We start from the raw sequence: 55,074 nt of genomic DNA on the forward strand, positions 1-55,074 counted from the left end.
GCGGCGACGTCCGTGGCGTAGACGGTGACGCGGGCCAGGTCGGCCGGGGTGCCGCCGGCCGCCGCGAGGGCGGCCAGCAGGTTGGCCAGGGCCTTCTCGAACTGCTCGGGCAGGGTCGCCCCGGTCACCTTGCCGTCGGCGTCGAGGGCGGTCTGCCCCGCCAGGAAGACCACGCGGGAGCCACCGGCCACGACGGCGTGGGAGAAGCCGGCCGGCGGGGCCAGCCCGGGCGGGTTGACGCGTTCGATGCTCACCGTGCCTCCTGCCGGGCGTACAACTCCTTGGCGATGATGCCGCGCTGGACTTCGCTGGCGCCCTCGTAGACGCGCGGGGCGCGCACCTCGCGGTAGAGGTGTTCGAGCAGGTGGCCGCGGCACAGCGCGCGGGCCCCGTGCAACTGGACGGCCGTGTCGACGACGTACTGCGCGGTCTCGGTGGCGAGCAGTTTCGCCATGGCGGAGCGGCCGGGTACGTCCGGGGCGCCCTCGTCGTAGGCCGTCGCGGCCGCGTAGACCATCAGCCGGGCCGCCTCCGTGCGCACGGCCATCTCGGCGACCTGGTGGGAGACGGCCTGCAGATCGCGCAGCTTGCCGCCGAAGGCGTCCCGGCGGGCGGTGTGGTCGAGGGTCGCGTCGAGCGCCGCCTGCGCCATGCCGACGGCGAAGGCGCCGACGCTCGGCCTGAACAGGTTGAGCGTGCCCATGGCGACCCGGAAGCCGCGGTCGACCTCGCCCAGCACGTCGCCGGCCGTCACGGGTACGCCGTCGAGGTCGAGCGCGCCGACGGGGTGCGGCGAGAGCATGTCGAGCCCGCGCCCGGTCAGCCCGGGGCGGTCGGCGGGCACCAGGAAGGCCGTGACGCCCCGGGCCCCGGCGCCGGGGGTGGTCCGCGCGAAGACGGTGTAGAAGTCCGCCTCGGGGGCGTTGGAGATCCAGCACTTCTCGCCGGTGAGGCGCCAGCGGGCCGGGCCGTCGGGGTGGGCGGTCAGCTCCAGCGCCGCCGCGTCCGAACCCGCCCCGGGCTCGCTCAGGGCGAAGGCCGCGATCGCGGTGCCGTCGCTCACCCGGGGCAGCCAGCGGGCGCGTTGGGTCTCGGTGCCGTGCGCGTGGACCGGGTGGGCGCCGAGGCCCTGGAGGGCCAGCGCCGTCTCGGCCTCCGTGCAGGCGTGGGCCAGGGATTCGCGCATCAGGCACAGGTCGAGCGCGCCCGAGGTGAACAGGCGCCCGAGCAGGCCCAGTCGGCCCAGTTCGGCGACCAGGGGCCGGTTCACCCGGCCCGGCTCGCCCTTCTCGGCCAGCGGGCGCAGCCGCTGCGCGGACAGGGCGCGCAGCTCGGCGCACCAGGCGAGTCGTGCCGGTTCGAGCGAGAATGCGGTCATCGCCGGTCCCTTCTCCGCCGCCCTGCTTCCGGCCGGGCCACTCCGAGGCTATCGCGGACCGTTGACTGTCGTCACCAACACGATACGCTCCAGGGGCGAGCCCACCACGCCAAGGGGGCGAACCGTATGAATCCACGGGGCACGGCCCACGTCGACACCTTCGCCCGCGACCATCTGCCACCCCCGGACCAATGGCCCGAGCTCCGTTTCGACCTGCCGGAGCTGCGCTACCCCGACCGGCTCAACTGCGCCGCCGAGCTGCTGGCCGGCCCGCCCGGCGACCGCCCCGCGTTCCTCACCGCCACCGGTGCGCCGTGGACGTACGCCGAGCTGCGCGCCCGGGTCGACCGCGTCGCCCACCTGCTCACCGGGGAACTCGGCGTCGTCCCCGGCAACCGGGTGCTGCTGCGCGGACCCACCACCCCCTGGCTCGCCGCCTGCTGGCTGGCGGTGCTCAAGGCCGGGGCCGTCGCGGTCACCGTGCTCGCCCAGCAGCGTCCGCACGAGCTGAGCACCATGTGCGAGATCGCCCGGGTGCGGCACGCGCTGTGCGACATCCGCGCCGTCGACGACCTGGCCAAAGCCGAGATCCCCGGCCTGCGGATCACGGCGTACGGCGGTGACGCGCCGGACGACCTCCTGAACCGCCCCGCGCCCGGCACTCCGTACCAGGCCGTCCCGACGGCGGCCGACGACGTGGCACTGATCGCCTTCACCTCCGGAACCACCGGCCGCCCCAAGGGCTGCATGCACTTCCACCGGGACGTCCTGGCGATCGCCGACACCTTCTCCCGGCACGTGCTGCGGCCCCGCGCCGACGACGTGTTCGCGGGCAGTCCCCCGCTCGGCTTCACCTTCGGCCTCGGCGGACTCGTCGTCTTCCCGCTGCGGGCCGGAGCGAGCGCGCTGCTGCTGGAGCAGGCGGGTCCCCGGCAGCTGCTGCCGGCCATCGCCCGGCACCGGGTGTCCGTGCTGTTCACCGCCCCCACCGCGTACCGCGCGATGCTCGGCGGACTCGACGGCCACGACGTGTCGTCGCTGCGCCGCTGCGTCTCGGCCGGCGAGAACCTGCCCGCCGCCACCTGGCGGGCCTGGCACGAGCGCACCGGCCTGCGCCTCATCAACGGCATCGGCGCCACCGAACTGCTGCACATCTTCATCTCGGCCGCCGACGAGAGCATCCGCCCGGGCACCACGGGCGTCCCCGTGCCGGGCTGGCAGGCGCGTGTGCAGGACGCGGACGGCGAGCCGGTGCCCGACGGGCGGCCCGGGCTGCTCGCGGTGCGCGGACCGGTCGGCTGCCGCTACCTCGCCGACCCGCGCCAGCGCACCTACGTGCGCGACGGCTGGAACGTCACCGGCGACACCTACGTCCGCGAGCCCGACGGCTGGTTCCGCTACGTCGCCCGCGCGGACGACATGATCATCTCGGCCGGGTACAACATCGCGGGCCCCGAGGTCGAGGACGCCCTGCTGCGCCACCCGGACGTGGTCGAGGCGGCGGTCGTCGGGCGGCCCGACGAGGAGCGCGGACAGGTCGTGGTGGCCTTCGCCGTGCTGAAGGAGGGCGCCGACCGGGACGCCGAGACGCTGCGCGCCTTCGTCAGGGCCGAACTGGCGCCGTACAAGTGCCCGCGCGAGATCGTCTTCCTGGACGCGCTGCCGCGCACGGCCACCGGAAAGCTCCAGCGGTTCCGGCTGCGCACCGGCGGCCCGCCCACCGGAGGCAGCCGGGACTGATCCGTACGACCTAAGATGATCAACGTGTCCGACCAGCATGCACCACGGTCTCTCATCGTCACGCTCTACGGCGCGTACGGGCGCTTCGTCCCGGGCCCCGTGCCCGTCGCCGAACTGATCCGGCTGCTGGCCGCGGTCGGCGTGGACGCCCCGTCCGTACGCTCCTCGGTGTCGCGGCTCAAAAGACGCGGACTGCTCGTGCCCGCCCGCACCGCCCAGGGCGCGGCGGGCTACGAACTGTCCCCGGACGCGCGCCAGTTGCTCGACGACGGCGACCGGCGCGTGTACGCCGCCGCGCCGCCCGAGGACGAGGGCTGGGTGCTCGCGGTGTTCTCGGTGCCCGAGTCGGAGCGTCAGAAGCGGCACGTGCTGCGCTCCCGCCTGTCCGGACTCGGCTTCGGCACGGCGGCCCCGGGCGTGTGGATCGCGCCCGCGCGGCTGTACGAGGAGACCCGGCACACCCTCGCCCGGCTGCGGCTCGACACCTACGTCGACTTCTTCCGCGGCGACCACCTCGGCTTCGCCCCGACCGCCGACGCCGTCGCCCGCTGGTGGGACCTGGCCGCCATCGCCAAGGAACACGAGGCGTTCCTCGACCGCCACGAGCAGGTCCTGCGCGCCTGGGAGAAGCGCGAGGACACCCCGCCCGAGGAGGCCTACCGCGACTACCTCCTCGCCCTGGACTCCTGGCGCCACCTCCCCTACACGGACCCGGGCCTGCCCGCGGAGCTCCTCCCGCAGGACTGGCCGGGGGTCCGTTCGTCGGCGGTGTTCCGGGGGCTGCACGAGCGGTTGCGGGAGGCGGGGGCGGGGTTCGTGGGGTTGTGACGGCCCGGGCGGCCCCGCCCCGTGGCTGTCGTTAGCTCCGCCGCGCCCCCGGGTACTCGGCAGCACGCCTCGCACCCCGCACCACACGCTGCACCCGGGAGGCGGCCATGGAACGACAGGAAGGCCCGGCGCGGCCGGCCCTGATCGTGGTCGACATGATCAACACCTACGACCACGAGGACGCCGAGCTGCTCGTGCCGTCCGTCGAGCGGGTCGTGCCCGTCATCGCGGACCTGATCGACCGGGCCCGCAGGGCGGAGGTGCCGGTCATCTACGCCAACGACAACTTCGGGCGGTGGCGCTCCCACCACGGAGAGCTCGTCGACGCCGCGCTCGCCCGGCCGCACGCCCGTCTGATCGAGCCGATCCGGCCCGACGAGGAGTCGCTGTTCGTGGTGAAGGCCCGCCATTCGGTCTTCTTCGAGACACCCCTGGCCTACCTGCTGCGCAGCCTGGGCGTCGGGCACGTGGTGCTGACCGGCCAGGTCACCGAGCAGTGCGTCCTCTACTCCGCTCTCGACGCGCACATCCGCCACCTGGAGGTCACGGTGCCCGAGGACGCCGTCGCCTCCATCCACCCGCACCTGGCCGAGGCCGCCCTGGAGATGATGCAGCGCAACATGGGCGCCCGGATCGTCACGGCCAAGGAACTCGACTTCACCCGCTCCGCCCCGCACACGGCCCCCTAGACGAGGGCCGTCGCCTCACAGGCTCAGCCGCGGCTTCGGTGCGTCCGTGCGGCCCGTCCGGGGGCGGCGGCTGCCCGCGCGGTAGGGAGCCGGCCAGGGGGCGGCCGGGCCCGTGTAGCCCTGCTCGGCCGCAGCGTGCAGGGTCCAGTGCGGGTCGTACAGGTGGGGGCGGGCCAGGGCGCACAGGTCGGTGCGGCCCGCCAGCACGAGGGAGTTGACGTCGTCCCAGGAGGAGATCGCGCCGACCGCGATCACCGGGACGCCGGTGGCGTGCCGGATCCGGTCCGCGAAGGGCGTCTGGTAGGAGCGGCCGAACTCGGGACGCTCGTCCGCCACGACCTGCCCGGTCGAGACGTCGATGGCGTCGGCGCCGTGCGCGGCGAAGGCCCGGGCGATCTCGACGGCGTCCTCGGCGGTCGTCCCGCCCTCGGCCCAGTCGGTCGCGGAGATGCGGACGGTCAGCGGCCGCTCCCCCGGCCACGCGCCGCGCACGGCGTCGAAGACCTCCAGCGGGAAGCGGAGCCGCTTGTCCAGGCTGCCGCCGTAGGCGTCGGTGCGGCGGTTGGTGAGCGGGGAGAGGAAGCCGGAGAGCAGGTAGCCGTGGGCGCAGTGCAGTTCGAGCAGGTCGAAGCCGGCCCGGGCGGCACGGCAGGCGGCCGCCGCGAACTGCTCGCGCAGATCGGTGAGCTGGGCGCGGGACAACTCCCGCGGAATCCGGCCGGACGGCTTGTACGGCAGCGCCGAGGCGGCCACGAGCGGCCAGTTGCCCTCCGGGAGCGGCTCGTCCATGCCCTCCCACATGACTCTCGTGGAGCCCTTGCGGCCGCTGTGGCCGAGCTGCACGCCGATCGCGGTGCCGGGGGACTGCGCGTGCACGAAGTCGGTGATCCGCTTCCAGGCCTCGGCCTGCCGCCCGGTGTAGAGGCCGGCGCAGCCGGGTGTGATCCGGCCCTCCGCGCTGACGCACACCATCTCCGTCATCACCAGCCCGGCCCCGCCGAGGGCCCGCGCGCCCAGGTGGACGAGGTGGAAGTCGCCGGGGACGCCGTCGACCGCCGAGTACATGTCCATGGGGGACACGACGACCCGGTTGCGCAGGGTCAGTCCGCGCAGCCGGAACGGGGTGAACATCGGGGGCGTGCCGGGCGGGCAGCCGAACTCGCGCTCCACCGCCTCCGTGAAGCGGGGGTCGCGCAGCCGGAGGTTGCCGTGGGTGACGCGGCGGCTGCGGGTGAGCAGGTTGAAGGCGAACTGGCGCGGCGGCTGGTCCAGGTGGAGGGCGAGGTTCTCGAACCACTCCAGGCTGGCACGGGCCGCGCGCTGCGTGGAGGCGACGACCGGGCGCCGCTCCGCCTCGTAGGCGGCCAGGGCCGCGGGCAGACCGTCCTGTTCGGACAGGCAGGCAGCGAGCGTCAGGGCGTCCTCGACGGCCAGCTTGGTGCCGGAGCCGATGGAGAAGTGGGCGGTGTGGGCGGCGTCGCCGAGCAGGACGACGTTGCCGTGCGACCAGCGCTCGTTGACGACGGTGCGGAAGGTCGTCCAGGTGGAGTTGTTGGACTTCAGGGGCCGGCCGTGGAGCGTCTCGGCGAAGATCTTGGCGCAGCGCTCGATCGACTCGGCCGTGTCGAGCTCGTCGAAGCCCGCCGCGTGCCAGACCTCCTCGCGCATCTCGACGATGACGGTGGAGGCGTCCGGCGCGTAGGGGTAGCCGTGGAGCTGCATCACGCCGTGCTCGGTCTCGGCGATGTCGAAGCGGAAGGAGTCCAGCGGGAAGTCGACGGCGAGCCAGATGTAGCGGCAGCGGTGGGCCGTGACCCGGGGGCGGAAGACGTCCGCGTAGGTCGCGCGGGTGGTGCTGTGGACACCGTCCGCGGCGATGACCAGGTCGTGGGTCCGGGGCAGGTCGTCGGGGGCCTCGGTGCGGAAGCGGAGGCGGACGCCGAGGTCGCGGCAGCGGGTGTGGAGGATCTCCAGCAGGCGCCGGCGGCCGAGGGCGGCGAATCCGTGGCCGCCGGAGGTGTGGCGTACGCCGCGGTGGACGATGTCGATGTCGTCCCAGCGCACGAAGTCCCGCTGGAGGGCCGCGTAGACCGCGGGGTCGGCGTGTTCGATGCCGCCGAGGGTCTCGTCGGAGAGGACCACGCCGAAGCCGAAGGTGTCGTCGGGGGCGTTGCGTTCCCAGACGGTGATGTCGCGGGTGGGGTCGAGGCGTTTGAGGAGGGCGGCGGCGTAGAGGCCGCCGGGGCCGCCGCCGACGACCGCGACGCGCAGGGGGTCGTCCGCCCCGGTGGGCGCGTGCGGGTGGGGGGTGGTCGTCCGCGCAGTTCCCCGCGCCCCTGAGGGTGTCGCTGTCACCGTCCGCTCCATTGGGGAGGGCGCTTCTCCGTGAACGCGGCGTGGAACTCGGCGTAGTCCTCGCCGTTCATCAGCAGCGCCTGGGTGGCGGCGTCCAGCTCGACCGAGGCCGCAAGGGGCATGTCCAGTTCGGCCGTGAGCAGGGCCTTCGTCTGGGCGTAGGCCAGGGCGGGGCCCTCCGCCAGGCGGCGGGCCAGGTGCCGGGACGTCTCGCCGGCCCGGCCCTCCTCGGTCAGTTCGCTGATCAGGCCGATGCGCTCCGCCTCGGGGGCGCGCACCGGGTCGCCCAGCATCAGCAGGCGGGTGGCATGGCCGAGGCCGACGACCCTGGGCAGCAGGTAGGCCGCGCCCATGTCGCCGCCGGAGAGGCCGACGCGGGTGAAGAGGAACGCGAAGCGGGTGCTGGGGTCGGCGACGCGGAAGTCGGCGGCCAGGGCCAGGACGGCCCCGGCGCCCGCCGCGACGCCGTGCAGCGCGGCGATCACCGGGAACGGGCACTCGCGGATCGCGCGGACCACCTGGCCGGTCATCCGGTTGAAGTCGAGGAGCCGGGCGGTGTCCATGGAGAGCGTGGCGCCGATGATCTCGTCGACGTCGCCGCCGGAGCAGAAGCCGCGCCCCTCGCCGGCCAGCACCAGGGCCCGTACGGACCGCTCCCGGGACAGCTCGGCGAGCAGGTCGCGCAGGTCGGCGTAGGCGCCGAAGGTGAGCGCGTTGAGCTTGTCGGGGCGGGCCAGGGTGACGGTGGCGACGCCGTCGTCGAGGTCGACGCGCAGGTGCTCCCAGCCGGGGGTGCGGGCGGCGGAGCCGGTGAAGGGACTCATACGGGCGGCCTCCTCGGGCGGGCACTGCCTCACTGAGCTCTACCCCCCGAAGCTATCACTCATCCGTGACTGTCGTCATGAGTGCGCGATAGACCGTCCGGGTAGGAATCCGGTGAGCCCGGGTGCGTGCTCCGGGCCGGTCACGTCCGTCACAGGTCGTCCACACCGGCGTAACGGTCGGAGCAGCCGTGCGCGGCACCGCGTTCACCTGGGTAAGCCGTCGGCAACGGAGGCGATGGCGCCCCCGCCGGTGCCCCTCGGACGTGTCCGGAACGTGGCGCCGTACCATTCATAAGGTTGAAAGCAGGATGTCCTGCTCCATGAACGGACCCGCCTTGTACGAACTCCCCTCAGCCCCCGCCTCCTGGCGCGTCGCGCTGCCGCACACCGCGGCGGCGGTTCCCGTGGCGCGCGCGCTGGTCCGCACGGCGCTGGCCGAGCTGGAGCACGGGGCGGACTGCGACACCGCCGAGCTGCTCACGGCGGAGCTGGTGGCCAACGCCGTGGAGCACACCTCGGGCGAGACGCCGATAGAGCTGGTCGTGGAGCTGATGCCGTCGGGCTGCCGGGTCGAGGTGCACGACACCGACCCGGCCCCGCCCGGTGACCTCACCTGTCCGGCCGGCGGGCCGCCCGACCCCTGGCAGGAGCACGGGCGCGGTCTGCTGCTGATCCGCGCCCTCAGCTCCTCCTGCGGGCACCGGCCGACGGAGTCCGGCAAGGCCGTGTGGTTCAGACTGCCTGCGGTTCCCGCTCAGCGGCGTCCGCCGGCGTGAGGCGGGCGAGCCGCGAGTTCCGGCGCCCGTAGAGCAGGTACAGGGCAGCGCCGACCGCGAGGAACACGGCGAACTGGAGCCAGGTCGCGCCGCCCGTCTCGTACATCAGGTACAGGCAGAAGCCGACGCCGAGCAGCGGGGTGACCGGGTACAGCGGCACGCGGAAGGTGCGGGCGAGGCCCGGCTCGCGGCGGCGCAGGGCGATGACCGCGATGTTGACGACGGCCATGATGGCGAGCGTGCCGATGGTGCACAGGTTGACCACGGCGTCCAGCGGCGCGAAGGCGGCGGGCAGCGCGAAGACCAGCGCGACGATCAGGGTGCCGGCGACCGGCGTGGAGGTCCGCGGCGAGACCTTCTCGAAGACCCGCGGGATGAGCCCGTCGCGGGACATGGACATGAGGATCCGGGTCTGGCCGTACATCACGGCGAGCACCACCGAGGCGATGGCGACGACCGCGCCGAAGGCGATCACACCGCCCCCGACGGTGGAGCCGGTGACCTGGTTGACGACGTACGAGAGCGCGGCGGGGCGGCCGCCGACCGCGTCGCCGCCGATGGCGCCGATGGCCGCGAGGGCGACCGCGCAGTAGAGCACGGTGACCAGGCCGATGCAGACCAGGATCGCGACGGGGATGTCCCGGCGGGGGTTCTTGGCCTCCTCGCCGGCCGTGGTGATCGCGTCGAAGCCGATGTACGAGAAGAAGGCGGCGGTGGTGCCCGCGCCGATGCCGGCGAGGCCTTCGGGGGAGAACGGGGTGAGGTTGCCGTCCTCGAAGGCGGTGAAGCCGATCGCGACGAAGGCCACCAGCACGGCGAGCTTGAGGACGGCCATCGCGGCCGTGGCCCGGGCGCTCTCCCGCACCCCGCGGACCAGCAGCACGGCGGCCATGGCGATGACGATCACGGCCGGGAGGTTGACCACGCCGCCGTCGGCGGGTCCGCCCGACAGGGCCGCGGGGAGCCGCAGTCCGACCAGGCTGTCGAGGAGCTCGTTGACGTACTGGCTCCAGCCGACCGCCACCGCGGACACCGACACGCCGTACTCCAGCAGCAGGCACCAGCCGACGAGGAAGGCCGTGCCCTCGCCGAGTCCGGCGTAGGCGAAGGAGTACGAGGAGCCGGAGACCGGGATCGCGCCGCCCAGCTCGGCGAAGGCGAACGCGGTGAACACGCAGGTGATCGCGGCCAGGACGAAGGAGACGACGACGGCCGGGCCGGCCTGGGCGACCGAGTCGGACAGGCCGACGAAGATGCCGGTGCCGACGATCGCGCCGACGCCGAAGCAGACGAGCTGGAAGAGGCCCATCGTGCGCTTGAGGCCGTGGCCTTCGCGGTCGGCGCCGGATTCGGCCACCAGCAGATGGGGCGACTTGTAGCGGGGCATGCGGGTGGTGCTCGTTTCTGGTGGTGCGGAGTGCGACGGGTGTGTCGCGCGGACGGCCACGGAGGAGGGGTGGTTCCGGACCGCCGGTCAGCATAAGGCCTGTTCAGGCGAGGGTCGCCGCGGCCGGTTCAGGCCAGGGTCGCCACCAGGACCGCCTTGATGGTGTGCATCCGGTTCTCCGCCTCGTCGAAGACGACCGAGTGGGCCGACTCGAAGACCTCGTCGGAGACCTCCAGGTGGTCCAGGCCGTGCGAGGCGTGGATCTCCCGGCCGACCTTCGTGCCGAGGTCGTGGAAGGCGGGCAGGCAGTGCAGGAACCTCACGTCCGGGTTGCCGGTGGCGCGCAGGACGTCCATGGTCACGGCGTACGGGGCGAGGGCGGTGATGCGCTCGTCCCAGACCTCCTTCGGCTCACCCATGGAGACCCACACGTCGGTGGCGACGAAGTCGGCGCCGCGCACGCCCTCGTCCACGGTCTCGGTGAGCGTGACCCGGGCGCCGCTGCTCTCGGCGAGCGCGCGGGCCCGGTCGACGACCTCCTCGGCGGGCCAGTAGGCCTTCGGCGCGACTAGCCGTACGTCCATGCCGAGCAGCGCGCCGGTCACCAGGTAGGAGTTGCCCATGTTGAAGCGGGCGTCGCCGAGGTAGGCGAAGGCGACCTCGGTCAGCGGCTTGGCGCAGTGCTCGGTCATGGTCAGCACGTCGGCGAGCATCTGGGTGGGGTGCCAGTCGTCGGTGAGCCCGTTGTAGACGGGCACCCCGGCGTGCGCGGCCAGTTCCTCCACCTTCTGCTGGCTGTCGCCCCGGTACTCGATCGCGTCGTACATCCGCCCCAGCACCCGCGCGGTGTCCTTGACCGACTCCTTGTGCCCGATCTGGGAGCCGGAGGGGTCCAGGTACGTGGTCGAGGCGCCCTGGTCGGCGGCCGCGACCTCGAACGCGCAGCGGGTGCGGGTGGAGGTCTTCTCGAAGATCAGCGCGATGTTCCGGCCCCGCAGGTACCGGGTCTCGGTCCCGGCCTTCTTGGCGGCCTTCAGCTCGGCGGCCAGCTCGACCAGCCCGCGGAACTCCTCCTCGGTGAAGTCCAGCTCCTTGAGGAAGTGGCGGCCGGCGAGGGCGGTCGGGACAGTCGCCATGGGGTGCTCCAGGGTGCGGTTGCGGAAACGGGAACGGGATCGGGGACCACAGACTCCTGGAATACTATACGAAGCTCAGCATGCCTATACGGGGCCGAATGCGCTCACACGGGGTCGCGCTCGACCGGGCAGCTCATGCACCGCGGTCCGCCCCTGCCCCGGCCCAGCTCGCTGCCCGGGATCTCTATCACCTCGATGCCCTGTTTGCGCAGGTGCGTGTTGGTGGTCGCGTTGCGCTCGTAGGCGACCACGACGCCGGGCTCGACGGCCAGCACGTTGCAGCCGTCGTCCCACTGCTCGCGCTCGGCCGCGTGCACGTCCTGCGTCGCGGTCAGCACGCGGATCTGGTTCAGGCCGAGGGCCGCCGCGATCGCGCGGTGCATGTGCTCCGGCGGATGGTCGGTGACCTTCAGCTCCTTCTCCCCCACGCCCGGCTCGATGGTGTACGAGCGGAGCATGCCCAGGCCCGCGTACTGGGTGAAGGTGTCGCCGTCGACCATGGTCATCACGGTGTCGAGGTGCATGAACGCACGGCGCTTCGGCATGTCGAGGGCGACGATCGTCTCGGCCGAACCGGCCGCGAACAGCTTGTGCGCGAGCATCTCCACGGCCTGCGGGGTGGTCCGCTCGCTCATGCCGATGAGCACGGCCCCGTTGCCGATGACCAGCACGTCACCGCCCTCGATCGTGGACGGGTAGTCGGCCTGCCCCTGCGACCAGACGCGGAAGCTCTCGTCGCGGAACAGCGGGTGGTGCCGGTAGATCGCCTCGAAGTGCACGGTCTCGCGCTGCCGGGCGGGCCAGCGCATGGCGTTGATGGAGACGCCGTCGTAGATCCAGGCGGAGGTGTCCCGGGTGAACAGGTGGTTGGGCAGGGGGCCCAGCAGGAAGTCGTCGAGCTCCATGGCGTGGAAGCGCACGGAGGTCGGCTCGGGGTGCTCGTCGAGGAACTCCCGCTTGGTCATCCCGCCGACCAGCACCTCGGCGAGCTGCCGGCCGGGCAGGTTCTCGAAGGCGGCTCTGAGGTGGTCGGTGGCCAGCGGGCCGTACTCCTTCTCGTCGAAGACCCGGTCCAGGACGAGGGATCTGGCCTCGGGGACCTCCAGCGTCTCGGCCAGCAGGTCGCCGAAGAGGTGGACGGCGACGCCCCGGTCGCGCAGCACGTCGGCGAAGCCGTCGTGCTCGGCCCGTGCCCTGCGCACCCACAGCACGTCGTCGAAGAGCAGCGAGGTCTTGTTGCTCGGGGTGAGCCTTTTGAGCTCCAGGTCGGGCCGGTGCAGGATGACGCGGCGCAGCCGCCCGGCCTCGGAGTGGACGTGGTATGCCATGCCTTCATCCTGACCGCGAAGACGCACCTTGACGCGCTCCTCGCACGTTTCGACGCGGTTCTGTTCGCGTCGGGCTGACGACAAGGAGGGGGCGGTGGCGGGGAGCTCGGGTGTCAGGCGCCGGGCAGGGGCCGCACAAGCCGCCGGCCGGCTCGCGCCGGGGTGGCGCGAGCCGGCCGGGGGCCGTCGTGCGGGGTCACAACCGCGGGTCCACCGGCTCCGACTCCAGGGCCAGGACCCCGAACACCGCTTCGTGCACCCGCCACAGCGGCTCGCCCTCGGCCAGGCGGTCCAGGGCCTCCAGGCCGAGCGCGTACTCGCGGATCGCCAGGGAGCGCTTGTGGTTGAGGAAGCGGGAGCGCAAGCGGGACAGGTTCTCCGGGCGGGTGTACTCGGGGCCGTAGATGATCCGCAGGTACTCCCGGCCGCGGCACTTGATGCCGGGCTGGACCAGGCGGCCCTGGCCGTCGCGGACGACCGCGCCGAGCGGCTTGACGACCATGCCCTCGCCGCCGCGGCCGGTCATCTCCAGCCACCAGTCGACGCCGGCCCGCACCGACTCGGGGTCGGCGGTGTCGACGTAGAGCCGGCGGGTGGTCTGCAGCAGGCCGCTGCCGTCGTGCTCGACGAGCCGGTCGAGCAGGGCGAGCTGCTCGTCGTGCGGCAGGGCGGCCAGGCTGCGGCCCTGGACGGCGAGGAGCTGGAACGGTGCCAGGCGGACGCCGTCCAGGCCGTCGGTGGTCCAGCAGTAGCGGCGGTAGGCCGCGGTGAACGCGGCTGCCTCGGCGGCGCGTTCACCGGTGCGGGCCAGCAGCCCGGACACGTCGACCCCCCGCTGCGCGGCGCCCCGCAGGGCGTCCAGCGCCCCGGGGAACACCGCGCCGGACGCGGCACCCACGGCGGCGTACTGCGAGCGCAGCAGCCCGGACGCCTTCAGGGACCAGGGCATCAGCTCGGCGTCGAGCAGCAGCCAGTCGGTCTCCAGGTCGTCCCAGAGGCCCGCCGCGCCGATGGCCGTGCGCAGCCGGCCGAGGATGCCCTCGGTGAGGGCGTCGTCGTCCAGGAACGGGCGGCCGGTGCGCGTGTAGAGGGATCCGGTGATCCCGTCCCCGACGCCGAAGCGCCTGCGGGCCGCCTCCGCGTCGCGGCACACCAGAGCCACCGCCCGCGAGCCCATGTGCTTCTCCTCGCACACGACCCGCGCGACGCCGTCCCGCTCGTACTGGGCGAACGCCTCGGCCGGGTGCTCCAGGTACCCGTCGACGTGGCTCGTGGCGGTCGGCGCCATGGTCGGCGGGAGGTACGGCAGCAGCCGCGGGTCCACCGCGAAGCGGCTCATGACCTCCAGGGCCGCCGCCGCGTTCTCCTCACGGACCGAGATCCGCCCCTGGTACCGGGTCTCCACGACCCGCCGGCCGTGCACGTCGGCGAGGTCGAGCGGGCGGCCGTCGTGCCCGCCGGGTGCCTCGCTGCGCAGCGGCTTCAGCGGCTCGTACCAGACCCGCTCGGCGGGTACGTCGACCAGCTCGCGCTCCGGCCAGCGCAGCGCGGTGAGCTTGCCACCGAAGACGGCGCCGGTGTCCAGGCAGATGGTGTTGTTGAGCCAGGTCGCCTCCGGGACCGGGGTGTGGCCGTAGACGACCGCGGCCCGGCCCCGGTACTCCTCCGCCCACGGGTAGCGCACCGGCAGGCCGAACTCGTCGGTCTCCCCGGTCGTGTCGCCGTACAGGGCGTGGCTGCGGACCCGGCCGGAGGTGCGGCCGTGGTACTTCTCGGGCAGGCCGGCGTGGCAGACGACGAGCCGGCCGCCGTCGAGGACGTAGTGGCTGACGAGCCCGTCGAGGAACCGCCGTACCTCGGCGACGAACTCCTCGCTCCGGCCCGCCATCTGCTCGATGGTCTCGGCGAGGCCGTGGGTGTGCTGGACGTTGCGGCCGCGCAGGTAGCGGCCGTACTTGTTCTCGTGGTTGCCGGGGACGCACAGGGCGTTGCCGGACTTCACCATGGACATCACGCGGCGCAGCACGCCGGGGCTGTCGGGGCCGCGGTCGACGAGGTCGCCGACGAAGACGGCCGTGCGGCCCTCCGGGTGGACGCCGTCGGTGTAGCCCAACTTGTCGAGCAGGGCCTCCAGTTCGGCCGCGCAGCCGTGGATGTCGCCGATGATGTCGAACGGGCCGGTGAGGTGGGTCAGGTCGTTGAAGCGCTTCTCGGTGACGACCGTGGCGTGCTCGACCTCCTCCACCCCGCGCAGCACGTGCACCTTGCGGAAGCCCTCGCGCTCCAGGTGCCTGAGGGAGCGGCGGAGTTCGCGGGTGTGGCGCTGGATGACGCGGCGGGGCATGTCGGCGCGGTCGGTGCGGGCCGCGTTGCGCTCGGCGCACACCTCCTCGGGCACGTCGAGCACGATGGCGATGGGGAGCACGTCGTACTGCCGGGCCAGGTCGATCAGCTGACGGCGGGCCTCGGACTGCACGCTGGTGGCGTCCACGACGGTGCGGCGGCCGGCGGCCAGGCGCTTGCCCGCGATGTAGTGCAGGACGTCGAAGGCGTCCCTGGTGGCGCTCTGGTCGTTCTCGTCGTCCGAGACGAGGCCGCGGCAGAAGTCGGAGGAGATGACCTCGGTGGGCTTGAAGTGCCTGCGGGCGAAGGTGGACTTGCCGGAGCCGGAGGCGCCGATCAGCACCACCAGGGACAGGTCGGTGACGGGCAGCACGCGCCCCTCGTGTGTGTCGGTCATGCCGCCTTCGCCTCCTTCGGGCCGGCCAGGGTGAACAGGGCCATCTGGGTGGGCGGTCCCACCTCGGGGTCGTCGGGGCCCACGGGTGCGAACGCGACGCCGTAGCCGTGGCGTTCGGCCACCGCCTCGGCCCAGGTCCGGAACTCGGCACGGGTCCACTCGAAGCGGTGGTCGCCGTGCCGGACGTGGCCGGCCGGGAGGGTCTCCCAGCGCACGTTGTACTCGACGTTCGGGGTGGTCACGAGGACCGTGCGCGGGCGGGCCGAGCCGAACACGGCGTACTCCAGGGCGGGCAGCCGGGGCAGGTCGAGGTGCTCGATCACCTCGCTGAGCACGGCGGCGTCGTAGCCCTTGAGCCGCTTGTCGGTGTAGGCGAGCGAGCCCTGGAGAAGCGTGACGCGGGAGGCCTGCCGCTCGCCCATGCGGTCCAGCTTCAGCCGCCGGGAGGCGATGGTCAGCGCGCGCATCGACACGTCGACGCCGACGATCTCGGTGAACGCCGGGTCCTTGAGGAGCGTCTGCACCAACTGGCCCTGGCCGCAGCCGAGGTCGAGCACCCGGGCGGCCCCAAAGTCGCGCAGGGCGGTGACGATCGCCTCGCGGCGCTGCACGGCCAGTGGGGTGGGCTTCTCCTCGGTCTCGGTCTCCGCCTCGACGGCGTTGTCGATCGCCTCGACCTCGCTGTCGTCGGCCTCGGCGAGCCGCACGAGCTCCAGCCGCTCGGTCGCCCGGCGGGTCAGCGACCAGCGGCGCGAGAGGTAGCGGCTGGTGATCAGCCGCTGCTCCGGGTGGCCGGGCAGCCAGCCTTCGCCGACGCGCAGCAGTTTGTCGACCTCGTCGGGGGCGACCCAGTAGTGCTTGGCGTCGTCGAGGACGGGGAGCAGGACGTAGAGGTGGCGCAGGGCCTCGGCGACGGTGAGCGTGCCGGATTCCAGGACGAGGCCGACGTAGCGCGAGTCGCCCCAGGCGGGGAACTCGGTGTCCAGCGGGACGGGTTCGGCGGTGACCGTCCAGCCGAGCGGCTCGAAGAGCTTCGCGACGAGGCCGGGGCCGCCGCGGGCGGGCAGCGCGGGCACCTCCACGCGCAGCGGCCTGGCCTGGCCGGGCAGCTCCGGGCGGGCGTTGCAGACGCCCTTCATCGCGCTGGAGAAGACGTTGGCCAGCGCCACGGCGAGCAGCGAGGAGGCCGCGTAGGGGCGGTCGTTGACGTACTGGGCGAGTGCCGCGTCCGGGGCGCCGCCGCGGCCCTTGCCCTTGCCCTTCCTGACCAGGGCCACCGTGTCCACTTCCAGCAGCAGGGCCGCCGTGCAGCGCTGGGCGTCGGCCTCGGGGTAGAGGACGTGCGCCGTGCCGGAGGAGGTGGAGAACGTCTGCGCCTTGTCGGGATGCTTGTGCAGCAGGTAGCCGAGGTCGGTCGCGGGACGCTCAGGGGTACCGGTGGTACTGATCGTGAGGAACATGCGGAGGGCCTCTCCGGCGGGTCGGATGACTGCGGTGCCGTGCGCGCGAAAGCCCCCAGGAGTGGTGATCCTGGGGGCTCGGCAGGACGACGCCCACAGCTTCGCACAGCTGTGCCCACCTGCGCCTTCGTTTATCGAGGCGGCTGGACCCGGCCCGCTACGGCAGCTGCGACTGCACCTGCGAGGAGATCAGCTCCAGGTGGTCCAGGTCGTCCAGGTCGAGGACCTGGAGGTAGATGCGGCTGGAGCCGGCCTCGGCGTAGCGGCCGATCTTGTCGACGACCTCGGCCGGGGAACCGGCCAGGCCGTTGAGCTTGAGCTCCTCGACCTCGCGGCCGATCGCGGCGGCCCGGCGGGCGACCTCCTGGTCGTCCCGGCCGACGCAGACGACCAGGGCGTTGGAGTACGTCAGGTCGTCGCCCTTGCGGCCGGCCTCCTCGGCGGCGGCGCGCACCCGGCCGAACTGCCGCTCACTGTCCTCGACGGAGGCGAACGGCATGTTGAACTCGTCGGCGTACCGGGCGGCCAGCCGCGGGGTGCGGGTCGGGCCGTGGCCGCCGACGAGCACGGGGATCCTCGCCTGCGCCGGCTTGGGCAGGGCGGGCGAGTCCGTGAGGTCGTAGTAGGTGCCGTGGAAGTCGTAGGTCTTGCCGGCGGGCGTCGCCCACAGGCCGGTGACGATCTCCAGCTGCTCCTCGAGCCGGGCGAACTTCTCCTTGGGGAAGGGGATGCCGTAGGCCTTGTGCTCCTCCTCGAACCAGCCCGCGCCCAGGCCGAGTTCGACGCGGCCGCCGGACATCTGGTCCACCTGGGCGACCTGGATGGCGAGCACGCCGGGCAGCCGGAACGTGCCGGCGGTCATCAGCGTGCCGAGGCGGATGCGCTTGGTCTCGCGGGCGAGTCCGGCCAGGGTGATCCAGGCGTCGGTGGGGCCGGGCAGGCCGTCCACGTTGCCCATGCGGAGGTAATGGTCGGAGCGGAAGAAGGCGTCGAAGCCGAGGTCCTCGGTGGCCTTGGCGACGGCGAGCAGAGTGTCGTAGGTGGCCCCCTGCTGGGGCTCGGTGAAGATGCGAAGATCCATGCTTCCATCCTGCACGCCGGGGCGCCGGATCACGCGATCGGTCCCCCGTCCCACCCGGACCCCGGTCGGGTGAAATTACGTCAATACCGCAGGACCGGCCGGACCGGGCCAGTGACCGCCCCCGGCGGTGATCGTTTGCTCGGGCGGAGCCGGAGCCCCCGGCTTCCGCGCCGGCCCGTCACCGCCGGGGCGTCACCCGCGTCGGCCTCCCCGGGGGCCGGGGGCCGAGGAGGCCGTCATGTCCGAAGAGACCGTGCCGCAGCAGGGCGGGACCGGACAGCCGAAAGGGCTGTTGCAGCAGATGGAGGAGCTGATGGCGGCGTTGAACGCGGACCTGTCGGCGTTGGACGCGGACCTTCAGGCGTCGGGGGACGCGGGGCGGGAGACCGTCGGGGAGGGGCAGGCCGGCTAGAACGCCGTGTCCCCCCGGGGGGCGGGGGCGGGGGCGGGGGCGGTGGGATCGGGCTCCGGCCCGGGCGGCGGGGCGGTGGGATGGGGCCCCGGCCCGTTCACCGAGACAGCGGAGGCAGGCCCCGGCCCAATCACCGGAGCGGCGGAAACGCCCTCCGGCCCCGTGCGGCGGGGCGGCGGGATCGGGCCCCGGCCCGTTCACCGGGACGGCGGCACCCGTCCTCGCCTGCCTTCCGCTGCGGTGGTGCGTCTCCGCCTCAGCCCGCCTCCCGCGCCGGCAGCGCCTGTTCGCGGTCCGCGAGTCTGCGGAGCATCTCGAGGACGCGGTCGCGGGACTCGTCCGCCGCGTCGATGGCCTCCATGCACTGCCAGTACGTGCCCTCGTCGGCCGCGGCGCAGGCCAGGGCGACCAGGGCGATGCCGACCTCGCCGAGGAGGCCGCCGAGGTACATCAAGGTGTGGCGGGCGTCGCCCAGCTCCGTGAGCTGGCCCGCCCGCAGCTCGCCCGGGGCCAGTTCGGGCGCGTCCAGGACGCCGCAGCCGCGGCCCGCCAGCTCCGTCAACCCCAGGGCCTCATCGCGGAGTTCGGGTGGCCCGGCGACCGCGAGGCGGCTCCCTATCGCCTGTGCGAGGGCCTGCGCCTGCCACACCTCGGCCATGACCTCCCCTGCCTCGCCGCCCGCGGCCAGGGACCGCCTGCTCGTCACGATGAGCCGCACCGCGTCCATGCGCTGCCCCCGTCTTGTCCGACGCGCCCCGCGCGTCCGCCTGCCCGAACTCCCTTGTTCACTACCCAGAGTGAAGGCCCGTGAGACCAAAAGCCAGAGGAAGACGGAAATTAGCGGACAACAATTCGGATTCGAGCCGCCTTTTGGTTACACAGCGTACAAGTGGACTGCGCGACTCCCAGCCGTGCCCGACCGGCCCGCTACGGCCGCGGGAACCGCCGTTCGTTCCGGTCGATCTTCGCGTCCAGCGCCGCCAGCGGGTCGATGCCGAGCACCTCGCACAGCTGGAGCAGGTACGCGAGCACGTCGGCGACCTCGTCGGTGACGCGGTGCGCGGTGCCCGGGTCGGCCATCACGTCCGCCGACTCCTCGGGCGTCAACCACTGGAAGATCTCGACCAGTTCGGACGCCTCCACGCTGAGCGCGGCGACCAGGTTCTTGGGGGTGTGGTACTGCTGCCAGTTCCGCGCGGCGGCGAAATCGGCCAGCCGGCGTTGCAGGGCCGCCACGTCCAGGGGATCAGTCACGGTCCAGGTGTACCACCGTGACGCCTTCGGTCCCGGCGGCCCAGGAGGCGTCGCCGACCGCGCCGACCAGCCGGATGTGCCCCCGCTCGCACATCAGGGCCGCGAGGCCGAGCAGTTCCCGCCGCTGCCCCGGGTCCAGCGCGCGGTCGAGTCCGTCGGCGAGGACGGTGAGCGTCTGGAGCGCGGCGGGCACCTCGCCGGCGGGGTCGACCTCCAGGACACCGGGGCCGGTCAGCAGGACCAGGGCGAGGGCGAGGTAGCGGAGTTCGCCGTCACCGAGCCGCCCCAGGTCCGTGACGACGCCGTCGCCGCGGTCGAGCGCCGCGCGCACGGCGCCCGCGCCGTCGGTGCGGGCGAGGACGTCCGCCACGGGCCCGGCGCACCCCGCCCGCACCGCCGTCACGAACCGGGTGTGCCGCCGCCCGCATTCGGCGCGGGTGCGCCACAGCACCTCGGCGAGGTTGCCGCAGTCGCCGAGCAGGCGGCCGGGGCCGGCCGGTACGGGGCCGCGCATCCGGGCGGGTTCGGGGTCGCAGGAGAAGACGGAGCGCAGGGCGACGACCATCTGCTCGGCGGCGGCCAGCACCCGGCGCTGCCCCGGTGTCCGGCCCGCCACGCGCAACGGCAGCAGGGCGGTGCCGAGCCGGTCGTCGGGGAGCGGGCCGCGGGTCACGGGGGCCGGTCCGGCCGTGTGCCAGGCGGCCTGGACGGTGCGCGTGCCGGGGTCGCGCAGGGCGGTCTCCAGCAGGACGAGTCCGCCGGAGGTCAGCCGTTCGCCCACGATGCGGGGTTCGGGCTCGGCCTGTACGGCGACGTCGAGCCGGACCGGGCCCGCGGGGCCGTCGGCCGTACAGCCGATGCGGAAGCCACGACGGCCCTGGGCGTCGGGGCGGGCCCGCTCCGGGACGCAGCCGGCGGGGTCCGGGAACGCCTCGCCGAGTTCGGCGCCGCCCCCGAGCCGGGCGAGCGCCTCGTACGCCCGCAGCGCGCTGGTCTTGCCCGAGCCGCTGGGGCCGGCCAGCAGGGTGAGCCGCCCCAGCGGGAGCACCGCCCGGCGGTGCCCGGCGAAGGCGGACAGGCACACCTCGGTGAGGTGGGGCCGGTCGGGCCGCGCGGGAGCCGGGGACGTTCCGGGACGCGTCGGGGACGTGCCGGAACCGGTGGGGGGTGTGCCGGGACGGGGCGAGGGGGTGCCGGGACGGGGCGAGGGGGTGCCGGGACGGATGGGGGGTGTGGCGGGGACGGCGGGCGGCGTCATATCCGGACCGTAGGACTCCGCGCGCAGGCCGAACCGTTCCGCCTCCGGGGCGTTCCTACGATCGAGCGATCTCCGCGCCCTGGCGGCGGTCCCGGAGGCCGCCGATCGTCATGTCCCGGGGACCCCGACCCCTTCCATCAGCCCCGTGACCTCGGTCCCGGCCGGCGTCAGCAGGAACACGTTGCGGTCGACCCGGTGCATCCCGCTGGCCAGGCCGAAGACGACACCGGTGCTGAAGTCGAGGACCCGCTTGGCCACCTCCGTCTCCGCGCCGGTCAGGTCGAGCAGCACCGGCACGCCCGCCATCAGGGTCTCCGCGACGTCACGGGCGTCGGCGAAGACGTTTACGCGCAGCACCACGAAACGGCGCCGCGCCTCGGTCTCTGCTTCGGGTATGGAGCGGTGGCCGACGGAGGAGGGCCAGGCGTCCCGGCCCCGCAGCGGCACGACCTGGGCGAGCCCCTCCCACTGTTCGTCGGTGACATCGTGGCTGTTCACCGGCATGCTCCGTCCTGGCTCGCACTGACTGTCTGCATCGGGCAATTCTTGCGCAGAGTCACCCGTTCGGCCCAACTACGACACGCTCCGCGACGTCAATGCACCTCACAACGGCCGGTCGGCGGCTGTGTGACGGGCGTAACTCCCGATGATCGAGCCGCGTGACAGTGGCGTAACGGGCGATTCGTACCGTCGAGGGCATGACCACGACCCCCGAGAGCCGGCCGGACACGCGGCAGGTGCGCACCGTCTGCTCCTACTGCGGTGTCGGCTGCGGTCTCGTGCTCGATGTGGCCATGGGCCCGGACGGCCGGCGCACCGTCCTGAAGGCCTCCGGCGACAAGGACCACCCGGCGAACGCCGGCCGGCTGTGCACCAAGGGCGCGACGACGGCCGACATGCTGGCCGCGCCCGGCCGGCTGACCACCGCGCTGGTGCGGGGCGACCGGGGCGAGGAGGGGGTCCCGACGCCGGTGGCCGACGCGATCGCCGAGACCGCGGCCCGGCTGCGGGCCGTCGTCGACGAGCACGGGCCGGACGCGGTGGCCTTCTACGTGTCGGGGCAGCTGAGCCTGGAGGCGCAGTACCTGGCGAACAAACTGGCCAAGGGGTTCGTGCGGACGAACCGGATCGAGTCGAACTCGCGGCTGTGCATGGCGAGCGCCGGCACGGGCTACAAACTGTCGCTGGGCGCGGACGGGCCGCCCGGCTCGTACGACGACTTCGACCATGCCGATCTCTTCCTCGTCATCGGCTCGAACATGGCCGACTGCCATCCGATCCTCTTCCTGCGGATGATGGAGCGGGTCAAGGCGGGCGCCAAGCTGATCGTGGTCGATCCGCGCCGGACCGCCACGGCCGCCAAGGCCGACCTGTTCCTGCAGGTCCGGCCGGGCACCGACCTGGCGCTGCTCAACGGTCTGCTGCATCTGCTGCACGAGGAGGGACACGTCGACGCGGAGTTCGTCGCGGCGCACACCGAGGGCTGGGAGGCGCTGCCCGCGTTCCTCGCCGACTGCACCCCGGCGGCGGTGGCCGGGATCACCGGGCTCGCGGAGGAGGACCTGCGGGCGGCGGCGCGGCTGATCGGCGGGGCGGGCGCCCGCTGGATGAGCTGCTGGACGATGGGTCTGAACCAGTCCACCCACGGCACCTGGAACACCAACGCCCTGGTCAACCTGCATCTGGCGACGGGCGCGATCTGCCGTCCCGGAGCCGGGCCCTTCTCCCTGACCGGCCAGCCCAACGCCATGGGCGGCCGGGAGATGGGCTACATGGGCCCGGGCCTGCCGGGGCAGCGGTCGGTGCTCGTGGCGGAGGAGCGGGCGTTCACCGAGCAGGTGTGGGAGCTGCCGCCGGGCACCCTCCGGGCGGACGGCGTCGGCAAGGGCACCGTCGAGATGTTCCGGCAGCTGGCCGACGGCGCGATCAAGGCCTGCTGGATCATCTGCACCAACCCGGTCGCCTCGGTCGCCAACCGCCGCACCGTCATCGAGGGCCTGGAGGCCGCCGAGTTCGTCGTCACGCAGGACGTGTTCGCGGACACGGAGACGAACGCCTACGCCGATGTCGTCCTGCCCGGCGCGATGTGGACCGAGGCGGAGGGCGTCTTCGTCAACAGCGAGCGCAACCTCACGCTCACCTCCCCTGCCGCCGATCCGCCCGGGGAGGCGATGGCCGACTGGCGGATCATCGCGGAGGTCGCCCGCGCGATGGGGTACGAGAAGGGGTTTTCGTACGACAGTGCCGAGCAGGTCTTCGAGGAGATCCGGCGCTTCCACAACCCGGTGACGGGGTGGGACCTGCGCGGTGTGACCTACGAGCGGCTGCGGCGGACGCCCGTGCAGTGGCCGGCCGCGCGGCCGGACGGGCCGGAGCGCAATCCGGTCCGGTACGTCGCGGACGGTGAGCTGCGCTTCCCGACGGCGAGCGGCCGCGCCGCGTTCTTCGCCCGGCCCCATCTGCCGCCCGCGGAACTGCCGGACGAGGACTATCCGTTCACGCTCAACACCGGGCGGGTTCAGCACCAGTGGCACACCCTGACCAAGACCGGCAGGGTCGCCAAGCTGACGCGGCTGAACCCCGGGCCGTTCGTGGAGCTGCACCCCGAGGACGCCGCGGCGCTCGGGATCGCCGAGGGGGATCTGGTCGAGGTCGCCTCGCGGCGCGGCCGGGCCGTGCTGCCTGCGGTGGTCACGGACCGCGTGCGGCCGGGGTGCTGCTTCGCGCCGTTCCACTGGAACGACCTGTTCGGCGAGTACCTCAGTGTCAACGCGGTGACGAGCGACGCGGTGGACCCGCTGTCGTTCCAGCCGGAGTTCAAGGTGTGCGCGGTGTCGCTGGCGAAGGTGACGGCCCCCGCAGCAGCGGCCTCCGTGGCAGCGGCGCCCGCCGCCGAGGCCCCGCCGCCCGCGTCGTCCGTCCCCGCCGCTCCCGGCGGGGCCCTGACGCCCACGGCCGTCACGCCCGGCGCCGCGAGCCCCTTCGGGCTGGAGCCCTCCCCTCCCCCGGTGCTGTCCGCGCGGGAGCGCCAGTACCTCACCGGCTTCCTCGCCGGGCTCGGCTCGGGCGCCCCGGGCGTCCCGGTGCTGCCGCCGGACGCGCCCTTCTCGCCCGGGCACGCCCTGTGGGTCGACGGCGTCCTCGCCGGCATGTACTCGCGCGCGGCGCCGCCGGAGGTGCCCGGGGCCGAGCCGGCCGGGCGTGAGGTCGTGGTGCTGTGGGCCTCGCAGACGGGCAACGCCGAGGAGTTCGCCGCCGCCACCGCCGAGCGGCTGATGGCGACCGGGCACCGTACGACCCTGGTCGGCATGGACGAGGCCGACGTCGCGACCCTCGCCCGCACGGCCGACCTGCTCTTCATCACCAGCACCTTCGGGGACGGCGACGCGCCCGACAACGGCTCCGGCCTCTGGGACGCCCTCAGCGGGGAGCGGGCCCCGCGGCTGGACGGGGTGCGGTACGCCGTGCTGGCCTTCGGCGACTCCGCGTACGACGACTTCTGCGGGCACGGGCGGCGGCTGGACGCGCGGCTCGGCGAGCTGGGCGGGGTGCGGCTGGCCCCGCGCACCGACTGCGAGCCGGACTACGCGCCCTCGGCCGGGGCCTGGCTCGACGAGGTGCTCTCGGCGCTGGGCGGCACCGTCACGCGGCGGCCGGAACCGCCGGCGCCCACCGCCGCGTCCCCGGCCCGGTCCGGACCCGCGCTCACCACGGCCCGGCTGGTGGGCAACGAGCTGCTCAGCCGGCCCGGCGCGGGCAAGGAGGTCCGGCGGTTCACCTTCGACACGAGCGGTACGGGCCTGACGTACGAGGCCGGGGACGCGCTCGGGGTGCGGCCGGTCAACGCGCCGGCGCTGGTGGCGGAGTGGCTGGCGGTGACCGGCCTGGACGCGGCCGCCCCCGTGCCGGTCGGCGGAGTCGGGGACGTCCCCTTCGGCGAGGCGCTGCACCGGCACCTGGACATCACGCGGATCACCCCCGATCTGCTCCGCTTCGTCGCCGAACGGACCCGCGACGACCACGAACTGCGCCGGCTGCTGCGGCCCGACAACAAGGACGGGCTCGCGCAGTGGAGCTGGGGGCGGCAGGCCGTGGACGTGGTCGCCGAGTACGCGGTGCGGGCGAGCGCCGCCGAGTGGGCCGGGGTGCTCAGGACACTCCAGCCGCGGCTGTACTCCATCTCGTCCAGCCCGCTGGCCGACCCGCACCGGGTGTCGCTGACGGTGTCGGTGGTGCGCTACGAGAACCTGCGCGGCCGGGCCCGGGGCGGGGTCTGCTCGCCGTTCCTCGCCGACGCCGGCGCGGGCACCGAGGTGCCGGTGTTCGTACGGCGCTCACCGCACTTCCGGCCCCCGTCCGACGCCTCGGCGCCGATGGTCATGGTCGGTCCCGGCACCGGCGTCGCGCCCTTCGTCGGCTTCCTCCAGGAGCGGCGGGCGCTCGGCCACCACGGCCCCAACTGGTTGTTCTTCGGCGAGCAGCACCGCGCGACGGACTTCTACCACGAGGACGAGCTGACCGCGCTGCTCGACGCGGGCACCCTGACCCGGCTGGACACGGCCTTCTCGCGCGACCAGCGCAACAAGGTGTACGTGCAGGACCGGATGCGCGAGCACGGGCCGGAGCTGTGGCACTGGCTGCGCGACGGTGCGCGCCTCTACGTGTGCGGGGACGCCTCCCGGATGGCCAAGGACGTCGACCGGGCGCTGAGGGACGTCGTCAGGGCGCACGGCGGGCTGAGCGAGACGGAGGCCGCGGCGTACGTGAAGCAGCTGGCGGCGGACAAGCGGTACGTGCGGGACGTGTACTGAGGCGACGGGCCGACGCACCCGCGGCTGTTTTCTACACCGTCGTAGAATCGGCGGGAACACGAGCGCGACGACGAGCGTTGTGCCGGGTACAGACCACACATGAGGAGCACGTCCTTGTCCGCCAGACCGACGGACCCCCCGGGGCACAGTCCCCGACCATCCCGCCACGGCATCACTGATCGCGGCACACGGCGGGGTGGTGTTCGATGAGTGCCGCCGAGGCCCTGCTGGGCCTGCTCGCCGTGTTCGTGCTGACCGCCGGCACCGGCTACTTCGTCGCCCAGGAGTTCGCCTACGTCTCCGCTGACCGGCTCACCCTCGCGCGGGAGGCCGAGGCCGGGGACCGCGGGGCCGCCCGTGCCCTGACGGTGCTGGAGCGGCTGTCGTTCATGCTGTCGGGCGCGCAGCTCGGCATCACCGTGACCGGACTGGTCGTCGGCTTCATCGCCGAGCCGTCGGTGTCCGCGCTGCTCCGGCCCGCCCTGTCCGGGCTCGGCCTGCCCGGCGCGGCGGTGAGCGGCGTCTCCGTGGTGCTGGCCTTCGTGCTGGCCACGGTCGTGCAGATGGTGCTGGGCGAGCTCGCCCCGAAGAACCTCGCCATCGCCGTGCCCGAGCGGCTGGCGAAGGCGCTCGCCCCGTCCACGCTGGCCTATCTCAAGGTCGTCGGACCCGTCGTCCGCGTCTTCGACGGAGCGGCGAACAGGCTGCTGCGCAAGGTGGGCATCGAACCGGTCGAGGAACTGCACCACGGCGCCACGCTGGAGGAGCTGGGCCATCTGATCGGCGAGTCCCACGAGCAGGGCGCGCTGCCCAAGGACACCGCCGCGCTGCTCGACCACGCGCTGGAGTTCTCCGAGCGCACCCTCGACGAGGTGATGGTGCCGCGCGCGGACGCCGTGTTCGTCCGCAAGGACGCCGGCGCCGACGAGGCGGTCGGCCTGATCGCCCGGCACGGCCACTCCAACTACCCGGTGCTCGGCGACCACCCCGACGACATCGCGGGCGTGCTGGGCGTGCGCGAGCTGATGGCGCTGCCCGCGGCCCGGCTCGCCGGCGCGCGGGCGGGCGAGGTGGCCCGGCGGCCGCTGCTGCTGCCGGACACCCTGGCGCTGCCCGACGCGGTGGCGCGGATGCGCGAGCAGGACGACGAGTTCGCGGTCGTGCTGGACGAGCACGGCGGCGTGGCGGGGCTCGTCACGTACGAGGACATCGCCGAGGAGCTGGTCGGTGACATCGCCGACGAGTCCGACAAGGTCACGCTCCTGGCCGTCGCGGTCGGCGACGGGTGGCTGGTCGACGCCGGCCGCCGCCTGGACGAGGTGGCCGAGGCGACCGGTGTCCGGCTGCCGGAGGACGACGACTACGACACCGTGGCCGGCCTGGTCGTGGACCGGCTCGGCCGTTTCCCGACGGTCGGCGACCGCGTCACGGTCGAGCTGCCCGCGGGCGGCCGCGCCGTGATCGACGTGCGCACGCTGGACCGGCACGTGGCCGACCGCGTCCGCCTGAGCCGGCTCGAGGACGCCGGGGACACCGAGGAAGCCGAGGAGCTGGCGTGAGTTTCCCGATGGCGGTCTTCGTGACCGTGCTGCTGCTGACCGGCAGCGGCTTCTTCGTGGCGGCGGAGTTCGCGCTGGTCGCCGCCAAGCGGCACCGCATGGAGAAGGCGGCGGCCGAGGGGCGGCGCGGCGCCGGCGCGGCCCTGGCCGGCATGCGCGAGCTGTCGCTGATGCTGGCCGGCGCCCAGCTGGGCATCACCATCTGCACGCTGGGGCTGGGCTCGGTGTCCAAGCCGGCCATCTCGCACGAGCTGGACCCGCTGCTGCACCGGCTGGGACTGCCCGCCGCCGTCTCGTACGGCGTCGCCTTCGCCGTGGCGATGATCGTGGTGGTGTTCCTGCACATGGTGGTCGGCGAGATGGCCCCCAAGTCCTGGGCCATCGCCCACCCCGAGCGGTCGGCGATGCTGCTCTCCCCGCCCTTCCGGGCCGTGGTGCGGGCCGTGCGCCCGCTGATCCGGCTGCTCAACCGGGTCAGCAACGGCCTGGTACGGCTGTGCCGGGTGGCCCCGCGCGACGAGCTGGCCGCGGTGCACAACCGGGAGCAGCTGACCCACCTGGTGGAGGAGTCCGAGCGGCTGGGCCTGATCAGCGCGACCGACTCGGAGCTGCTGACCCGCTCGCTGACCGAGCCGGAGACACCGGTGGCCGCGCTGCGGATCCCCGCGGCCGACATCACCTGGGTCGAGGGCGGCTGGGACGTGGAGGCGCTGCTGCGGCTGGCCGCCGAGCACGACCGGACCCGGCTGCTCGTCCGGGAGGACGGCGTGGTCCTGGGGTCCGTGCACGCCCGGGACGCCCTGGTCGCCCGGGCCCGGGGGCGGGCGACGACCGCGCGGGATCTGGCCCGGCCGGTACCGGAGCTGACGGAGGCCACGACGGTCGCCGACGCCATCGAGTTACTGCGCCGCCGCCGGTCCTCCCTGGCCGTGGTGCGCGACGGCTCCGGCCGGCTCACCGGCCTGGTCACGCTGGACGACCTGCTGGCCCGCCTGATGCAGCCGGCCGCGGCGGCCTGACGCGGTGACCTGACCCGGCGGGCTGACCCGGTGACCTGACGCGGCGGGCTGACCCGGTGGCCTGACGCGGCGGGCTGACCCGGTGGCGACCCGGTGACCTGACGCGGCGAGGGCCGGAACCTCCCGCACATCTGCACACCGCGCGCCGCAGGGCGGCGGGCCGCGGCGGCCCGCCGCCCCTGTGCTTCCGCCGCGCGGGGACTTGGTGCCGAAGTGCCCGCTTCGCAACGGCGGGCGCAACCCCCGCGGCGCGCCGCGGGGCGGCGGGCCCTGTGAAGGAATGTCCATATCCGGAGACGCGGCGGTCATAGCGGTGAAGACGGCCGCCGGAATGCCCCGCGCACGGCCGGTGGGCGGCTGGCCCTCTTCTCCGGGGAGTGCTTTGATCCTGCGCACGGCGGAGCAGCCGGGCGCGATCCCGGTTCGTGGAATTCCGGGAATCCGCACGCCCGGATTTCCGGGCCTCCGGGAATTCCGGTGTCCACCGGCACTCGCTCACCGCCATTGCGAGACATTCACGCGAAGGGAAACTCCCCCATGAACCTCACTCCTCGGGTCGACGTCGCCGAGCTGTCCGACGCGGACCTGGAGCAGATCTCCGGCGGCAACGCGGGCGTCAGCGCCTCCGCGGGCCTCGTGGGCGGCCTCTCCGCCGGCCTGGTCGGACCCCTGACCGGCGAGGTCTGCGCCACGGTGCAGGCGACCCTGTCGGCGGAGGGCGTCGCGGCGGGCGGGCACGCGGGCGTGCACACCACCGCGCTCTGACGAGACGAGCGGCACACGAAGGGCCCCGGGACATCACCCCGGGGCCCTTCCCCGTGCCGGAAATCACCCGGACCACGGCCTGCGACCGGGTCATTCGGTCGATGGCCACTCGGGCCATGGTCACAAACGTGGAGAAGGTGCGGAGTACGTGACCGGGCCATGGACATCAAGGGGGTGGGTGACGCCGTTCAGGGCCGTGACGCAGACTTACCCGGATCCCTCAGGAACCGGCTGTGCAAGAGACAGGAAGACCGCTGTGACATTCGACGCGACCCGGACCGGAGAAATGCCCATCTACGAAAGCCTCATACGCGAACGCGGTGACGTCGTCGAGGAGGCCCGTGCGGTCGCCGAGGAGACCCAGCACCGGATGAGCCAGGCGCTGAGCGGCCACGGCGCGGACCGGCCGGAGCCCGCCGGGCACTGACCCCGGAAGCGGTGCGGTCACTCGTTGAGCGGGTCGTGGCCCCAGTTCATCAGGGAGTGCCGCCACCGGGTGTCCTCGACGTCCCCCGAGGGCCGCTGGGCCTGATGGCGGCGGACGTAGCCGACGACCTTGCGCATGTGCCGGTAGTCGTCGTCCGAGAGGTCGCCCTTCCTGGCGCGCAGGATCTCCACGATCCGGCGGCCCGAGGCGTGCCCGGTGGACTCGCCCCCGTCCTGGTGCTGGCCGGCGCTCCGGGAATCGTCCGACTGCAGCCACTTCTCCAGTTCGGCCGGTGTCATGTTCACCAGCTCACGGAAGTCGCTCCAGGTCTCCTCGCGCTCCTCGTCGTCCACGCCGCCTCACTTCTTCTTCTTGAGCGCGGACGGCTTGTGCACCGCGGTCCGGCCGGACTTGTCGCTGCGCACCTCGTACTGGGGGTCGTCGGGCGAGGCGTCGACCGTCCGGCCCGCCGCCTCCGTCCGTTCGGTGATCTTCCGCTCGACCTTGCCCTCCGTGCGGCTGCCGTGACTGCTCCAGGTGACCTTGTCGCCCTTCTTCGGCGTGCCACCCTCACTGCGGTTCTTCGCCATGCCGGTGCTCCCTCGCGGACGTGCGGGTGTGCTGTCCCCCCAGGGTGCGTCCGCGGCCTGCGCGCCGCAGCTCGACGGACGTCACCCGGGTGCCCTCCCGGCGGGCGGCCACGCCGACGCCGGCTTCCGGTCCCCCGGCCGAGGACACGCCGGGGCGTGGGCGACGGCCCGCCGGCGCCGCGGTGCCCTCCGCCTAGGGCTCCTTCCACACCAGCACGGTGAGCACGGCACCGGCGACGGTGACGGGGACGGCGGACTGGTTCAGCAGCCGCACCCGCATGCCGCGACCGGACGCCAGCCGCTTGGTGACGGGCAGGACCACGAAGGTGCCGCCGCCGGTCCCGGCGACCTCGTGGATCGGATGGTCGGCGCGCAGCTCCTCGCCCTGGTACTCCGACATCCGCGCCTGGACGACCGCACCGGCCGGCAGGCCGTCGATGTGCACGCTGAAGGTCCCGCTGAACCGGGCCGGGCCGCGCGCGAAGACGCTGCCGCCGGCCGCGTGGTCACCGGTCTCGTCGGTCCACTCCGCCGCGAACTCGACGGAGTCCCAGGCGCCGGGGCCGAGTTGGTAGGGACCGGCGATACCGAGGTTGACGTACTGGGGCATGTCCTCTCCTTCCCACACGCCCGCCGGAAGGGCCAGGGCGTCGGCGACGTCACGGCGGAAGTCGGCCATGTCGAACCCGCGCGGGTCGACCTTCCAGTCGCTCCATTCCAGGTGGCCTATCGCGCTCTTGGGGCCCCAGCCGTGGGCGCGGCAGACCGCGGCGGTGGCCTTGACCATGGCGAGGTACTGCGCCGGCGGCCACGGGTCCCTGCCGTCGCCCCGGTTCTCGCACTCCCAGCCGTAGAACCGGGCGTTGCCGTCGACCGCGCCGCCCGAACCGTCGTGCTCGTGCGTCGGCGGCGGGTAGGCGCCGTACGACTCGCCGATGACGGCGTTCAGGACGTCCCCGTCGCCGCCGCCGGCGTGGTTGGCCCGGCCGTTGCCCGTCAGGTGGACGACCCCGTCCTTGGTGATGCAGCCGGTGGCGAGCGGGCCGGGCAGGGCGCTGTGGCCGCGGTAGATGAGACCGACGACGTCCGTGTCCGGGCCGGTGACGGTGTGGTGGACCATCACTCCGTGCACGGGTCCCCAAGGGCCCACGTGATTGCGGTTGTTGGTGCGCCAGCCGTCGACCTCGCGCACGGAGCAGCCCTCGGCGCGCAGCGCGGCGACGAGCCGGGAGGCGGTGAGCGGTGTGGCCATGGTTTCGGTCCTCCGTTTCGGCGCGCGCGGGCCGATCTGAAGCCACCGCGGCGGCAGTTGCGGAAGGGCCGCGTCCGGGGAGTGGACAGGTCTGCCGAACTGCTGTGCCGTGCAGGGGGTGGGGGTGGTGGGGGGGAATGGTGGGGGGTCGTCCCGCCGGGTGCGAGCCGGCGAACTCGTCGGGTGTTCCTCATTCTTCCGCCGCGCGGGCCGTCGCTCACCTCGTCGTGCGCTCCCGCCGAAAAACGGCGGGATTACGACGTCGCGGCAGCGGGGGCGGGCGTCGTCAGTGTCCGCGGACGGTCCGCTGGCAGGGCGAGCGCCGCCGGGCAGGAGGGAGACGTACCGAGGACGAGGGACCGCCCGGCCGCCGCCGGGAGACGGCCGGTACGCTGCCCGAGGCCCGGGACACCGCAGCCGTGCCCCGCTCCCCGCGCACCGGGCGCCCGAACCACAGCCCGCACCACCATCCGGACCACCACCCGAACCACCGCCCGAACCACCCCGGAGAGCCCGACCCGATGCGACCGCTGCGGCCGACCGGATCCGTCTCCCCGGCCTTCGGCGCCCTGCGCGGACTGCGCGCCGGGGTCCTCGCGGTGCTGTGCGTGCTGCTGCCGTCGGCCTGTCACGTCCTGGACCGGTGCCACGCGCCCCGGTGGATCGCCGTCGCCACGGTCGCCGGTGTGGCGGTGCCCGGCTGCCGGTATCTGACACGCCGCCGGCTGACGGACGCGCAGGTGCTGGGCGCCCTGCTGGCCGCCCAGGCCGCCGCGCACACCGCGTACGCGCTGCCGGGCGCCTGCCGCGCGGCCGAGCACGCCACGCCCCCGGCGGGTGTGCTGCTCGCCGGGCACCTGATCACCGCGGTCGTCGCCGCCCGGCTGCTCGGCGTCACGGAGCGGCTGCTCGGCCGGAGCCGGCCGCTGCCGGCCGCCGTGCCGCGGCTGCTGCTGTTCGTCCGGCCCCTGCTCGGCCGCGTTCACGGCCCGGGGCCGCGCGTCACCGTCCGCGCGAGCGCCTCGCCCCTGCGGTCGGCGCTCCTGGTCCGGCTGCACGAGGGACGGGCGCCGCCGCTGCCCGGCATCACCCCCGTCCCGCCCTTCTCCGGCTGACGCCGCGCACCCGCACCCCGCGCCCCCGGGCGCCCTCCACGCGGGCCGGCGACGCCGGAGCACCCCGGCTTCCCCCGTGGAAGGAATCATGAGCAAGTTCAGGAAGAACCTCTACGCCGCCGCCGTGCTCGTCGCCGGCTTCGCCGCCGCCCTGACCTCTTTTCTGCTGCTCTCCCCCGACGGCCGCGGCAGCGGCGGCCCGGACGTGCGGCCCGCCGCCGAGGCACTGCCCGTCCGCGCCGACAGCCACCGGCTGACCTCGCCGGACAGGAGCGAGCTGACCGTGGTGGAGTTCCTCGACTTCGAGTGCGAGGGGTGCGGCGCGATGTTCCCGGTCGTGGAGAGGCTGCGCGAGGAGTACGGCGACCGCGTCACCTTCGTCGCGCGCTACTTCCCCATGCCCGGTCACCGCAACGGCGAGCTCGCCGCCCGCACCGCCGAGGCCGCGGCCCGGCAGGGCAGGTTCGAGGAGATGTACGTCAAGCTCTTCACCACCCAGCGCGCATGGGGCGAGTCGCAGGACTGGAAGCAGGACGTCTTCCGCGGCTACGCCGAGGAACTGGGCCTCAACATGGCGGAGTTCGACGCCGCCCTCGCCGACCCCGAGGTGGCCGGACGTATCCAGGACGACCAGCGCGACGGCCTGGGCCTGGGCGTCCAGGGCACCCCGACGTTCTTCGTCGACGGTGAGCTGATCCGGGTCCCCGCCTCCTACGAGGAGTTCAAGGCCCTCGTCGAGGACCGGCTGGCCGACTGACGTCGGCGCCGGCGGGGGCCGCCTCAGGGGATGCGGAATCCGCGGAAGGTCACCTGCTTGCGAGTGGTGAAGCCGAGGCGCTCGTACAGGGCGATCGCACCCGCGTTCGCCTCGGCCACGTGCAGGAACGGACGCTCGCCACGGGCCGCGACGCGCGCGGCGACCGCGGTGATCAGACGTGCGGCGTGACCGCGCCCGCGCGCCTCCGGAGCGGTGCAGACGGCACTGATCTCGGTCCAGCCGGGGGGCCGCAGCCGCTCCCCGGTCATCGCCACCAGCCGGCCGTGCTCGCGGATGCCGAGGTAGGTGCCGAGTTCGTGGGTGCGTTTGCGGAACGGCCCCGGCTGCGTCCGCGCGACGAGGTCGAGCATCTCGGGCACGTCGGCCGCGCCCAGTTCGACGACGGCGGGCCCGTCCTGCCCCGGCCCGGACGGGACGCCGCCGGACCACACCATCTGACGCCCCGCCATGCGGAAGACGGGCTCCCAGTCCGGCGGCGGCGTGGCCGGGGCGCTGAACAGGTCGGCGAGCCCGCCCGAACCGAGCAGTCCGGCCAGGTCGTCCCATTCGGCCGCGTCCGGGTCGGCGGAGACCGCCGAGAACGACGCGACGTCCGGCAGGTAGCTCACCGCCCGGCCGGACCGGCGGGCGAGATGCGCGTGCCGGCCGCCGAGGGACTGGCCCACCGGGTCGTCGAGGGCCGGGACGTCGCGGTCCGTCATGGTGCTGCGCCTTCCGTGTCGCCGCGCACTCCGAGCGGTGCGCCCCCTGCATCGTGTCAGGCGGTACCGCGGGACCGGGCACCGGGCACCGGGCACCGGGCACCGGGCACCGGGCACCGGGCACCGAGTGGTGGTACCACCGCCGAGGAGCGTACGTTCGTACACTCGGCCCGGTACGCTCGGGAGCATGCCGATGGACCACTTCGCGGACGACCCGCGCTCGAACCTGGAACGCATGGAGGCCGGCGACCTCTACATCGCCGACGACCCGGAGATCGCCCACCGCCAGCAGCGGGCCGTCCGCCTGGCCACCCGGTACCAGGCCGTCTACGCCGAGGACGCCGAGGCCGCCCAGCCGGTCCTGGCCGAGCTGCTGGGCTCCGTCGCCGCCGGGGCGCACGTCCGTCCGCCGCTGTACGTCGACTACGGCAGCAACATCACCATCGGCGCGCGCACCTTCGTCAACTACCACCTCACCGCCCTCGACGTCGCCGCCATCACCATCGGCGAGGACTGCCAGATCGGCCCGAACGTCCAGTTGCTCACGCCCACCCACCCGCTGGAACCGGGTCCCCGCCGCGACAAGCTGGAGGCGGCGCGGCCGATCACCATCGGCGACAACGTCTGGCTGGGCGGCGGGGTGATCGTCTGCCCGGGGGTGACCATCGGCGACGACTCGGTGATCGGCGCGGGTGCCGTCGTGACGAAGGACGTCCCCGCCGGGGTCGTCGCCGTCGGCAACCCCGCCCGCGTGGTGCGCACCCTGTAGGGCTGTCGCCATGGCCACCGGACACACCGACCCGCGGCGCCGCACGCGCATCCTGGACGCGGCCCTCGACGTCCTGGCGGAGGAGGGCATCGCGCGCGTCTCCCACCGCAGGATCGCCGCCCGCGCGGGCGTCCCGCTGGGGTCGCTGACGTACCACTTCGACGGCATCGACGACCTGCTGCGGGCAGCCTTCAGCCGCTTCACCGACCACATCGTCGCCGTCTTCGACGCGCACCTCGGCGCACCGGCCGACCCCGGCCAGGCCCGCGAGGCCGTCGCCGACCTCATCCACACCCTGTCCGAGGGCAGCCGGCGCGACCTGGTCCTCACCCAGGAGCTGTACACCCTGGCCGCCCGCCGGCCCGCCTACCGGGAGCTCACGCAGGCGTGGATGCGCCGCAGCCGGGCCCACCTGGAGAAGCACTTCGACCCGGACACGGCACGCCGGCTCGACGCGCTGATCGAGGGCCTGACCCTGCACAGCGCCTTGTCCACCGAGCCCCACGACCGCGCCTTCACGCTGGAGGCGATCAACCGGCTCACCCGGTGACCTGAGCCGATCAGGAGCCCGGGAGCCCTGCGCTCCCGGTCCTCGCACTCCGCCTGACACCGTCGCTCCCAGGCGCCGCCCCGGGAGGGCCGGACAACGCGCTCCTCCCGGCCGCCGGCTCCCGCGGGGACACGGGACGCCGTCAGCCCTTCGCCACCAGCTCCTTGAGGGCGACGTTGAGCTCCAGCACGTTCACGCGGGGCTCGCCGATGAAGCCGAGGGTCCGGCCCTCGGTGTGCTGGTCGACCAGCCTCCGGACCTCGGTGACGGACAAGCCGTTCCTCTCGGCGACCCGGTGGACCTGGAGGTCCGCGTACCGGGGGGAGATGTCCGGGTCGAGGCCGGACCCGGAGGACGTCACCGCGTCGGCGGGCACGTCGCCCGGCTCGACCTCGTGGTGGGCGGTCGAGTTGTCCCTGACGACGGCGGCCTTGGCGTCCTTCACCCACCGGATCAGCTCGGCGTTGTCCCCCGACCGGTTGGTCGCGCCGGACAGGATGAGCTCGTACCGGGTGTTGACGGTGTTGGTGCCGAGGCCGTTCTGCGGGCGGCCCTGGAACCATTTCAGGTCGGCGGCCGGGGTCTTCTCGCCCTTCTTCAACGGCAGGTCGTACGCCTGGCCGATCAGGGAGGAGCCGACGACCCTGCCGCCGGAGCTGATCTCCGAGCCGTTCGCCTTGTCGCCGAACAGTCCCTGCGCGATGCCGGTGACGGCCAGCGGGTAGACGACGCCGGTCACCAGGGTGAGCACGAGGAGGGCACGCAGGCCGGCCCCGAGCAGACGGGCGGTGTTGATGACGGAGTTGTTCATGGCAGTCAGCCGATTCCGGGGATGAGGGACAGGAGCATGTCGATGGCCTTGATGCCGAGGAAGGGCGCGACCAGGCCGCCGAGGCCGTAGATCCCCAGGTTGCGCCGGAGCAGCCGGTCGGCGCTGACCGGCCGGTACCGCACGCCCTTCAGGGACAACGGCACCAGCGCGATGATGATCAGCGCGTTGAAGACGACCGCGGACAGGATCGCGGAGTCGGGCGAGGACAGGCCCATGATGTTGAGCTTGTCCAGGCCCGGATGGACGGCCGCGAACAGCGCCGGGATGATCGCGAAGTACTTGGCGACGTCGTTGGCGATGGAGAACGTCGTGAGCGCGCCCCGGGTGATGAGGAGCTGCTTGCCGATCTCCACGATCTCGATCAGCTTGGTCGGGTCGGAGTCGAGGTCGACCATGTTGCCGGCCTCCTTGGCGGCCGACGTACCCGTGTTCATCGCCACGCCGACGTCCGCCTGGGCGAGCGCGGGGGCGTCGTTGGTGCCGTCCCCGGTCATCGCGACCAGTTTCCCGCCCGCCTGCTCCCGCCGGATCAGCGCCATCTTGTCCTCGGGAGTGGCCTCCGCGAGGAAGTCGTCGACGCCCGCCTCCTCGGCTATCGCCTTCGCGGTCAGCGGGTTGTCGCCGGTGATCATGACGGTCCTGATGCCCATGCGGCGCAGTTCCTCGAACCGCTTGCGCATGCCGTCCTTGACGACGTCCTTGAGGTGGATGACGCCCAGGACCCGGGCGCCGGCGGCGTCCTCGACCGCGACCAGCAGCGGGGTGCCACCGGCCGCCGAGATCCCGTCGGCGACGGTACCGGCGTCCCCGGAGACCTGGCCGCCGCGCCCCTCGACCCAGGCGATGACCGAACCGGCCGCACCCTTGCGGATGCTGCGCCCGTCGACGTCGACACCCGACATCCGGGTCTGGGCGGTGAACGCGATCCACTCCGCGCCCACCAGCTCGCCCTGGTGCCGCTCGCGCAGCCCGTACTTCTGCTTCGCCAGGACGACGATCGAGCGCCCCTCGGGCGTCTCGTCGGCCAGCGACGACAGCTGGGCGGCGTCGGCGACCTCGGCCTGCGTCACACCGCGCACCGGCACGAACTCGGCGGCCTGGCGGTTGCCGAACGTGATGGTGCCCGTCTTGTCCAGCAGCAGGGTGGAGACGTCGCCGGCGGCCTCGACCGCGCGCCCGGACATCGCCAGGACGTTGCGCTGCACCAGCCGGTCCATGCCCGCGATGCCGATCGCGGACAGCAGCGCGCCGATGGTGGTGGGGATGAGGCAGACCAGCAGGGCGACCAGCACGACCATGCCGAGTTCGGAGCCGGCGTAGTGCGCGAACGGCGGCAGGGTCGCCACCGCCAGCAGGAAGACGATCGTCAGCGAGGCGAGCAGGATGTTGAGCGCGATCTCGTTGGGGGTCTTCTGCCGGGCCGCGCCCTCGACCAGGTTGATCATCCGGTCGATGAAGGTCTCGCCCGGCTTCGTCGTGATCCTGATGACGATCCGGTCGGAGAGCACCTTCGTACCGCCGGTGACGGCCGAGCGGTCGCCTCCGGACTCGCGGATGACCGGGGCCGACTCACCGGTGATCGCGGACTCGTCGACCGACGCCACACCCTCGACGACGTCGCCGTCCCCCGGGATGACGTCACCGGCCTCGCAGACGACGAGGTCACCGACCCTCAGCTCGGTGCCGGGCACCCGGGTCCCGTCGGCCTTGCGGGCCACGGAGTCGGTCTTGGCCTTGCGCAGCGTGTCCGCCTGCGCCTTGCCGCGGCCCTCGGCGACGGCCTCGGCGAGGTTCGCGAAGATCACGGTGAGCCAGAGCCAGGCGCTGATCGTCCAGCCGAACCAGTCGCCCGGGTCCTTGAGGGAGAAGACCGTCGTCAGCACGGAGCCGACGAGGACCACGAACATGACCGGCGACCTGACCATCAGGCGCGGGTCGAGCTTGCGGAAGGCGTCCGGCAGCGACCTCACCAGCTGCGCGGGGTCGAACAGGCCCGCGCCGACGCGGCCCTCGGGGGCCTTGTGCCCGGTGGGGGCGTCCTGGTGGGGCGCGAGGGTGGGTGTGGGCATGGGGTCCTGCTTCTGTAGGTCGGTGCTCATGCCGCCAGCCCCTCGGCCAGCGGGCCCAGCGCGAGGGCCGGGAAGTAGGTCAGACCGGTGATGATGAGGATCGCGCCGACCAGCAGGCCGGTGAACAGCGGTGCCTCGGTACGCAGCGTGCCGGCGGTGACCGGGACCGGCTTCTGCCCGGCGAGCGAGCCGGCCAGCGCCAGCACGAACACCATCGGCACGAAGCGGCCGAAGAGCATGGCCAGTCCCAGCGTGCTGTTGAACCACTGGGTGTCGGCGTCGAGCCCGGCGAAGGCCGAGCCGTTGTTGTTCGAGGCGGAGGTGTAGGCGTAGAGGATCTCGGAGAAGCCGTGCGCGCCGCTGTTGGTCATGGAGTGCGCCGGGGTGGGCAGGGCCATCGCGGCGGCGGTGAAGACGAGCACCAGTGCCGGGGTGACCAGGATGTAGCAGGCCGCCAGCTTGATCTCGCGGGTGCCGATCTTCTTGCCCAGGTACTCGGGGGTGCGTCCGACCATCAGGCCGGCGATGAACACCGCGATGATCGCCATGATCAGCATGCCGTAGAGGCCGGAGCCGACGCCGCCGGGCGCGATCTCGCCCAGCATCATGCCGAGCATGGTGAGGCCGCCGCCCAGCCCGGTGAACGAGGAGTGGAAGGAGTCCACCGCACCGGTCGACGTGAGCGTGGTCGACACGGCGAAGAGGGACGAGCCGCCGATGCCGAAACGGACCTCCTTGCCCTCCATCGCCCCGTTCGCCAGCTCGAAGGCCGGGCCGTGGTGGGAGAACTCGGTCCACATCATCAGGGCGACGAACCCGAGCCAGATGGTGGCCATCGTGGCGAGGATGGCGTAGCCCTGCCGCACGGAGCCGACCATGACGCCGAAGGTGCGGGTCAGGGCGAACGGGATGAGCAGGATGAGGAAGATCTCGAAGAGGTTGGAGAACGGGGTGGGGTTCTCGAACGGGTGGGCTGAGTTGGCGTTGAAGTAGCCGCCGCCGTTGGTGCCCAGTTCCTTGATGGCCTCCTGCGAGGCGACCGCGCCGCCGTTCCACTGCTGCGGTCCGCCCATGAACTGGCCGACCTCGTGGATCCCGGAGAAGTTCTGGATCACGCCGCAGGCGACGAGCACGATCGCGCCGGCGAACGCCAGCGGCACGAGGATGCGCACGACACCGCGCACCAGGTCGGCCCAGAAGTTGCCGAGATCACCCGAGCGGGACCGGGCGAAGCCGCGCACCAGCGCCACCGCGACGGCCATGCCGACGGCGGCGGAGACGAAGTTCTGCACGGCCAGCCCGGCGGTCTGCACGACATGGCCCATGGCCTGTTCGCCGTAGTACGACTGCCAGTTCGTGTTGGTCACGAAGGAGACGGCCGTGTTGAACGCCTGGTCCGGGTCGATCGAGGCGAAGCCCAGCGAGCCGGGCAGGACGCCCTGGAGCCGCTGGAGGGCGTAGAGGAAGAGGACGCCGGTCACGGAGAAGGCCAGCACTCCACGCAGGTAGGCGGGCCAGCGCATCCCGGTGTCGGGGTCGGCACCGATGCCCTTGTAGATCCACTTCTCCACCCGCAGGTGCCGCGTGGAGGAGTAGACCCTGGCCATGTAGGTGCCGAGGGGGATGTGGACGAGCGCCAGCGCGCCCGTCAGGGCGAGCAGTTGGAGCACGCCGGCGGTTACGGGACCCATGCTGAGCTCAGAACCTCTCCGGGAAGATCAGGGCGAGGACGAGATAACCCAGCAGGGAGACGGCCACGATCAGGCCGACGACGTTCTCGGCGGTCACAGCCTGGTCACCCCCTTGGCTATGAGGGCCACCAGCGCGAAACCCGCGAGCACGGTGATGACGAAGGCCGGATCGGCCATCGCGAACTCCTGAATGAGGTTCGGTTGAGACGGACCCGTACAGAAAAGCGCCTCGATGGCCGGATCAGGACGTCCGTTGACGGCTCCCATACGGCGGGGGCCTGCGTCTTGACGGCCCTCATACGCGGCCGCCGTCCCGGCCGGGTCACTCGCCCCCGCCTCCCGCGGGTGTCGACGGCACGCCGAAGGGGCCGGTGACGTGGGTCACCGGCCCCTTCGCACCGCCCGTCGGCGGCGTAGGTCAGGAGGTGCTCAGCATGCCTTCGCGCAGGCGGGCCAGCAGGCGGGTGATGAGACGCGAGACGTGCATCTGGGAGACACCGAGGCGCTCACCGATCTGGGCCTGGGTGAGCTCCTCGACGAACCGCCAGTGGATGATCTTGCGGTCGCGCTCGTCGAGTTCGGCGAGCATCGGAGCGAGGGCGTGGAAGTCCTCGACCAGGCCGAGGGCGGCGTCCTCGTCCCCGATGAAGTCCGCCAGCGCGGCCTCGCCGTCCTCGCTGCCGCTGATCGCCGCGTCGAGGGAGGCCGACGTGTAGCCGTTGGAGGCGAGCTGGGCCTCGACGACCTCGTTCTGCGGCAGGCACATCAGCTCCGCCAGTTCGCCGGTCGTCGGCGTCCGGCCGAGCCGGCTGCGCAGTTCCTCGTTGGCGCGGGCGAGCTGCACCCGGGCTTCCTGGAGACGGCGCGGGACGTGCACGGCCCAGGAGGTGTCGCGGAAGAACCGCTTGATCTCCCCCACGATGTAGGGCACGGCGAACGAGGTGAACTCGACCTCACGCGTCAGCTCGAACCGGTCGATCGCCTTGATCAGACCGATCATGCCGACCTGGACGATGTCCTCCATCTCCTCCGGCCCGCGACTGCGGAACCGGCCGGCCGCGTAGCGGACCAGGGACATGTTCATCTCGATCAGCGTGTTGCGGGCGTACTGGTACTCGGGCGTCCCCTCCTCCAGCACGGCCAGCTGGTCGAAGAAGACCCGGGACAGCTCCCGCGCGTCCTTGGGGGCCACCTTGGTGGGTTCCGCTATCTCCGGAACATCCACCACATGCTCGACAGCGTGCACGGTCGTCGCCGCCATGACGCACCCCTCCCAGTAGATCGACCTGCCCGCCACCGGACCACGGGGCAGCAGAGTCGCGTATACCCCGGGGCCCGACGGTCATGCGCCGAAACTTCACGACAGTCAGGGCAATCAGGGGAACGGGTCAGGAGCCCTTCGCGGCGGGCTCCAGAATCGCCACGCACTCCACGTGATGGGTCATCGGGAACAGGTCGAACGCCCGCAGCGTCCGCACCCGGTACCCGCCGTCCCTGAAGTACCCCAGGTCCCGCGCCAGCGCCGCCGGATCGCACGCCACGTACGCGATGCGGCGTGCCCGCAGCGACGACAGGTGTTCGACCGTCTTGCGCCCCGCCCCGGCCCGCGGCGGGTCCAGGACGATCAGGTCGACCTCCGAGATGCCCGTCCGCGGCAGCACGCTCTCGACCTTGCCCTGCTCGATCCGCACGCGGTCGAAGTCGGCGAGGTTGTGGCGGGCGTCCTCCACCGCGCGCTTGCCGGACTCGATGCCGAGCACCGCGCCCTGCTCGCCGACCCGGTCGGCGAGGGCGCCGGCGAAGAGGCCGACGCCGCAGTAGAGGTCGAGCGCCATGTCGCCCTTGCGCGGCAGCAGGCCCTGCATGACCGCCGTCACCAGGGTGTCCGCCGCCATCGGGTGGACCTGCCAGAAGCCGCCGTTGGCCACCCGATGGGTCCGGCCGTCGGCGCGCTCGCGGACGAACGGGCGGCCGTGGACGCGGTGGACGCCGCCGGAGCGCTCGTCGACGCGCAGCACAGACACCGGGCGGTCCAGCTCGACCAGCGGCAGGCGCGCGCCCGGCTTCGGCGTGAGGATGACCTGCCGGTCCTGGGAGCCCGTCGCCGCGATCGCCTCGACGGAGTCCATGCCCGTCCAGTCGCGCTTCTCGATGCCCAGCTCACTGACGCCGTCCGCGGCGATCATGCAGTGGTCGATCGGCTCGACCTCGTGCGAGCGGTGCCGGCGCAGTCCGGCCCGGCCGTCGGCCGTGACGGCGTACTGCACGCGCGTGCGCCAGGCCGGGACCTGACCCGCGGGCACCTTGTCGCCCTCGGCGGGCACCACCGTGCCGTCCCAGCCGGCCTCCTCCGGGGTGAGCCCGGCGAGCCGCTGGAGCTGCTCGGCGATCACGTCGGCCTTCAGCCGCCGCTGCGCCCCGGGCTTGGCGTGCTGCCAGTCGCAGCCGCCGCAGCGGCCGGGCCCGGCGTACGGGCAGGGCTCGTCGATCCGGTCCTTGGAGGCGTCGAGCACGCGCACCGCGTCGGCCCGCAGGAAGCGCGCGCCCTCCTCGCCCTCGGTCACCCGGGCCACGACCCGCTCACCGGGCAGGGCGTGCCGTACGAACAGCACCTGCCCCTCGGACGTACGGGCGATGCAGTGGCCGCCGTGGGCGACGGGGCCGATCTCGACCTCGTACTCCTCCCCCACCAGTGACTTCCTCGGTTCTGCCTGCATGGCGGGGTGACTCCAAAATACGAGGGGGCGACGGGCCGTACGGAAGACGGCCGGACAACAGCCCACCAGTCTACGTGGCTGCCGCCCGGCCGTTTCACACGAGCCGTCGCCTCACGACTTGCGGTCGGAGGACTCCCTGGGCCGCACCTGGGCGGGTCCCCGCCGCACCGATCCCGGCGCGGTCCACTCCTGCTGCCTGCGGGCCCGCCGCTTGGCGGCCTCGGAGGACTGCAGCTGGTAGGGGACGGAGGTCACCATGATGCCCGGCGTGAACAGCAGCCGGCCCTTCAGCCGCAGGGCGCTCTGGTTGTGCAGCAGGTGCTCGTACCAGTGGCCGACGACGTACTCGGGGATGATCACGGAGACCGCGTCGCGCGGCGACTCCTTGCGCAGGCTCTTGACGTACTCGATGATCGGCCGCGTGATCTCGCGGTAGGGCGAGTCCAGGACCTTCAGCGGTACGTCGATGCCGCGCCGGTTCCACTCCTCCTGGAGCGCCTTGGTCTCCGCCGGGTCGACGTTGACGCTGAGGGCCTCCAGGGTGTCCGAGCGCATCAGCTTGGCGTAGGCCAGGGCACGCAGCGTCGGGCGGTGGATCTTGGAGATCAGCACGACCGAGTGGACGCGGGAGGGCCGCACGCTGTCGTCGCTCGGGCCCTCGGGGGCGGCGATCTCGGCGGCGACGCGGTCGTAGTGCTTGCGGATGGCCGTCATCGTCGCGAAGAAGATCACCATGCCGAGCAGGGCGACCCACGCGCCGTGCGTGAACTTGGTGACGAGGACGACCACCAGCACCAGGCCGGTGAAGAACGCGCCGAAGGCGTTGATGGCGCGCGAGCGGATCATGTGGCGGCGCTTGGCCTGGTCCCTCTCGGTGGCCAGGTGGCGGTTCCAGTGGCGGACCATGCCGATCTGGCTGAGCGTGAAGGACACGAAGACGCCGACGATGTAGAGCTGGATCAGGCGCGTGGAGTCGGCCCCGTAGATCCCGACCAGCAGGGCGGCGGCGCCCGCGAGGAGCACGATGCCGTTGGAGAAGGCCAGCCGGTCGCCGCGGGTGTGCAGCTGCCGCGGCAGGTAGCGGTCCTGGGCGAGGATCGAGCCGAGCAGCGGGAAGCCGTTGTAGGCGGTGTTCGCGGCGAGGAACAGCACCAGTGCGGTGGCCGCCGCGAGGACGATGAACAGGAAGCTGCCCTTGCCGAAGACGGCCTCGGCGACCTGGGAGATCACCGGGTTCTGCACGTAGTCCGGGCCGAGCGGGACGCCGTTGTGGACGAGGTCCTTGGCCGGGTTCTCGGCCATGCGGACGTCGGTGGCGGCGGCCAGGGCGATGATGCCGCAGAACATGGTGACGGCCAGCAGGCCCATCATCGCCAGGGTGGTGGCGGCGTTCTTCGACTTGGGCTTGCGGAAGGCCGGGACGCCGTTGGAGATCGCCTCGACGCCGGTGAGGGCGGCGCAGCCGGAGGAGAAGGCGCGCAGCAGCAGGAAGACCAGCGCGAAGCCGGCCAGGCCCTGGTGCTCGGGCTTGATGACGTAGTCCGCGGTGGGTGCCCGCATGGTGTCGTCCAGGACGAGTCCGCGGAAGGCGCCCCAGGCCAGCATGGTGAAGACGCCGGCGACGAAGACGTAGGTGGGGATCGCGAACAGCGAGCCGGATTCCTTCACTCCGCGCAGGTTCATCAGCGTCAGCAGCACGATGACGGCGATCGCGCAGGCGACCTTGTGCTCGACGACGAAGGGGATGGCGGAGCCGAGGTTCTCGATGCCGGAGGAGATCGAGACGGCGACGGTGAGGACGTAGTCGACGAGCAGCGCGCTGGCGACGGTCAGGCCAGCCTTGGGGCCGAGGTTGGTGTTGGCCACCTCGTAGTCGCCGCCGCCGCTGGGGTAGGCGTGCACGTTCTGCCGGTAGGAGGCCACGACGGTGAACATCAGGACGACGACCGCGACCGCGATCCACGGACTGAAGTGGTACGCCGTCACACCCGCGATCGACAGGACGAGCAGCACCTCGCCGGGCGCGTACGCCACGGAGGACAGCGGGTCGGAGGCGAAGACGGGGAGTGCGATGCGCTTCGGCAGGAGCGTTTCCCCCAGCCGGTCGCTGCGCAGTGCGCGCCCGATCAGGATCCGTTTGGGCACGTCGGTCAGTTTGGACACAACAGAGGATCGTAAGCGTTCGAACGCGGGCTCGCCCACCCGCCACCCCTCATCGGTGTTCCCTCTGCTCTCCGGGTGAATCACGAGGCGCGTGCGGCTGCGGATTCCGCAGGTCACGCCGCTTCCATGCCTATATGACTAAGCCCGTCCCCGACCTGGCCGTCATCGCCCCAGGAGGCCTCATGCACGCGTCCGCGGAACTGATCGGCGCCGCAGCCACACTCGTCGTCCTCGGAATCCTCACCTTGGCGAGCGTGCGCAGCATCAGCCGCCGGTGAGCAGCCGGGCCACCCCGGCCGCCAGTTCCTCCCCTCCGATGCTGTCCGTCCGGGTCGACGGCACCGTGCAGGCGTAGGCGCCGGCGACCGCGCCGTGCAGGGCGCAGCGGTGGGGCGGTTCGCCGGCGAGCCAGGCGTGCAGGAACGCGGCCGCGAAGGCGTCGCCCGCGCCGTTGGAGTCGACGACCGGCGCCGGGGGCACGGCGGCGGGTACGCGGGTCAGCGCGCCGTCGGCCAGCAGGTACGCCCCCCGCGCCCCGGCGGTGGCGACGACGGCCCGGGCGCGGCCCCGCTCGGCGATCCGGCGCAGGGTGGCCTCCGGGTCGGCGAGCGCCGCGCCGGAGAGGAAGACCAGGTCGGCCTGGTGGGCGAAGGCCTCGTGGTAGGGGTTCTCGCCGTCCCAGTCGTGCAGGTCGGTGGAGATCGTGACGCCCGCCGCCCGCAGCACCGGAAGGGCGTGGACGCAGGGCTGGGTGATGACGACATGGGCGTGCCGGCTGACGGCGGCCAGTTCCCGCACCGTGGTCTCGGGCAGCCGGTCCGTGTCGGCCGCGCGGGTGGCGTCGTACAGGGACAGCCGCCGGCCCTCGGGGTCCACGAGGTTGACCGCGCGTTTGGTGCCGAGCGGCTGCGGGACGGCCGTGAGCGGGATGCCCCGGTCGCGGTGGAGCGCCCGGACGAGTTCGCCCTCGGGGTCGTCGCCGAGCATGTCGAGGTGGTGGGTGCGCAGCCCCAGCGCGCTCAGCGCCAGGGCGACGAAGTCCCCGCTCTGGCCGGCGCGCGTGACGATGCCGGGCCGGATCATGTGGCTGTCCGCGTACGGCACGGGCAGTTCGGGCACGTGCACGATCGTGTCCACGCCCGCGCCGCCCAGCACCAGGACGTCGATCTCGGTGGTCATGGCAGTTTCCTCCCCCGTCCGGACCGCCGCCGGGGCCCCGGCAGGGCCCTCGGCAACGCCCCCGTCTTTGCCGATACGTTGGAGTCGGGCAGCCGAACGGCGGCACGCCCCCGGAGGGCATCATGGCCTGATTCCACCGGCATGATGTTGCCTGGCGGTCCGCACTCCGGCCGCGACGTGTTGCCTGGCGAGCCGAAAGAGAGACATGAGCACGACAGTCATGAAGGTCAGAGGGCCTGCAGGAAGCGCGGTGTGACGCGATGCATATTGTCATCATGGGTTGTGGAAGGGTCGGCTCCGCCCTGGCCCAGAACCTGGAGCAGCAGGGCCACACCGTCGCCGTGGTCGACCAGGACCCCACCGCCTTCCGCCGCCTGGGGTCCTCCTTCGGCGGCCGCCGTGTCACCGGGGTCGGCTTCGACCAGGGCACCCTGAAGGAGGCGGGCATCGAGGAGGCCGGTGCCTTCGCCGCCGTCTCCAGCGGTGACAACTCCAACATCATCGCCGCCCGCGTGGCCCGCGAGATGTTCGGCATCGAGAACGTCGCGGCGCGCATCTACGACCCGCGCCGCGCCGAGGTGTACCAGCGCCTGGGCATCCCGACCGTCGCGACCGTCCGCTGGACGGCCGACCAGATGCTGCGCCGGCTGCTGCCCTCCGGCGCCGAGCCGCTGTGGCGCGACCCCACCGGCGGTGTCCAGCTCGCCGAGGTGCACACCTCCACCGCCTGGGTCGGTCACAAGATCAGCCGGATCCAGGAGGAGACGGGCGTGCGCGTGGCGTTCCTGACCCGGCTCGGTGAGGCGGTCCTGCCCACCTCCCAGACGGTCCTGCAGGAGGGCGACCTGGTGCACGTGATGATGCGCACCGACGAGGTCGACAAGGTCGAGGCGGCGTTCGCCAAGGGTCCCGAAGAGGAGGGCGGTCACTGATGAGGGTCGCCATTGCCGGAGCCGGCGCGGTCGGCCGCTCGATCGCGGGCGAACTGCTGGAGAACGGCCACGAGATCCTGCTGATCGACAAGGCCCCTACCGCCATCTCGGTCGAACGCGTCCCGCAGGCCGAGTGGCTGCTGGCCGACGCGTGCGAGATCACGTCCCTGGACGAGGCCGCGCTCCAGCGCTGCAACGTGGTGATCGCCGCGACGGGCGACGACAAGGTCAACCTGGTCGTCTCCCTGCTGGCCAAGACGGAGTACGGCGTCCCGCGCGTCGTCGCCCGGGTGAACAACCCGAAGAACGAGTGGCTGTTCAACGAGTCGTGGGGCGTGGACGTCGCCGTCTCCACGCCGCGCCTGATGTCGGCCCTCGTCGAGGAGGCGGTGAGCGTGGGCGACCTGGTCCGCCTGCTCCGCTTCAGCCACGGCGACGCCAACCTCGTCGAGCTGACCCTGCCGGAGGAGTCGGCCCTGGCCGGCACGCAGGTGGGCGACGTCGAGTGGCCCGAGGACACGTCCCTGGTCACGATCATCCGGGGCACCCGCGTCCTGACGCCCTCCCGGGAGGACTCCCTGGAGGCCGGTGACGAGCTCCTCTTCGTGGCCGCGCAGGCCCGCGAGGAGCAGCTGGAGGACCTGCTGTCGGTGCGCCGGGACAGCGCGGCGAGCTGATCGGGCCCCACGGGGAGCAAGCGGAAGGGGCGTCCCGAACCACTCGGGACGCCCCTTGCCTCAGCTCCACGGGCTCGCTCGCCTCAGCTGGACGGGCTCACTGCTCGGCGGACCGGGCGGCGGCCTGCCGTTCCCGCTCCTCGGCGGCCTTCTCCTCCGCCTCCATCTCCGCGAACACGTCGATCGGCGCGGGCGCCTTCGCCAGGAAGACCCAGGTCAGCCAGACCGCGAGCAGGAAGGGCGGGATCTTCAGGGCGACCAGGACCCAGCCCAGCTGGGTCGTGTCGGCCCACCAGTACAGCGGGAAGAGGATCGCGCACTTGGCGAGCAGGATCGCGCCCCAGGCGTAACTGGCCTTCGTGTACGCCTTCTTGCGTCCAGGGTTCCGCGTGCGCCAGGAGAGGTTCTCCTTGAAGACCGGGCCGAGGATCAGCCCGATGAGCGGCACCCCGCACACGGCCGTGATCACGTACGCGAGTCCGAGGCCCAGCGTGTAGAGCATGCCGGGCAGGTAGAAGTCCTTGGCGTTGCCGGTCATCATCGCGAAGACGACACCGAAGGCCACACCGAAGACACCGCTGAAGGCGTGCTTGACGGTGTCCTTCATCACCAGCCGGACCACGACCAGCACGAGCGACACGGCCAGCGCCGCGATCGCCGACAGGTGCAGGTCCTTGTTGATCGTGTAGATGGTGACGAAGAGCAGGCCGGGCACCACCGTCTCGACCATGCCCCGCACGCCGCCGAACGCCTCGAACAGGGCGGCCTCGGTCACCGCCCGGGCGTCGTCCGCAGAATTCTCTTCGGTCGGCTTGTCGAGCGACGTCACCGGCTACTCCCGTCCGAGGGGTCTCAGTTCGTACTTGGGATTGAACAGCACCCGGCGGCCCCGGCTCATGGAGATCCGGCCCGATGCGATCAGCTTGCGGCCCGGCTCTATGCCCACGATGGAGCGCCGGCCGAGCCACACCACGTCCAGCGCGGCCGAGCCGTCGAACAGCTCCGCCTCCAGGGCCGGCACTCCGGCCCGCGGCCGCAGGGTGACCGTGCGCAAGGTACCAGTAACCGTCACGATCTGGCGGTCCTGGCAGTCTCCGATCCGGATGCAGCCGGCGGTCTCGGTGTCCTCCCGCAGTTCCTCGGACTCCAGGTCCTCCTGCGACGAGGAAAGCCGGTCGAGCATGCGCCGGAACCGGCCCGCCGGCTTTTCGGAACGAGGAACACCACTCATATCTGAAGCGTACCGGGGCGTGCCGACAACTCCGTAGCCCTGGGGCGGGGACCCCGCCCGGCGGGCACGGCTCACTTCTCGAACCGGTAGCCCATCCCGGGCTCGGTGATGAAGTGCTTCGGATGCGAGGGGTCCGCCTCCAGCTTGCGCCGCAGCTGCGCCATGTACACGCGCAGGTAGTTGGTCTCCGTCCCGTACGAGGGCCCCCACACCTCCTGCAGCAGCTGCTTCTGCCCGACCAGGCGGCCGCTGTTGCGCACCAGGACCTCCAGCAGGTGCCACTCGGTGGGGGTAAGCCGGACGTCCTTCCCGGCGCGCTGCACCTTCTTCGCGGCCAGGTCGACGGTGAACTCGCCGGTCTCCACGATCACCTCGCCCTCACCGCCGGCGGGCTCGGCCCGGCGCACGGCGGCCCGCAGCCGCGCCAGCAGCTCGTCCATGCCGAAGGGCTTGGTGACGTAGTCGTCGGCGCCCGCGTCCAGCGCCTCGACCTTCTCGTCGGAGGAGTGCCGCGCGGACAGCACCAGGATCGGCACCCGGGTCCAGCCGCGCAGCCCCCTGATCACCTCGACGCCGTCCATGTCGGGCAGCCCGAGGTCGAGGACGACGACGTCGGGGTGGCGGGCCACGGCGAGCTGGAGGGCCGTGGCACCGTCGTGGGCCGCGTCGACCTCGTAGGTGCGTGCCTTGAGGTTGATCACGAGGGCGCGCACGATCTGCGGCTCGTCGTCGACCACCAGGACGCGGGTCATGAGGCCTGCCTTTCCGGTTCTGCCAGGGGTTCTGCCGACAGGGGCTCCGGGCGGGTGCCCGCCGCGCGGAGGGTGAGGACCATGGTGAGCCCGCCGCCGGGGGTGTCCTCGGCGTTCAGGGTGCCGCCCATGGCCTCGGCGAAGCCGCGCGCCACCGCGAGCCCCAGTCCCACCCCGGCGCCGCGCGGGGCGTCGCCGTAACGCTGGAAGGGCTCGAAGATACGTTCCTTCGCCGTGTCCGGGACGCCCGGTCCCCGGTCGACCACCCGCACCTCGACCCGGTCGGCGAGCGCGCTCGCCGCGACCAGCACGGGCACCCCGGGCGGACTGTACTTGACGGCGTTCTCGACGAGGTTCGCCATCGCGCGCTCCAGCAGCCCGGGGTCGACCTCGACCATGGGCAGGCTCTCCGGCACGTCCAGGTCGACACTGCCCTCGGGCACGCCGCCGAGCGCCATCGGCGCCACCTCGTCGACGTCGATCTCGCGGATCAGCGGGGTGACGGTGCCGGTCTGGAGGCGGGACATGTCGAGCAGGTTGCCGACGAGGTGGTCGAGCCGGTCGGCGCCCTCCTCGATGCCCTCCAGCAGCTCGGCCCGGTCCTCCTCGGACCACTCGACGTCCTCGGAGCGCAGCGAGGACACCGCCGCCTTGATCCCGGCCAGCGGCGTGCGCAGGTCGTGGCTGACGGCGGCCAGCAGCGCCGTACGGATGCGGTTGCCCTCGGCGAGCCCGCGGGCCCGGTCGGCCTCCTCGCGCAGCCGGCGCCGGTCCAGGACGACGGCGGCCTGGGCGGCGAAGGCGGCCAGCACCCGGCGGTCCTCGGCGGGCAGGACGCGGCCGGTCAGCGCGAGGGCCATGTGGTCCCCGACCGGCATGTCCACGTCCGCCTGGTCGGGCCGTTCGACGGGCCGCCCCTGGCCGGCGCGGCCCGCGCAGGTCCAGGGCTCGACGTCGCCCGCCCGTTCCAGCAGGGCGGCGGACTCCATGCCGAAGGTCTCCCGGACCCGCTCCAGCAGTTCCTCCAGGCCGGTCTCCCCGCGCAGCACGTTCCCGGCGAGGAACGACAGGATCTCCGACTCGGCCCGCAGCCGGGCCGCCTGCTGGGTGCGGCGGGCGGCGAGGTCGACGACGGAGGCGACCGCCGCGCCGACGGCCACGAAGATCACGATGGCGACGATGTTCTTCGGGTCGGCGATGGTCCACTGGTGCAGGGGCGGTGCGTAGAAGTAGTTCAGCAGCAGCGACCCGACCGCGGCCGAGGTCAGCGCGGGCAGCAGCCCGCCGAGCAGGGCCGCGGCGACGGTGAGCGCCAGGAACAGCAGCATGTCGTTGGCGAGGCCGAGGTCGACGGCGCTCAGCAGCACCGTCAGCAGCGGCGGCCCGGCGACACCGGTGATCCACCCCCACACCCGCCGGGACCGCCCGAGGCGCGCGCCCCGGGCCACCGGCAGGCCACGGCCCTTGGCGACCTCGTCGTGGGTGACGATGTGCACGTCGAGGTCGGGCCCGGACTCCCGGGCGACGGTGGCGCCGACTCCGGGTCCGAAGACGTACTGCCAGGTCTTGCGGCGGGAGGAGCCCAGCACGATCTGGGTGGCGTTCACGCCGCGGGCGAAGGAGAGCAGCGCGGCCGGTATGTCGTCGCCGACCACGTGGTGGAAGGTGCCGCCGAGGTCCTCCACCAGGGTCCGCTGGAGGGCCAGTTCCTTGGGCGAGGCGGAGGTCAGCCCGTCACTGCGCGCTATGTAGACGGCGAGCACCTCGCCGCCGGCGCCCTTCTCGGCCAGCCGGGCGGCGCGGCGGATGAGCGTACGGCCCTCGGGGCCGCCGGTCAGGCCGACCACGATCCGCTCGCGCGAGCCCCAGATGCGCGACACCCGGTGCTCACTGCGGTACTGGGTGAGGTAGGCGTCGACCCGGTCGGCCACCCACAGCAGCGCCAGCTCGCGCAGGGCGGTGAGGTTGCCGGGGCGGAAGTAGTTCGACAGGGCCGCGTCGACCTTGTCGGGCCGGTAGATGTTGCCGTGTGCCATCCGCCGCCGCAGCGCCTCGGGCGACATGTCGACCAGCTCGATCTGGTCCGCCCGCCGCACCACCTCGTCCGGCACGGTCTCCTGCTGCCGGACGCCGGTGATCGACTCGACGACGTCCCCGAGGGACTCCAGGTGCTGGATGTTGACGGTCGAGACGACGTCGATGCCGGCGGCCAGCAGTTCCTCCACGTCCTGCCAGCGCTTGGCGTTGCGGGAGCCGGGGACGTTGGTGTGGGCGAGCTCGTCCACCAGGGCGACCCGGGGGCGGCGGGCGAGCACGGCGTCGAGGTCCATCTCGGGGAAGACGCTCCCGCGGTACTCCAGCTCCCGGCGCGGCACCTGCTCCAGACCGTGCAGCAGCACCTCGGTGCGATGCCGGTCGTGGTGCTCGACGAAGGCGACCACGCAGTCGGTGCCCCGCTCGACACGGCGGTGCGCCTCGGACAGCATCGCGTACGTCTTGCCGACGCCCGGTGCCGCCCCGAGGTAGATCCGTAGCTTGCCGCGTGCCATGGCCCCATTGTCTTCCGGTCTGCTGCCTGCGCAGCGTCGACCTTACGGCCGGCCGGGGCGGCGTGCCGGTGCCGGGCGCGTCCGCGGGCCGGTCCTTGACGGAACCCTGACGCGCCCGGCCGGCCGAGGAGGGCTCAGGCGGGGTTGTCGCCGTGGGTGAGGGTCTCCCAGGCGACGAAGAGGTTGTTGCTGCCGGCGGGGCGGCCGCGCAGGGTCAGCGTCTCGGTGTTGGTCATGGCGTGCCCGAGGCGGTGGGCGAGGGCGTTGTGGCCGACCTCGGTGATCGGCCCGAGTCCGGGCTTGAGCGAGCCGCCGCACAGCCAGCCGGGGGCGGCGGTGCCGAGCTCGTACCTGGCGTGGAAGCCGAGGCCGTGCCGCAGTCGCTCTCCCACGTCCGTGCCGTAGAGGTCCTGGCCCTGGATCCGGCTGGTCTCGGCGACGTGCGAGATGGCCGAGAGGCCGTAGCCGGTGTGCGTGAAGTCGCGGCAGGTCTCCTGGCTGAGCCCGTTGACGAAGGTCGTCTGCCCCTGCCAGTACTTGACGACCTTGTCCCGGGTGTCCAGGTTCTGGCTGGGCACGGTCTTCGGCAGCGCGCCGTCGGACTCCAGGTAGACATAGGCGGCCGTACGGGTGCGGAACTTCGCCATGGCCTTGTCGTACGACGTCTTGTCCTCCAGGAAGACGGAGATGCCGACGGCGGCCTCCATCATCGACAGCTCCCAGTTCCCGTTGGAGTTGGAACCGTTGATGATCTCCGGCAGGTAGACGGTGCGGAGCATGGTGGCGAAGCGGCCGGAGTTGGCCCAGGTGCCGGTGTACGTGTACTTGATGATCTCGGCGGCCTTGGGCCAGGAGGAGCCGGCCCAGCCGGTCTGCAGGGGCGCGTTGCTGTTGGTGTGGTCGCGGAGCACGGCGGACCAGGCGTCCATCAGCTCGATGGCCTTGCGCGCGTGCCGTTCGTCGCGGGTGAAGTACCAGGCCAGGGCGTGAGTGTACGCGGCGATCGCGTCCTCGCGTTCGTCGGTGCAGCCGTAGTTGGGGTTGGAGTACGAGCCGCACTCGACGATCGCCCGGGGCTTGGGCGTGCGGTTCAGGTCGGCGTACCTGCTCGCCATCATCTGGTCGAAGGCGCCCTTCCAGGGCTGGGCGCCTGCGGTGACCTTGGACCGGGCGAAGTCCAACTGGCCCTTGGAGACGGTGACTCCGGGGTGCACGAAGGTGGTGGGGGCGCTGGGGGCGGCGCCGGCGGGCCAGGCGAGGACACCGGCGACGAGGGCGGCCGCGGCCGTGAGGAGAGCGGTTCTGCGCATGTGTGGGGGGCCTTCCGTTCTCGTATGTGAACGTGAAGCGCCTTTATGAACGGGCGCGTGGTCGGAGACGGTAGGTACAGACCAATCCGCCGTCAAGGTTCCGCGCACGAGAAAGGGCCGCACCCCTGCCGGGATGCGGCCCTGCGGTACTTCGTGGGTCAGCGGACCTCGGTGATCTCCGGTCCGCGCTGGAGCTGGCCCATTCCACCCGCGAAACGGGAGCCCTCCTCCTGCTGCACACCCTCGGGGACCATCTGGGCGTCGTTCGGCAGCTTCAGGACGATCGGGTCGCGGGGCGCCATCGGGCCCTCGCCGCGGACCACGACGGTGTCCCGGAAGATCTGCTCCAGCAGCCCGGCGGCCTGCGGCTGCACCGCGCCCTGGCCCGAGATGACCCCGCGCAGGAACCAGCGGGGGCCGTCCACGCCGACGAACCGCACGACCTGGAAGCCGCCGGTGCCGTCCGGCAGCTGGACGGGGACCTGGGCCCGCAGCTCCCAGCCCAGCGGACCCTCGACCTCGTCGACGATGCCGCCCTGCTGGGTGATGCCGGTGCCGATCTCCTCGCGCACCTCGCCCCAGATGCCCTCGCGCTTGGGAGCGGCGAAGGCCTGCAGCTGGATGGCGCTGTCGCGCAGCACGACCGTCGCGGCGACGATCGCGTCGCCCGCGACCTCGACCCTGAGCTCCATGCCGTCGACGCCCGGCACGAAGATGCCTCCCAGGTCGACGCGGCCCTCGGCCGGGTCGCGCACCTCGGTGCTGTCCCAGGGTCCGTCGGGGCGCGGCGCCGGTTCGAGCCTCAGGCGCCCGCCCTCTTCGTCCGCCTCAGTGTCGACACCGTCGACGACCTGCTCGGCCTCGCCGGCCGCGTCCTCGGCGGCATCCCTCTTCTTGCGACGTCCGAACACGTCACTGTCCTTCCCGGTCGGATACGACCGAAGCGTATCGATTCCCACCCGCCTGGCCGCCCAGGGCGGCCTGACCGCTTGTGCCGCTCGTCCCGTCCACCGCCGCGTGGCCTCCGGTGGACCCGAAGCCCCCCTCGGCCCGCACGGAGCCGGGAAGCTCCGCCACCTCCTGGAAGCGGACCCTCTCGACCTGCTGGACGACCAGTTGGGCGATCCGGTCGAAGCGCTCGAACCGCACGGCCTCGCGCGGGTCGAGATTCACCACGATCACCTTGATCTCCCCACGGTACCCGGCATCAACCGTCCCCGGGGCATTCACCAGGGCGACGCCGCAGCGCGCGGCCAGGCCGGATCGCGGGTGCACGAAGGCCGCGTACCCCTCGGGCAGCGCCACAGACACCCCCGTGGGCAGCACGGCCCGTTCGCCGGGCGCCAGTTCGCACGCCTCGGTGGTGCGCAGATCGGCTCCGGCGTCCCCGGGATGCGCGTACGACGGGAGCGGTACGTCCGGGTCGACGCGCCGGATCAGCACGTCCACGGGCCGGCGGCTCACGGGTTGACCTCGAAGGCACGCGCGCGCCGGACCTGGTCCGGGTCCTCCATGGCCGCCTGGATCTCCTCCTTGCGGCCGTGGTCGACGAAGTGGTCGACCTTCACCTCGATGAAGAGCGCGTCCGCGCGCACCGCGACGGGGCCCTCGGGGCCGCCGACCCGGCCGGTCGCGGACGAGTAGATCTTCCGCCCGGCCACCGCCGTCACCTCCGCCTCCAGGTGCAGCGTGGTGCCGACCGGCACCGGCCGTACGAAGTCGGTCTCCAGCCGTCCGGTCACGGCGATCGTGCGCAGCAGCCAGTTCAGCGAGCCGAGGGTCTCGTCCAGGGCGCTGGCGAGCACACCGCCGTGCGCGAGACCCGGCGCCCCCTGGTGGGCGGGCTGCACGGTGAACTCGGCGGTGAGGGAGACGCCCTCGCCGGCCCGGGCCTCCAGGTGCAGCCCGTGCGGCTGGTCCCCGCCACAGCCGAAACACTGGCCGTAGTGCGCGCCGAGGAGTTCTCCCGGTGCCGGGGCATCGGGATGAC

Annotated in this window: 52 protein-coding genes (2 of these 52 cut by a window edge); 17 read left to right on the forward strand and 35 right to left on the reverse strand. The window is 72.8% G+C overall.

Annotation, left to right across the window (positions count from 1 at the left end):
- Both ACPXCS_RS08885 and ACPXCS_RS08890 read right to left on the reverse strand, forming a co-directional pair.
- Nucleotides 1–254, reverse strand: the 5' portion of a protein-coding gene (locus ACPXCS_RS08885; protein WP_425944814.1) for a RidA family protein. It extends 145 nt beyond the left edge of the window; 254 of the gene's 399 nt are visible here — the first part of the coding sequence; its start codon is at nt 252–254; its stop codon lies beyond the left edge, outside the window.
- Complete coding sequence (locus tag ACPXCS_RS08890) at nt 251–1,378, reverse strand: acyl-CoA dehydrogenase family protein (protein ID WP_425944815.1); 1,128 nt, start codon at nt 1,376–1,378, stop codon at nt 251–253. Before ACPXCS_RS08890 ends, ACPXCS_RS08885 begins: the two co-directional genes overlap by 4 nt.
- 126 nt (nt 1,379–1,504) lie before the next feature.
- On the opposite strand from ACPXCS_RS08890, the gene ACPXCS_RS08895 reads away from it, so the two are divergent.
- The 3 genes from ACPXCS_RS08895 to ACPXCS_RS08905 all read left to right on the forward strand — a co-directional run bounded on the left by ACPXCS_RS08895 (nt 1,505) and on the right by ACPXCS_RS08905 (nt 4,635).
- Complete coding sequence (locus ACPXCS_RS08895; RefSeq protein WP_425944816.1) at nt 1,505–3,118, forward strand: AMP-binding protein; 1,614 nt, start codon at nt 1,505–1,507, stop codon at nt 3,116–3,118.
- 15 nt (nt 3,119–3,133) lie between these two features.
- Nucleotides 3,134–3,946: a PaaX family transcriptional regulator C-terminal domain-containing protein gene (locus tag ACPXCS_RS08900; protein WP_425944817.1), complete on the forward strand. Its 813-nt coding sequence runs from the start codon at nt 3,134–3,136 to the stop codon at nt 3,944–3,946.
- 107 nt (nt 3,947–4,053) lie between these two features.
- The gene (locus ACPXCS_RS08905; protein ID WP_425944818.1) at nt 4,054–4,635 is read left to right on the forward strand and encodes a cysteine hydrolase family protein; all 582 of its coding nucleotides are present in this window, start codon (nt 4,054–4,056) and stop codon (nt 4,633–4,635) included.
- 15 nt (nt 4,636–4,650) lie between these two features.
- Here the strand turns inward: ACPXCS_RS08905 and ACPXCS_RS08910 are convergent, their stop codons facing one another.
- Complete coding sequence (locus tag ACPXCS_RS08910; RefSeq protein ID WP_425944819.1) at nt 4,651–7,002, reverse strand: bifunctional salicylyl-CoA 5-hydroxylase/oxidoreductase; 2,352 nt, start codon at nt 7,000–7,002, stop codon at nt 4,651–4,653.
- Nucleotides 6,987–7,814, reverse strand: a complete 828-nt coding sequence (locus tag ACPXCS_RS08915) for an enoyl-CoA hydratase family protein (RefSeq protein WP_425944820.1) — start codon at nt 7,812–7,814, stop codon at nt 6,987–6,989. Before ACPXCS_RS08915 ends, ACPXCS_RS08910 begins: the two co-directional genes overlap by 16 nt.
- 308 nt (nt 7,815–8,122) lie before the next feature.
- Between ACPXCS_RS08915 and ACPXCS_RS08920 the strand changes: the two genes are divergently transcribed.
- Complete coding sequence (locus ACPXCS_RS08920; RefSeq protein WP_425944821.1) at nt 8,123–8,590, forward strand: ATP-binding protein; 468 nt, start codon at nt 8,123–8,125, stop codon at nt 8,588–8,590.
- Here ACPXCS_RS08920 and ACPXCS_RS08925 read toward each other — a convergent pair.
- From ACPXCS_RS08925 to ACPXCS_RS08950, 6 genes are all read right to left on the reverse strand, one after another.
- Nucleotides 8,547–9,977 carry an amino acid permease gene (locus ACPXCS_RS08925; protein WP_425944822.1) on the reverse strand — a complete coding sequence of 477 codons (1,431 nt, stop codon included), beginning with the start codon at nt 9,975–9,977 and terminating at the stop codon, nt 8,547–8,549. The two genes, ACPXCS_RS08920 and ACPXCS_RS08925, sit on opposite strands and share 44 nt — an antisense overlap.
- Nucleotides 9,978–10,105: 128 nt before the next feature.
- A complete protein-coding gene (gene argF / locus ACPXCS_RS08930) occupies nt 10,106–11,113 on the reverse strand; it encodes an ornithine carbamoyltransferase (protein WP_425944823.1) in 1,008 nt (335 codons plus the stop codon).
- A gap of 104 nt (nt 11,114–11,217) precedes the next feature.
- Nucleotides 11,218–12,441 (reverse strand): arginine deiminase, encoded by a 1,224-nt coding sequence (locus ACPXCS_RS08935; protein WP_425944824.1) that lies wholly within the window; start codon nt 12,439–12,441, stop codon nt 11,218–11,220.
- Nucleotides 12,442–12,637: 196 nt separating this feature from the next.
- Nucleotides 12,638–15,181 (reverse strand): polynucleotide kinase-phosphatase, encoded by a 2,544-nt coding sequence (locus tag ACPXCS_RS08940; protein WP_425944825.1) that lies wholly within the window; start codon nt 15,179–15,181, stop codon nt 12,638–12,640.
- Nucleotides 15,178–16,641, reverse strand: coding sequence for a 3' terminal RNA ribose 2'-O-methyltransferase Hen1 (locus ACPXCS_RS08945; RefSeq protein WP_425944826.1), 1,464 nt, complete (start codon nt 16,639–16,641; stop codon nt 15,178–15,180). The genes ACPXCS_RS08940 and ACPXCS_RS08945 overlap by 4 nt, the downstream gene beginning before the upstream one ends.
- A 157-nt stretch (nt 16,642–16,798) precedes the next feature.
- Nucleotides 16,799–17,722 (reverse strand): LLM class F420-dependent oxidoreductase, encoded by a 924-nt coding sequence (locus tag ACPXCS_RS08950; protein WP_425944827.1) that lies wholly within the window; start codon nt 17,720–17,722, stop codon nt 16,799–16,801.
- A 238-nt stretch (nt 17,723–17,960) separates the two neighbouring features.
- Between ACPXCS_RS08950 and ACPXCS_RS08955 the strand changes: the two genes are divergently transcribed.
- Entirely contained in the window at nt 17,961–18,134 is a 174-nt protein-coding gene (locus tag ACPXCS_RS08955; protein WP_425944828.1) for a hypothetical protein, read from the forward strand.
- A 256-nt stretch (nt 18,135–18,390) separates the two neighbouring features.
- Here the strand turns inward: ACPXCS_RS08955 and ACPXCS_RS08960 are convergent, their stop codons facing one another.
- The 4 genes from ACPXCS_RS08960 to ACPXCS_RS08975 all read right to left on the reverse strand — a co-directional run bounded on the left by ACPXCS_RS08960 (nt 18,391) and on the right by ACPXCS_RS08975 (nt 21,150).
- Entirely contained in the window at nt 18,391–18,861 is a 471-nt protein-coding gene (locus tag ACPXCS_RS08960) for a DUF6099 family protein (RefSeq protein WP_425944829.1), read from the reverse strand.
- Nucleotides 18,862–19,061: 200 nt separating this feature from the next.
- The gene (locus tag ACPXCS_RS08965) at nt 19,062–19,388 is read right to left on the reverse strand and encodes a nucleotide pyrophosphohydrolase (protein WP_425944830.1); all 327 of its coding nucleotides are present in this window, start codon (nt 19,386–19,388) and stop codon (nt 19,062–19,064) included.
- On the reverse strand, nt 19,381–20,646 hold the full coding sequence (locus ACPXCS_RS08970; RefSeq protein WP_425944831.1) for an AAA family ATPase: 1,266 nt from the start codon (nt 20,644–20,646) through the stop codon (nt 19,381–19,383). Before ACPXCS_RS08970 ends, ACPXCS_RS08965 begins: the two co-directional genes overlap by 8 nt.
- Before the next feature lie 108 nt (nt 20,647–20,754).
- Nucleotides 20,755–21,150: a cell division protein SepF gene (locus ACPXCS_RS08975; protein WP_425944832.1), complete on the reverse strand. Its 396-nt coding sequence runs from the start codon at nt 21,148–21,150 to the stop codon at nt 20,755–20,757.
- A gap of 194 nt (nt 21,151–21,344) precedes the next feature.
- Between ACPXCS_RS08975 and ACPXCS_RS08980 the strand changes: the two genes are divergently transcribed.
- The 5 genes from ACPXCS_RS08980 to ACPXCS_RS09000 all read left to right on the forward strand — a co-directional run bounded on the left by ACPXCS_RS08980 (nt 21,345) and on the right by ACPXCS_RS09000 (nt 29,227).
- Nucleotides 21,345–25,457 carry a molybdopterin-dependent oxidoreductase gene (locus ACPXCS_RS08980; RefSeq protein WP_425944833.1) on the forward strand — a complete coding sequence of 1,371 codons (4,113 nt, stop codon included), beginning with the start codon at nt 21,345–21,347 and terminating at the stop codon, nt 25,455–25,457.
- A gap of 206 nt (nt 25,458–25,663) precedes the next feature.
- Nucleotides 25,664–27,016 carry a hemolysin family protein gene (locus tag ACPXCS_RS08985; protein WP_425944834.1) on the forward strand — a complete coding sequence of 451 codons (1,353 nt, stop codon included), beginning with the start codon at nt 25,664–25,666 and terminating at the stop codon, nt 27,014–27,016.
- The gene (locus ACPXCS_RS08990; RefSeq protein ID WP_425944835.1) at nt 27,013–28,035 is read left to right on the forward strand and encodes a hemolysin family protein; all 1,023 of its coding nucleotides are present in this window, start codon (nt 27,013–27,015) and stop codon (nt 28,033–28,035) included. The genes ACPXCS_RS08985 and ACPXCS_RS08990 overlap by 4 nt, the downstream gene beginning before the upstream one ends.
- Nucleotides 28,036–28,572: 537 nt before the next feature.
- Nucleotides 28,573–28,800, forward strand: a complete 228-nt coding sequence (locus tag ACPXCS_RS08995) for a hypothetical protein (RefSeq protein ID WP_425944836.1) — start codon at nt 28,573–28,575, stop codon at nt 28,798–28,800.
- A 286-nt stretch (nt 28,801–29,086) separates the two neighbouring features.
- The gene (locus tag ACPXCS_RS09000; RefSeq protein WP_425944837.1) at nt 29,087–29,227 is read left to right on the forward strand and encodes a hypothetical protein; all 141 of its coding nucleotides are present in this window, start codon (nt 29,087–29,089) and stop codon (nt 29,225–29,227) included.
- 17 nt (nt 29,228–29,244) lie between these two features.
- Here the strand turns inward: ACPXCS_RS09000 and ACPXCS_RS09005 are convergent, their stop codons facing one another.
- From ACPXCS_RS09005 to ACPXCS_RS09015, 3 genes are all read right to left on the reverse strand, one after another.
- Nucleotides 29,245–29,580 carry a DUF3140 domain-containing protein gene (locus ACPXCS_RS09005; protein ID WP_425944838.1) on the reverse strand — a complete coding sequence of 112 codons (336 nt, stop codon included), beginning with the start codon at nt 29,578–29,580 and terminating at the stop codon, nt 29,245–29,247.
- 6 nt (nt 29,581–29,586) lie between these two features.
- Nucleotides 29,587–29,817: a DUF2945 domain-containing protein gene (locus ACPXCS_RS09010; RefSeq protein ID WP_425944839.1), complete on the reverse strand. Its 231-nt coding sequence runs from the start codon at nt 29,815–29,817 to the stop codon at nt 29,587–29,589.
- Between the two features lie 193 nt (nt 29,818–30,010).
- The gene (locus ACPXCS_RS09015) at nt 30,011–31,069 is read right to left on the reverse strand and encodes a peptidoglycan recognition protein family protein (protein ID WP_425944840.1); all 1,059 of its coding nucleotides are present in this window, start codon (nt 31,067–31,069) and stop codon (nt 30,011–30,013) included.
- Nucleotides 31,070–31,590: 521 nt separating this feature from the next.
- On the opposite strand from ACPXCS_RS09015, the gene ACPXCS_RS09020 reads away from it, so the two are divergent.
- Both ACPXCS_RS09020 and ACPXCS_RS09025 read left to right on the forward strand, forming a co-directional pair.
- Nucleotides 31,591–32,184 carry a hypothetical protein gene (locus tag ACPXCS_RS09020; RefSeq protein ID WP_425944841.1) on the forward strand — a complete coding sequence of 198 codons (594 nt, stop codon included), beginning with the start codon at nt 31,591–31,593 and terminating at the stop codon, nt 32,182–32,184.
- 88 nt (nt 32,185–32,272) lie between these two features.
- Entirely contained in the window at nt 32,273–32,941 is a 669-nt protein-coding gene (locus ACPXCS_RS09025; RefSeq protein ID WP_425944842.1) for a DsbA family protein, read from the forward strand.
- A 23-nt stretch (nt 32,942–32,964) separates the two neighbouring features.
- Here the strand turns inward: ACPXCS_RS09025 and ACPXCS_RS09030 are convergent, their stop codons facing one another.
- Nucleotides 32,965–33,663, reverse strand: a complete 699-nt coding sequence (locus ACPXCS_RS09030; RefSeq protein ID WP_425944843.1) for a GNAT family N-acetyltransferase — start codon at nt 33,661–33,663, stop codon at nt 32,965–32,967.
- Between the two features lie 187 nt (nt 33,664–33,850).
- Here ACPXCS_RS09030 and ACPXCS_RS09035 point away from each other — a divergent pair, with 187 nt between their 5' ends.
- Both ACPXCS_RS09035 and ACPXCS_RS09040 read left to right on the forward strand, forming a co-directional pair.
- Nucleotides 33,851–34,432 (forward strand): sugar O-acetyltransferase, encoded by a 582-nt coding sequence (locus tag ACPXCS_RS09035; protein WP_425944844.1) that lies wholly within the window; start codon nt 33,851–33,853, stop codon nt 34,430–34,432.
- A gap of 10 nt (nt 34,433–34,442) precedes the next feature.
- On the forward strand, nt 34,443–34,982 hold the full coding sequence (locus tag ACPXCS_RS09040; protein WP_425944845.1) for a TetR/AcrR family transcriptional regulator: 540 nt from the start codon (nt 34,443–34,445) through the stop codon (nt 34,980–34,982).
- 142 nt (nt 34,983–35,124) lie between these two features.
- Here the strand turns inward: ACPXCS_RS09040 and ACPXCS_RS09045 are convergent, their stop codons facing one another.
- The 8 genes from ACPXCS_RS09045 to ACPXCS_RS09080 all read right to left on the reverse strand — a co-directional run bounded on the left by ACPXCS_RS09045 (nt 35,125) and on the right by ACPXCS_RS09080 (nt 44,454).
- A complete protein-coding gene (locus ACPXCS_RS09045) occupies nt 35,125–35,793 on the reverse strand; it encodes a potassium-transporting ATPase subunit C (protein ID WP_425944846.1) in 669 nt (222 codons plus the stop codon).
- Between the two features lie 5 nt (nt 35,794–35,798).
- The gene (gene kdpB / locus ACPXCS_RS09050) at nt 35,799–37,913 is read right to left on the reverse strand and encodes a potassium-transporting ATPase subunit KdpB (RefSeq protein ID WP_425944847.1); all 2,115 of its coding nucleotides are present in this window, start codon (nt 37,911–37,913) and stop codon (nt 35,799–35,801) included.
- Nucleotides 37,910–39,574, reverse strand: coding sequence for a potassium-transporting ATPase subunit KdpA (gene kdpA / locus ACPXCS_RS09055; RefSeq protein ID WP_425944848.1), 1,665 nt, complete (start codon nt 39,572–39,574; stop codon nt 37,910–37,912). Before kdpA ends, kdpB begins: the two co-directional genes overlap by 4 nt.
- Before the next feature lie 7 nt (nt 39,575–39,581).
- Complete coding sequence (gene kdpF / locus ACPXCS_RS09060) at nt 39,582–39,671, reverse strand: K(+)-transporting ATPase subunit F (protein ID WP_069767153.1); 90 nt, start codon at nt 39,669–39,671, stop codon at nt 39,582–39,584.
- Nucleotides 39,668–39,841 carry a hypothetical protein gene (locus ACPXCS_RS09065; RefSeq protein WP_425944849.1) on the reverse strand — a complete coding sequence of 58 codons (174 nt, stop codon included), beginning with the start codon at nt 39,839–39,841 and terminating at the stop codon, nt 39,668–39,670. The genes kdpF and ACPXCS_RS09065 overlap by 4 nt, the downstream gene beginning before the upstream one ends.
- A gap of 151 nt (nt 39,842–39,992) precedes the next feature.
- The gene (locus ACPXCS_RS09070; RefSeq protein ID WP_425944850.1) at nt 39,993–40,835 is read right to left on the reverse strand and encodes an RNA polymerase sigma factor SigF; all 843 of its coding nucleotides are present in this window, start codon (nt 40,833–40,835) and stop codon (nt 39,993–39,995) included.
- A 127-nt stretch (nt 40,836–40,962) separates the two neighbouring features.
- On the reverse strand, nt 40,963–42,291 hold the full coding sequence (locus ACPXCS_RS09075) for a class I SAM-dependent RNA methyltransferase (protein WP_425944851.1): 1,329 nt from the start codon (nt 42,289–42,291) through the stop codon (nt 40,963–40,965).
- A gap of 111 nt (nt 42,292–42,402) precedes the next feature.
- The gene (locus ACPXCS_RS09080) at nt 42,403–44,454 is read right to left on the reverse strand and encodes an APC family permease (RefSeq protein ID WP_425944852.1); all 2,052 of its coding nucleotides are present in this window, start codon (nt 44,452–44,454) and stop codon (nt 42,403–42,405) included.
- Between the two features lie 134 nt (nt 44,455–44,588).
- On the opposite strand from ACPXCS_RS09080, the gene ACPXCS_RS09085 reads away from it, so the two are divergent.
- Nucleotides 44,589–44,732, forward strand: coding sequence for a hypothetical protein (locus ACPXCS_RS09085; RefSeq protein WP_425944981.1), 144 nt, complete (start codon nt 44,589–44,591; stop codon nt 44,730–44,732).
- Here ACPXCS_RS09085 and ACPXCS_RS09090 read toward each other — a convergent pair.
- The gene (locus ACPXCS_RS09090) at nt 44,719–45,633 is read right to left on the reverse strand and encodes a PfkB family carbohydrate kinase (protein WP_425944853.1); all 915 of its coding nucleotides are present in this window, start codon (nt 45,631–45,633) and stop codon (nt 44,719–44,721) included. The two genes, ACPXCS_RS09085 and ACPXCS_RS09090, sit on opposite strands and share 14 nt — an antisense overlap.
- Before the next feature lie 260 nt (nt 45,634–45,893).
- On the opposite strand from ACPXCS_RS09090, the gene ACPXCS_RS09095 reads away from it, so the two are divergent.
- Nucleotides 45,894–46,565, forward strand: coding sequence for a potassium channel family protein (locus tag ACPXCS_RS09095; RefSeq protein ID WP_425970925.1), 672 nt, complete (start codon nt 45,894–45,896; stop codon nt 46,563–46,565).
- Entirely contained in the window at nt 46,565–47,242 is a 678-nt protein-coding gene (locus ACPXCS_RS09100) for a potassium channel family protein (RefSeq protein ID WP_184989401.1), read from the forward strand. Before ACPXCS_RS09095 ends, ACPXCS_RS09100 begins: the two co-directional genes overlap by 1 nt.
- Nucleotides 47,243–47,339: 97 nt before the next feature.
- On the opposite strand, the gene ACPXCS_RS09105 is transcribed toward ACPXCS_RS09100, so the two are convergent.
- The 8 genes from ACPXCS_RS09105 to ACPXCS_RS09140 form a co-directional block, all read right to left on the reverse strand.
- Entirely contained in the window at nt 47,340–48,071 is a 732-nt protein-coding gene (locus ACPXCS_RS09105; protein ID WP_309094476.1) for a DUF3159 domain-containing protein, read from the reverse strand.
- A 3-nt stretch (nt 48,072–48,074) separates the two neighbouring features.
- Nucleotides 48,075–48,473, reverse strand: coding sequence for an OB-fold nucleic acid binding domain-containing protein (locus ACPXCS_RS09110; protein WP_425944855.1), 399 nt, complete (start codon nt 48,471–48,473; stop codon nt 48,075–48,077).
- Nucleotides 48,474–48,544: 71 nt separating this feature from the next.
- Complete coding sequence (locus tag ACPXCS_RS09115) at nt 48,545–49,225, reverse strand: response regulator (protein ID WP_425944856.1); 681 nt, start codon at nt 49,223–49,225, stop codon at nt 48,545–48,547.
- A complete protein-coding gene (locus ACPXCS_RS09120) occupies nt 49,222–51,774 on the reverse strand; it encodes an ATP-binding protein (RefSeq protein ID WP_425944857.1) in 2,553 nt (850 codons plus the stop codon). Before ACPXCS_RS09120 ends, ACPXCS_RS09115 begins: the two co-directional genes overlap by 4 nt.
- Before the next feature lie 134 nt (nt 51,775–51,908).
- A complete protein-coding gene (locus ACPXCS_RS09125) occupies nt 51,909–53,084 on the reverse strand; it encodes an alginate lyase family protein (RefSeq protein ID WP_425944858.1) in 1,176 nt (391 codons plus the stop codon).
- Between the two features lie 158 nt (nt 53,085–53,242).
- Nucleotides 53,243–53,995: a DUF3710 domain-containing protein gene (locus ACPXCS_RS09130; protein WP_425944859.1), complete on the reverse strand. Its 753-nt coding sequence runs from the start codon at nt 53,993–53,995 to the stop codon at nt 53,243–53,245.
- Between the two features lies 1 nt (nt 53,996).
- The gene (gene dut / locus ACPXCS_RS09135; RefSeq protein WP_425944860.1) at nt 53,997–54,548 is read right to left on the reverse strand and encodes a dUTP diphosphatase; all 552 of its coding nucleotides are present in this window, start codon (nt 54,546–54,548) and stop codon (nt 53,997–53,999) included.
- On the reverse strand, nt 54,545–55,074 hold the 3' portion of the coding sequence (locus tag ACPXCS_RS09140; protein ID WP_425944861.1) for a PaaI family thioesterase. It continues 55 nt past the right edge of the window; 530 of the gene's 585 nt are visible here — the last part of the coding sequence; its start codon lies beyond the right edge, outside the window; it ends in the stop codon at nt 54,545–54,547. The genes dut and ACPXCS_RS09140 overlap by 4 nt, the downstream gene beginning before the upstream one ends.

Source organism: Streptomyces sp. DT190 (assembly GCF_049846985.1).
GTDB lineage: Bacteria > Actinomycetota > Actinomycetes > Streptomycetales > Streptomycetaceae > Streptomyces.

Coding starts and splice junctions, on each gene's coding strand:
- ACPXCS_RS08960 (WP_425944829.1), bottom strand. CDS start 18,861: ATGGACGCGGTGCGGCTCATCGTGACGAGCAGGCGGTCCCTGGCCGCG.
- ACPXCS_RS09090 (WP_425944853.1), bottom strand. CDS start 45,633: ATGACCACCGAGATCGACGTCCTGGTGCTGGGCGGCGCGGGCGTGGAC.
- ACPXCS_RS08925 (WP_425944822.1), bottom strand. CDS start 9,977: ATGCCCCGCTACAAGTCGCCCCATCTGCTGGTGGCCGAATCCGGCGCC.
- ACPXCS_RS09010 (WP_425944839.1), bottom strand. CDS start 29,817: ATGGCGAAGAACCGCAGTGAGGGTGGCACGCCGAAGAAGGGCGACAAG.
- ACPXCS_RS09125 (WP_425944858.1), bottom strand. CDS start 53,084: ATGCGCAGAACCGCTCTCCTCACGGCCGCGGCCGCCCTCGTCGCCGGT.
- ACPXCS_RS09115 (WP_425944856.1), bottom strand. CDS start 49,225: ATGACCCGCGTCCTGGTGGTCGACGACGAGCCGCAGATCGTGCGCGCC.
- ACPXCS_RS08895 (WP_425944816.1), top strand. CDS start 1,505: ATGAATCCACGGGGCACGGCCCACGTCGACACCTTCGCCCGCGACCAT.
- ACPXCS_RS09020 (WP_425944841.1), top strand. CDS start 31,591: ATGCGACCGCTGCGGCCGACCGGATCCGTCTCCCCGGCCTTCGGCGCC.
- ACPXCS_RS08985 (WP_425944834.1), top strand. CDS start 25,664: ATGAGTGCCGCCGAGGCCCTGCTGGGCCTGCTCGCCGTGTTCGTGCTG.
- kdpB (WP_425944847.1), bottom strand. CDS start 37,913: ATGAGCACCGACCTACAGAAGCAGGACCCCATGCCCACACCCACCCTC.
- ACPXCS_RS09070 (WP_425944850.1), bottom strand. CDS start 40,835: ATGGCGGCGACGACCGTGCACGCTGTCGAGCATGTGGTGGATGTTCCG.
- ACPXCS_RS08905 (WP_425944818.1), top strand. CDS start 4,054: ATGGAACGACAGGAAGGCCCGGCGCGGCCGGCCCTGATCGTGGTCGAC.
- ACPXCS_RS09030 (WP_425944843.1), bottom strand. CDS start 33,663: ATGACGGACCGCGACGTCCCGGCCCTCGACGACCCGGTGGGCCAGTCC.
- ACPXCS_RS09075 (WP_425944851.1), bottom strand. CDS start 42,291: ATGCAGGCAGAACCGAGGAAGTCACTGGTGGGGGAGGAGTACGAGGTC.
- ACPXCS_RS08900 (WP_425944817.1), top strand. CDS start 3,134: ATGATCAACGTGTCCGACCAGCATGCACCACGGTCTCTCATCGTCACG.
- ACPXCS_RS09025 (WP_425944842.1), top strand. CDS start 32,273: ATGAGCAAGTTCAGGAAGAACCTCTACGCCGCCGCCGTGCTCGTCGCC.
- ACPXCS_RS09000 (WP_425944837.1), top strand. CDS start 29,087: ATGCCCATCTACGAAAGCCTCATACGCGAACGCGGTGACGTCGTCGAG.
- ACPXCS_RS08940 (WP_425944825.1), bottom strand. CDS start 15,181: ATGACCGACACACACGAGGGGCGCGTGCTGCCCGTCACCGACCTGTCC.
- ACPXCS_RS08910 (WP_425944819.1), bottom strand. CDS start 7,002: ATGGAGCGGACGGTGACAGCGACACCCTCAGGGGCGCGGGGAACTGCG.
- ACPXCS_RS09120 (WP_425944857.1), bottom strand. CDS start 51,774: ATGGCACGCGGCAAGCTACGGATCTACCTCGGGGCGGCACCGGGCGTC.
- ACPXCS_RS08995 (WP_425944836.1), top strand. CDS start 28,573: ATGAACCTCACTCCTCGGGTCGACGTCGCCGAGCTGTCCGACGCGGAC.
- ACPXCS_RS08970 (WP_425944831.1), bottom strand. CDS start 20,646: ATGACGCCGCCCGCCGTCCCCGCCACACCCCCCATCCGTCCCGGCACC.
- ACPXCS_RS09095 (WP_425970925.1), top strand. CDS start 45,894: ATGCATATTGTCATCATGGGTTGTGGAAGGGTCGGCTCCGCCCTGGCC.
- ACPXCS_RS08980 (WP_425944833.1), top strand. CDS start 21,345: ATGACCACGACCCCCGAGAGCCGGCCGGACACGCGGCAGGTGCGCACC.
- ACPXCS_RS09110 (WP_425944855.1), bottom strand. CDS start 48,473: ATGAGTGGTGTTCCTCGTTCCGAAAAGCCGGCGGGCCGGTTCCGGCGC.
- ACPXCS_RS09100 (WP_184989401.1), top strand. CDS start 46,565: ATGAGGGTCGCCATTGCCGGAGCCGGCGCGGTCGGCCGCTCGATCGCG.
- ACPXCS_RS08955 (WP_425944828.1), top strand. CDS start 17,961: ATGTCCGAAGAGACCGTGCCGCAGCAGGGCGGGACCGGACAGCCGAAA.
- ACPXCS_RS08950 (WP_425944827.1), bottom strand. CDS start 17,722: ATGGATCTTCGCATCTTCACCGAGCCCCAGCAGGGGGCCACCTACGAC.
- argF (WP_425944823.1), bottom strand. CDS start 11,113: ATGGCGACTGTCCCGACCGCCCTCGCCGGCCGCCACTTCCTCAAGGAG.
- ACPXCS_RS08945 (WP_425944826.1), bottom strand. CDS start 16,641: ATGTTCCTCACGATCAGTACCACCGGTACCCCTGAGCGTCCCGCGACC.
- ACPXCS_RS08890 (WP_425944815.1), bottom strand. CDS start 1,378: ATGACCGCATTCTCGCTCGAACCGGCACGACTCGCCTGGTGCGCCGAG.
- kdpA (WP_425944848.1), bottom strand. CDS start 39,574: ATGGGTCCCGTAACCGCCGGCGTGCTCCAACTGCTCGCCCTGACGGGC.
- ACPXCS_RS08975 (WP_425944832.1), bottom strand. CDS start 21,150: ATGCCGGTGAACAGCCACGATGTCACCGACGAACAGTGGGAGGGGCTC.
- ACPXCS_RS08915 (WP_425944820.1), bottom strand. CDS start 7,814: ATGAGTCCCTTCACCGGCTCCGCCGCCCGCACCCCCGGCTGGGAGCAC.
- ACPXCS_RS09015 (WP_425944840.1), bottom strand. CDS start 31,069: ATGGCCACACCGCTCACCGCCTCCCGGCTCGTCGCCGCGCTGCGCGCC.
- ACPXCS_RS09040 (WP_425944845.1), top strand. CDS start 34,443: ATGGCCACCGGACACACCGACCCGCGGCGCCGCACGCGCATCCTGGAC.
- ACPXCS_RS09065 (WP_425944849.1), bottom strand. CDS start 39,841: ATGGGAGCCGTCAACGGACGTCCTGATCCGGCCATCGAGGCGCTTTTC.
- ACPXCS_RS09035 (WP_425944844.1), top strand. CDS start 33,851: ATGCCGATGGACCACTTCGCGGACGACCCGCGCTCGAACCTGGAACGC.
- ACPXCS_RS08920 (WP_425944821.1), top strand. CDS start 8,123: ATGTCCTGCTCCATGAACGGACCCGCCTTGTACGAACTCCCCTCAGCC.
- ACPXCS_RS08935 (WP_425944824.1), bottom strand. CDS start 12,441: ATGGCATACCACGTCCACTCCGAGGCCGGGCGGCTGCGCCGCGTCATC.
- ACPXCS_RS09045 (WP_425944846.1), bottom strand. CDS start 35,793: ATGAACAACTCCGTCATCAACACCGCCCGTCTGCTCGGGGCCGGCCTG.
- ACPXCS_RS09085 (WP_425944981.1), top strand. CDS start 44,589: ATGACTAAGCCCGTCCCCGACCTGGCCGTCATCGCCCCAGGAGGCCTC.